This is a genomic window from Pseudomonas sp. AC463 (assembly GCF_979253585.1).
In genome coordinates, this window is sequence record NZ_CEEDDZ010000034.1 from 1 (window position 1) to 42,729 (window position 42,729).

A 42,729-nucleotide genomic window follows, 5' to 3' on the forward strand; every position below is an offset into this window, starting at 1 on the left:
CAACCCAACCCCCACCATCCCCGCATGCAGCCATTGCCGCTGCGCCACCTCATCACGCCCGGCAAACTCCACCAGATCGATGCCCAGCGGCTTACCCGCCGCCAACTGCATCGCCTCGATCAAACGCACCAACGCCGCGGTGGTGGTGTAAGGCTTACCAACCCCGCCGGGCGCCTCACTGTCGATCACCGTCAACGACGCCACCTCACGCCCCGCCGCCTGCAACCGCAGCGCCATCTCCAGCGCCACCCAACCGCCAAACGAATGGCCAACCAGATGCACCGGCCCATGCGGGCATTCCTGCTCCAGCGCCGCCAGATAACACCCCGCCGCCGCTTCCACCGCGCTGTGGGGCACGGTCTCGCCATCCAATCCGCGCGGCTGCAGACCGAACAGCGGCCAGTCACGCCCCAGCGCTTCACTCAAGCCCACAAACCCGGTGACGCTGTCCCCAGCCCCCGGCACACAGAACACCGGCGTTGACCCCGCCCGGCCGCTCTGGATACGCAACAACGGCTGATGCAACGCCTCGCTGACCGGCGTACTCGCCAGCAACGCGGCCGTCATCGCCTGGCCCAGGGCCTGGATATGCGGTGCCTGCATCATGCTCTGGTGATCGCCAGGCACCTCGACCTGGCGCAGTTGCCCTGGCGCCAGCGCGTCGTCCCAACCCAGGGACTCGCTGCGCCGCGACAATTCGGTCGGCCGCTCGTGGGCGCTGAACAGATGCACCGGAATCGGCAGCGCAAACACACTGTAATGCGCCAGCGCATGCCCATGCCCCACTTCCCGTTCGAGAAAACTCACGAGGTCGGCGTCCGTCGCCGCCGCCATTTGCGCGTATAGCAAACCTTCATCGCGACAGCATTGCAGCAGGCCCACAAGGTCCAGCTGTCCCATGCCCGCCTCCAGTTGCCCAAGCCTTGCCAGTTCATTCACACCTCCTTGTGCGGTCCAATACGCCGTGCACTGCAACAGCAAGTGCCGCTTGAGGGTATCCGGGCCACTCCAGCGCGCCTTGCCCTGGTCGGTCATGCGCGGCACGTAGCTGTCGATCAAGCCGAGGAACGCCACCGGTTCATCCAGCCCCAATAATTGCATCGCCACTTCATAGGCCAGCACGCCGCCAAACGACCAGCCCGCGACCCGATACGGCCCGTGGGGCTGGATGCCGCGAATCAGCCCGACCATCCGCGCCGCCAGGCCCTCCATGCTGTGCAGATGGGCCCCGCCGAGCGGCGCGCCGGGCAGGCCGTAAATGGGATAGTCACCAGGCAGGTGCTGGCCCAGCGCCGGGAAGTACACATCCATGCCACTGAATTCGTGCACCAGGAACAACGGCGGCTGCGCGCCGCTGCTGCGTACCGTGATCACTGAGGTCTCCCGCAGCGGCGCCGCCGTGCGCTGACGCAGCAGCGTGGCGACCGAGGCCACGCTGGCATGCTGGAACAGCTCAGCCAGGGACACCGACAGCCCCGCCTCATCCAGCAGGTTGACCAAACGGATCGCCAGCAATGAATGCCCGCCCAGCTCGAAAAAGCTGTCATGGCGCCCCACCTGTTCCAGCTGCAACACCTCGGCCCACAGCCGCGCCAGGGTCTGTTCCAGTGCATCCAGCGGCGCCTCAAAGTCGCGGCTGATCAAGGCCTCCAGCGCCGGGGCCGGCAAGGCTTTACGGTCGACCTTGCCATTCGCCGTCAGCGGCAATTGCGCGAGCGGCACATAGGCCGAGGGCAGCATGTAGTCCGGCAGTTGCGCGTGCAGGTGAGCACGCACGTCGGCGGTGTCGGCAGCCCCGGTGAAATAGGCCACCAGGCGCTTGTCTCCCGGCACGTCTTCACGCGCCAGCACCACCACCTCCTGGATACCGGCAACAGTCGCCAGGCGCGCTTCAATCTCGCCCAACTCGATGCGGAAACCACGGATCTTCACCTGGTCGTCATTGCGCCCGATGCATTCCAGCAGGCCCTCTGCCGTCCAGCGGCCGAGGTCGCCGGTGCGGTACATCGAGTGGCCCGGGTTGAAGGGGTCTTGCACGAACTTTTCAGCGGTCAGTTCGGGGCGATTCAGATACCCCTTGGCCACGCCCTCGCCGCCAATGCAGATTTCACCGATTACCCCCAAAGGCACAGGCTGCAGCTGCGCATCCAGCACATGCACCTGCGTGTTGGAAATCGGCCGGCCCACCGGCACGCTGTCTGCCGTATCGGCAAGCGCGCGCACTTCGTGGGTGGTGGCGTAGGTGGTGGTTTCCGTGGGCCCGTAGCAATGCACCAGGCGCAGCGCGGGGGCGCGGGCCAACAGGCTGCGGAAGGCCGCCGGGTCGGCCCGTTCGCCGCCGCACAGGAGGATGCGCAAGCCGGCCAAGGCGTCGGGAATCATCTGCACGTATTGGTTGAACAGCGCGGTGGTCACAAACAGCACCGTCGCGCCTTGCAAGGCCGCACCGAACGCGGCCGGGTCGAGCAAGGTGGCGTGGTCGATGACGTGCACCTGGCCGCCGTTGAGCAGCGGGCCCCACACGTCCATGGTGCTCGCATCGAACGCCGGGTTGGAGGCGAAGGCCACGCGGTCGGCCGCGTTGAAGTCGGCGTAGCCGTTGTTGAGCACCAGGCGCGTGATGCCGCGATGGGGCACCAATACGCCCTTGGGCGTGCCGGTGGAGCCGGAGGTGTACATGATGTACGCCACGCTGTCCGAGGCTTGCGACAGGTCCGGGTTGTGGCTCGGTTGCGGGTCGAGGTCCAGGCTGTCCACGTCCAGGCGGCGCACCGGGTGGTCGATGGACGCCTCGCTGTGGGTCAGCAGCCACGCGGCGCTGCTGTCGCTCAGCATGAACGCCTGGCGCTCGGCGGGCGCGTGGCTGTCCAGCGGCACATAGGCGGCGGCGCATTTGAGGATCGCCAACTGGCTGATCAGCAGGTCGACGCCGCGCGGCAGGCGGGTCGCCACGTGGTCACCGGGCTGCACGCCCAGGCCCAGCAGGTGATGGGCCAGGCAGTTGGCGCGGCTGTTGAGTTCGCCGTAGCTCAGGGTTTGGTCGCCGTGCACCGCCGCCACTGCGTCAGGCCGTGCCTGGGCCTGGGCTTCGAACAGGCGTTGTACCGTATGCTCGCGCGCAAAGGGTCGCGCGGATGCATTGAAACCCTGCAATTGCCGGCGTTCAGCAGCCGGCAGGATCGGCAAATGGCTGACGGCGATATCCGGGTGGTGTTCCAGCGCCTGCACCAACTGTTCAACCGCGATAGACAGGTAGTCGCACAAACGCCGGGCGCCCTGCCCCGTGGCTTTCAAGGCAAATGCAGCGCCGAGGTCATCCACGCTCATCGACAGGCCGTAATTGGTGTGCTCCTCGACCTTGAGCAGCTCAACCCCTTGCCACGCCTCGGCCACCCCCGTGGTTTGCGGTGCACTGTGGCGATAGTTGAACAACACATTGAACAACGGCGTCGCTGCCGGCACGCCGCTGCAACGCTGGGCCAATGCCAGCGGTGCATGCTCATGCCCCAACAGTTGGGTGAGACGTGCGTGGGTCGCGCGCACGGCGTCACGAACCGGGCACTCACCGAGGTCGACACGCAGCGGCAAGGTATTGATAAACACCCCCATGGCGCGCTCTGCCCCTTCACCGCCTTGCAGGCGACCGAGCATTACCGTGCCGAACACCACCTGTTCACGCCCGCTGACCTTGCCCAGCACATGGGCCCAGGCCAGGTGCATCAGGCTGGCGGTGCTCACCCCACACTGGCGCGCCTGCTGGCGCAGGCGCTGGCTCAACGGCAGGTCAAGCGCCAGCCGCGCGGTTTCATCAGCGCCCAGGGGCTGCACCTGGGTCGGCTCATCGATCTCAGCCAGCATTTCGCGGAAGAACCCTTCGTGCTCGTCCACAGCCACGCGGGTCTGGGCCACATAGTTGCGATACGGCACGGGTGCGCCCAAGGTGTGTTGGGTGCCCAGCAGAAAGGCTTGCATGTCGTGCTGCAAAATCTCCAGCGCAATGTGGTCCATGACCAGGTGATGAAACAGCAAGGTGGCAACCACCCGCTGCGCTTGCTCGGTAACCACCAGGCGCATCAGCGGGGCCCGGGCGAGGTCCAGGCGCTGCGGCAACGGCCCGGTTTCGACGCGCAAGGTTGCCTCACGCCACACCACTTGCAGCGGTTCTTCCAGGCCGTCCCAATGGAAGGAGGAACGCAGAATGTCGTGGCGCTGGATCACCGCCTGCAAGGCTTGCGCAAAGGCGTCCAGGCGTTGGCGGCTGTCGAAGGCAAACTGTGCCTGCAACACATAGGCGTCGCGGCCCGGCACCGCGCGATGCTGGTAGAGCATGCCGGCCTGCAGCGGCGCCAGCGGGTAGATGTCTTGCACATTTGCCGCACCACCGGGGATGCAGGCCATGAGACGCTCGAGGGTGCGCGGGCCCAACTCGATCAGCGGCAGCACCGCCTCTGCAGCTGCGTCCCCCAGCGCCGCCGCGAAGGCGCTCAGGGTCGGTTGGCCAAACAACAGCTTCACGTCCGCCGATAACCCGAGGCGGCGCAACCGCCCCATCAGGCTGACCGCCAGCAGCGAGTGCCCGCCCAATTCGAAGAAGTGGTCGTGACGCCCTACGCGCTCCACCTCGAGCAACTCGGCCCACAGGCGGGCGACGGTGATTTCCGTGTCACCCTCGGGCGCTGCATACGCGCGCACCACCCGCGACTCCACACCCGGCGCGGGCAGCGCCTTGCGGTCGAGTTTGCCGTTGGGGCTCAGGGGCAACGCCTCAAGGTGCACGAACACCGCCGGCACCATGAACTCCGGCAAAGAGTGCAGCAAATGCGCGCGCAACACCTCGACCTCGCAGCACACGCCGGTGTAATACGCCACCAGGCGCTCGTCACGGGCGATCACCGCCGCCTCGTGGATGCCTGGGCAATCGGTCAGGCGCGCCTGGATCTCGCCCAGCTCGATGCGCAAGCCACGGATCTTCACCTGGTCGTCATTGCGCCCCAGGTATTCGATGTTGCCGTCGGCCAAGTAACGCCCAACGTCCCCGGTGCGGTACATCCGCCCCTGGGTAAACGGGTCCTGCAGAAAACGCTCGGCGGTCAGCTGCGGCCGGTTCAAATAGCCCCGCGCCACTTGCACGCCGCCGATAAACAACTCGCCGACCACGCCCAGGGGCACCGGCTGCAATTGCCCATCCAATAAGTACATGCGCGTATTGGCAATCGGCTTGCCGATGGGGGTGTTGTCCGGCGTGATTGCGCCTGCGCAGTTCCAGGCGGTCACGTCCACCGCCGCTTCGGTGGGGCCATACAGGTTGTGCAGCTGGCTGCCGGGCAGTTGCTGCTTGAAACGCCGCACCAGGCTGCCGGGCAAGGCTTCGCCGCTGCAGATCACCCGCACCAGGCCGGCGGCCTGGCGCACATCGCCATGGGCGAGGAACACATCCAGCATCGACGGCACAAAATGCAGCGTGGTGATCTGCTCGGCGTCGATCACTTCGCACAGGTATACCGGGTCTTTGTGCCCACCGGGACGCGCCATCACCAGACGCGCGCCGGTGAACAGCGGCCAGAAGAACTCCCACACCGACACATCGAAACTGAACGGGGTTTTCTGCAGCACCCGGTCATGGGCGCCAAGGCCATAGGCGTCCTGCATCCACAGCAGGCGATTGACCACCCCGGCATGGTCGTTGATCACGCCCTTGGGTTGGCCGGTGGAGCCGGAGGTGTAGATCACATAGGCGCCCACGCCCTGCACCGCGGGGTTGTCGACGCTCTGGTGCTGCCAGCTCGGCTGGTCCAGGTCGACCACCGCCACCGCGCCCAACAGCCCGCGCGTTGCTCCTTGCGCCAGCACCGCGACCGGCGCGCTGTCGGCCAGCATGTAGGCGAGCCGCTCCGGCGGGTACGCCGGGTCGAGCGGCACATAGGCGGCGCCGGCCTTGAGGATCGCGTACAGGCCGATGACCATCTCCAGGCTGCGCTCCACGCAGATCGCCACGCGGGCATCGGGCTGCACGCCCAGCGCCAGCAGGTGATGGGCCAATTGGTTGGCGCGCGCATTCAGCTCGGCGTAGGTCAGCTGCTGCTCGCCGGCCGTGACCGCAATCGCCTGCGGCGTGCGCGCGACTTGCGCTTCGAACAGCCCATGCAGGGTCTGGTCGAGGTTGTAGGCCACCTCGGTGGCGTTGAAACCGAACAGCAGTTGCTGACGCTCGCGCTCATCCACCAGCGGCACGTGCTCCAGCACGGCCTGGTCGTTATCGACCATGGCTTGCAGCAGCCGCGTGAAGTAACCGGCAAAACGCTGCACCGTTGACTCATCGAACAGCGCCACCGCGTACTCCAGCGCACCGATAATCGTGCCCTGCACTTCGCCCAGGTCCAGCGACAGGTCGAACTTGGCAAAGTGGCGTTCCTGCACGATGCCTTCAAGGGCCAGGTCGCCGAGGGCCAGGGTCGGTGCGCTGCTGTCCTGCCAGGTCAGCAGGGTCTGGAACAGCGGGCTGTGGGCCAGGCTGCGCAACGGCCGGGTGATTTCCACCACCTGTTCGAAGGGCAGGTCCTGGTGGGCCTGGGCCGCCAGCGTCCGGGCCTTGACCCGCGCCAGCAGCGCCTCGGCGCTCAATGCACCCGAGGTGTCGATACGCACCGCCAGGGTATTCACGAACAGGCCGATCAACCCTTCCACCTCGCTGCGCGTGCGGTTGGCCGCCGGCGAGCCGATCACCAGGTCGTGCTGCCCGGACAGGCGCGACAACAACGCCGCCCAGGCACTCATCAAGGTCATGTACAACGTGGTGCCGTGGCGTTGGCTCAAGGCCTTGAGCCCGGCCGTCAGGCGCTCATCCAGCTGCACCTTGACGCTGCTGCCGGCGTAATCCTGTTGCGCCGGGCGCGGGCGGTCGGTCGGCAGCGTCAGCAGCGCCGGCGCACCGGCCAGGGCCTGCTGCCAATAGGTGCTTTGGCGGTGCAGGACCTCACCACTGAGCCACAGGCGCTGCCACACGGCAAAGTCGCCGTACTGGATCGCCAGCGGCGGCAAAGGGTCAGGCTGGCCGTGGCTGAAGGCCTGGTACAGCGAGGTCAGTTCACGGGTGAGCACCCCCATGGACCAGCCGTCGGAGACGATATGGTGCAGGGTCAGCAGCAGCACATGGTGATCGTCGGCCATCACCACCAGACGCCCGCGCAGCAGGGGGCCACGCTCCAGGTCGAACGGCGCCGAGGCTTCGCCGTGGATCAACGCATCCAGCGCCTGCTGGGGTTGCGGGTGGCGCCGCAGGTCCTGGACTTGCAGCGGCATCATCAGTTCGGCCGGCACGGTCAGCACCTGGGCTACGTCGCCCTGCTGGGCAAAGCGGCTGCGCAGGGTGGCATGCCGCGCGACGATTTGCGCCAGCGCGCGTTGCAGCGCCTCCACATGTAACTGCCCACGCAAACGCAAACCGATGGGAATGTTGTAGGCGGTGTTGGCGCCTTCCATCAGCGCCAGGAACCACAGGCGTTGCTGGGCGAACGACAGCGGCACCGGTGTATCGCGGCCGGCCGGGAGGATATCCGGCAAGGTGCTGCGACCGGTCCGGGCCAGCACCTCGGCGACCGCGGCGAGTTCGGCATTGGCGAACAGGTCGCCGAGCAACAGCTCCACACCCAGACGCTGACGCACCTGGGACACCATGCGCATGGCCAGCAACGAATGCCCGCCCAGCTCAAAGAAGTGATCGCGACGCCCTACCCGCTCCACCTGCAGTACATCGGCCCAGATCTGCGCCAGCACGCTTTCGATCTCGCCCTGGGGTGCCACGTACTCGCGGCTGAAGACGGCGGCCATGTCCGGGGCCGGCAAGGCCTTGCGGTCGAGTTTGCCGTTGGCGGTCAGCGGCAACGCGTCCAGGCGCATATAGGCGACCGGAACCATATAGTCCGGCAGGTGCGCGACCAGATGGGCGCGAATTGCGCCAAGGTCCAACGGGTCCAGCTGCGGGTTCTGGGTGAAATACGCCACCAGCCGCTCTTCACGCACCAGCACCACGGCTTCGAGCAGGCCCGGCAGATGGTTGAGCTGGGCTTCGATCTCGCCCAGCTCGATGCGCATGCCACGGATTTTCACCTGGTCGTCGTTGCGCCCCAGGTACTCCAGCGTGCCGTCGGGCAACCAGCGCGCCAGGTCGCCGGTGCGGTACATGCGCCCGGGGTTGAACGGGTCGTGCAGGAAGCGCTCGGCGGTCAACTGCGGGCGATTCAGGTAACCGCGCGCCACGCCCTTGCCGCCCACATACACCTCACCGGCCACCCCAAGCGGCACCGGCCGTTGCTGCTCATCCAGCAGGTACACCGTGGCATTCGCGACCGGTTTGCCGATATGCAGCGGCTGGCCCGCCTCGACCTTGCCCGAGGTGGCGACCACCGTGGCCTCGGTGGGCCCGTAGTTATTGATCAGCTCGAAACGTTGGTTGCGCGCGAACTGGCGCAAGCGGTCGCCGCCGACCAGCAAGGTGCGCAGGGTCGGGTGTTCGATCTGCTGGCCGAAGGCGTATTCGGCCACCGGCGTCGGCAGGAAGCACATATCCAGCGGCTGCGCACACCACCAGGCCAGCAGCGCGTCGATATCTTCGGCGCCCTCCGTGGCAGGCGCCAGGTGCAAGGTCGCGCCCACACACAGCGCCGGCCAGATTTCCCAGGCCATCGCGTCAAACCCGAACCCGGCGACGCTGGCGGTATGGCGCCCGGCGCACAGGTCAAAGGCGCGGCAATGCCAGTCCACCAGGTTGGCCACGCTGTGATGCTCCACCATCACGCCTTTGGGCTGGCCGGTGGAGCCGGAGGTGTAGATCACGTAGGCGAGGTTCGACGGGGTCACGGCCACCGTGGGGTTGCTGGCCGAATGGTGCTGCCAGGTGTAGCGGTCGAGGTTGATCACCGGCACATCCAGCGCCGGCAGGCGTGCGAGCAAGGCGTGCTGGGTCAGCACCGCCACCGGTGCGCTGTCGCTGAGCAGGTAGTTCAGGCGTTCGGCCGGGTGGGACGGGTCCACCGGCACATAACAGGCGCCGGCCTTGAGGGTCGCCAGCAGACCGGCCAGGGTGTCCAGACCCCGACGGGCGACCACCGCCACGCGGTCGTCGGGTTTGACGCCGAGGGCCAGCAGATGATGGGCCAGCAGGTTGGCTTGCTGGTTCAGCTCGGCGTAGGTCAGGTGTCGGCCCTGGTGCACGGCAGCGATGGCGTCCGGGGTGAGTGCCGCCTGGGTTTCGATGCGCCCGTGCAAGGTGGTGTCTTGGGGGAAGTCCGCCTGGGTCGCGTTGAACTGTTGCAGCAGCAGGTGCTGTTCAGCGGCAGGTACCACCGACACCTGGTTGAGCGCCGTGTCGGGCGCCTGCTCCAGCGCGGCCAGCAGGTTTTCCAGGGCCGTTTGCAGGTAGGCACAGACCCGCTGCGGGTCCACGTGGGTGCTGGCCAACAGGCTCAGGGCAAACCCTTCACCGAGGTCGTCGACACTCAAGGTCAGCGGGTAATTGGTACGTTCCTCGGCACTCAGCGCGGCGATGCCCTGCCAGGCCGACAGCGCCTCGGCACTCGCCGCCGGGGCGCTGTGGCGATAGTTGAGCAAGGCGCTGAACAACGGTGTCGGCGCCACCACGCCGCTGCAGCGTTGCGCCAAGGCCAGCGGCGCGTGCTCATGGCGCAGCAAGGTGGTGAGCCGCGCGTGGGTGGCCTTGACTCCGTCGCGCACTGCCTCAGTGCCGACGTCGACGCGAAACGGCAGGGTGTTGATGAAGATGCCCAGCGCGCGGTCCGTGTCATGGCTGCCTTGCAGGCGGCCCATCAGCACGGTGCCGAACACCACCTGTTGCTTGCCGGCCAACACGCCCAGCACCTGGGCCCAGCCCAGATGGAACAGGCTCGCGGCACTCACCCCCAGCTGCCGCGCCTGCGCCCGCAAGCGTTGCGACAACGCCGCCGGCAGCGCCAGGTGCGCCTCGGCGATCCCCCGCGCATCGCCCTGTACATCGTGCAGGCCGAACGGCAGCGTCGGTTCAGTGATATCGCCGAGCATCTGGCGGAAGAACCCTTCGTGCTCCTGCTCGCTGATGCCCAACCGCGCCTGCGCCACATAGTTGCGAAACGGCACCGCCTGGCCCAACGCCGCGCCGTGGCCCAGCAGGCACGCCTGCATTTCATGGCACACCACCTCGAGGGCGCTGTGGTCCAGGGCCATATGGTGGAACAGCAAGGTGGCGACGATGCGCTGGTGAACCGGATCGAAGGCGCGCACCAGGCGCAGCAGCGGCGCCTGGGACACGTCCAGGCGATAGTGGCGGGCGTCGAACAGCGCGTGCAGCTGTGCGGCGATAGCGCCGTCGGCCGGGTCCAGTTCCAGGGCCTGCACCGGCAGGTGTGCCTGGCGCCACACCACTTGCTGCGGTTGCTGAAGGCCGTCCCAGACCACCCCGGTACGCAGGATATCGTGGCGGTCCATTACGCTTTGCAACGCCTGGGCGAAGGCCTCGAAACGCTCAAGGCTGTCGAATGCGAACTGCGATTGCATTACGTACGGGTCGCCGTGTTCGGCGCTGACGTGGTGGAACAGGATGCCTTCCTGCAACGGCGCCAGCGGGTAGATATCCTGGATATTCGCCACGCCGCCGTCGACCGTCGCAACGATGCGGTCGACCTCTTCCTGGCTCAGGTCGGACAGGGTCAGCATCGCCGGGGTGATGCGTTCGGCGCCGGCCGGGATGCCATTGGCGGGCACCTCGACGCTGCCAGCCTTGCTCGGCGAATACTCACCGGCCTTGATCCGCTCGATCAGCGCCGGTTTGTGCTCGCGTAACGCGGCGACAATCAACGGGTCACTCAAGGCGTGCTTGTTGCCTTGCACCGACAACTGCTCGCCCTTGAGCGCCAGTTGAATGTCCTTGGTTTTCAGGGTTGCCAACAGCTCAGTGAGGCTCACAGGACGATCTCCATTCGTTCGGTCAGCGCGGCGTAGCCAGCCAGGGTTGGCTGTTCGAATAACGCACGCACATCGGCTTCCATGCCTTCCTGGCGCAAGCGCCCGATCAAGCTCACGGCGAGCAGCGAGTGCCCGCCCAGTTCAAAGAAATTATCCTCGCGCCCCACCCGCTCAACGTTGAGCAGCTCGGCCCAGAGCCGGGCCAGGAGGATTTCGGTATCGCCTTGCGGCGCTTGGTATTCGCGCACCACCAGTGCGTCCATGCCCGGCGCCGGCAAGGCCTTGCGGTCCAGCTTGCCGTTGGGGCTCAGGGGCAAGGCGTCGAGGTGCACGAACAGCGCGGGCACCATAAAGTCCGGCAGCTGCTGCAAGAGGTGCGCGCGCAGGTGTTCAATCTCGCTGTGCACGCCGGTGTAGTACGCCACCAGGCGGTCTTCGCGGGCAACCACCACGGCTTCGCTGACGTGGGCGTGTTCCAGCAGGCGTGCCTGGATTTCGCCCAATTCGATGCGCAGGCCACGGATCTTCACCTGGTCATCGTTGCGGCCCAGGTATTCGATATTGCCGTCGGGCAAGTAGCGGCCAACATCACCGGTGCGGTACATCCGCCCGCCGGTGAAAGGGTCTTGCAGGAAGCGCTCGGCGGTCAGCTCCGGGCGGTTGAGGTAACCCCGCGCCACCTGCACGCCGCCGATATACAGCTCGCCAACCACGCCGAGCGGCACCGGCTGCAACTGCGCGTCCAGCAGGTACATGCGCGTATTGGCGATGGGCTTGCCGATCGGCGTGTTGTCCGGCACCTCCGGGCGTGCGCAGTTCCAGGCGGTCACGTCCACCGCCGCTTCGGTCGGTCCGTACAGGTTGTACAGGCCGATGTCCGGCAACTGCTGCTTGAAGCGCCGCACCAGGCTGCCCGGCAGCGCTTCGCCGCTGCACATCACCCGTTGCAGCCCGGCCGCCTGGCTCACGTCGCCATGGGCGAGGAACACATCGAGCATCGACGGCACAAAGTGCAACGTGGTGATCTGCTCGGCCTCGATCACCTCGCACAGGTACGCGGGGTCTTTGTGCCCCCCGGGACGCGCCATGACCAGGCGTGCGCCGGTGAACAGCGGCCAGAAGAACTCCCACACCGACACGTCAAAACTGAACGGGGTTTTCTGCAACACCGCATCCTCGGCCGTGAGGCCGTAGGCGTCCTGCATCCACAAAAGACGGTTGACCACCCCGGCATGCTCGTTGATCACGCCCTTGGGCTGGCCGGTGGAGCCGGAGGTGTAGATCACGTAGGCCTGGTGCTGCGCGGTAAGGCCCGGCACGTGGGGGTTGGTCGTGCTATGGTGCTGCCAGGTGCTGTGGTCAAGGTCGATCACCGGCACCTCGCCGAGCAGTTGCCGGGTGGCGCCTTGCGCCAGCACCACCACCGGCGCGCTGTCCTGCAGCATGTAGGCAATGCGCTCCTGCGGGTAGGCCGGGTCCAGCGGCACATAACCGCCACCGGCCTTGAGGATGGCCAACAGGCCGACGACCATCTCCACGCCGCGTTCCAGGCAGATGCCCACGCGCGCATCCGGCGTTACGCCCAGCTCGCGCAGGTGGTGGGCCAAGCGGTTGGCGCGCTGGTTGAGCGCCGCGTAAGTCAGGCTGAGTTCACCGGCCTTGACCGCCACGGCCTGCGGCGTGCGTTCAACCTGGGCTTCGAACAGGCCTTGCAGGCTCTGCTCAAGGTTGTAATCCACCGCCGTCGAGTTGAACCCCACCAGCAGCTTTTGCCGTTCTTCTTCGCCGAGGATCGGCAAGCGATTGAGCGCCTGTTGCGGCGCCTGCTCCAGGGCTTCGACCAGCCCGGCCAGGGCTACTTGCATGTAGCCACATACTCGCTGCGCGTCGAGGTGCGCCAGAGCGGTGACGTCATAACCATCGCCCAGGTCGTCCACGTTCAAGGTCAGCGGGTAGTTGGTGCGCCCTCCGTTGGCCAGGGTCTGCATGCCTTGCCAGGCCTGCTGCGCATCCTGCGAGCGAGTGGCCGCGCCGCGATGGCGATAGTTGAGCATCGAACTGAACAGCGGCGCCGGTGCCGCCACCCCGCTGCAGCGCTGGGCCAGGGCCAGGGACGCGTGCTCATGCCCGAGCAACGCGCTGAGCCGCTCATGGGTGGCGCGCACGGCGGCGCGCGCTCCCTGGGCGTCGATATCCAGGCGCAGCGGCAAGGTATTGATAAACACCCCAAGCGCCCGGTCGGCGCCCTCGCCGCCTTGCATCCGGCCCACCAGCACGGTGCCGAACACCACGCTGCTGCGCCCCGAGGTCGCCGCCAGCAGTTGCCCCCAGGCAAGGTGGAACAGGCTCGCGGTGCTCACCCCAAGCAAACGGGCCTGGGCACGCAGGCGGCGGTTGAGGTCATCGGCCAGGCGCAGGCGGTGCTCTTCGATGGCGCTGCCGTCGCCGCGCACATCCTGCAAGCCGAAGGGCAAGGTCGGCTCATCGATATCGCCGAGCATCGCGCGGAAGAACCCTTCGTGCTCCTGCTCGCTCACGCCCAGGCGCGCCTGGGCCACGTAGTTGCGGTACGGCATCGGCGCCGCCGTGGGCGCGGCGTGGCCCAGCAGGTAACCCTGCATTTCGCGCAACACCACGTCGAAGGCAGTGTGGTCGAGGGCGATATGGTGATAGAGCAGCACCACCACCACGCGCTGGTTGGCTGGGTCGTTGGCATACATCAGGCGAATCAACGGCGCCTGGCTGATATCCAGGCGATAACGCCGCGGGTCGAAACGCTCATGCAGGCCGGCGAGTACGTCGCCTTGCACCTGTACCTCCTGCACGCTGAGTTCGGCGTTGCGTTGCACCACTTGCAGCGGCTGCGCAAGGCCTTCCCAGACCACGCCGGTGCGCAGGATGTCGTGGCGATTGATCACCTGTTGCAGCGCGTAGGCGAAGGCTTCCAGGCGCTCAAGGCTGTCGAACGCCAGGTGCGATTGCAGCAGGTACGGGTCGCCCTGCGCGGCGGTGATGTAGTGGTAGAGGATGCCTTCCTGCAGCGGCGCCAGCGGGTAAATATCCTGCACATTGGCCGCGCCACCGGGCACTCCGGCCACCACCTGATCCAGCGTGGATTGGTCGAGGCTGGCCAGGGGCAGCATGTCCGCGGTGATGCGCTGGCAATCGGCGGGGATGCGGTTTTCCGGGACTTGCACCTCGCGACCACTGCCCACGGCGGCAGCCAGCGCGGCCAGGGTCGGCTGGCTGAACAACACGCGCACATCGGCGCTGAGGCCGACCTGGCGCATGCGTTCGATCAAGCTTACGGCCAACAGCGAATGCCCGCCCAGTTCAAAGAAGTGATCGTGGCGCCCCACTTGCGCCACCTGCAGCACCTCGGCCCAGATACGCGCCAGGGTGGTTTCCACCTCGCCCAACGGCGCCACATAGTCGCGGGTCGGCAACGCCGCCTGATCGGGCGCGGGCAACGCCTTGCGGTCCAGTTTGCCGTTGGCGGTCAGGGGCAAGGTGTCGAGTTGCACATAGGCCACCGGCACCAGCGCAGCGGGGAGCTGGGCTTGCAACTGCGCGCGCAGGTTGTCGATGTGCAGCGGCTGCTGCGCGGTGAACCAGGCAATCAGGCGGCCTTCGCGCACCTGCACCACGGCCTCGCCCACATCGTGCAAAGCGGCCAGGCGGCTTTCGATTTCACCCAGCTCAACCCGTACGCCGCGCACTTTGACCTGGTCGTCATTACGCCCCAGGTACTCGAGATTGCCGTCGGGCAACCAGCGCACCAGGTCGCCGGTGCGGTACATGCGCCCGGCATTGAACGGGTCTTGCAGGAAGCGTTCGGCGGTCAGCTCGGGACGATTCAAATAGCCGCGCGCCACGCCGCTGCCGCCCACATACAACTCGCCCGCCACGCCCACCGGCACCGGGCGCAAGTGCCCATCCAGCACATACACGCTGGCATTCGCGATGGGCCGGCCGATATGCAGCGCCTGCCCGGCGCGCACGCGACCGGAGGTGGCGACCACCGTGGCCTCGGTGGGGCCGTAGTTGTTGACCAGCGCAAAGCGCCGCTCCTGGCTGAACTGACGCAGGCGATCGCCGCCCACCAGCAGGACGCGCAAGCTCGGGTGCTGCAGATTCTGGCTGAACGCATACTCGGCCACCGGGGTCGGCAGGAAGCTCACATCCAGCGGCTGCGCCAGCCACCAGGCCAGCAACGCGTCGATGTTTTCATTGCCCACGTCGGCGGGCGGCAGGTGCAGGGTCGCGCCGCTGCACAGGGCCGGCCAGACCTCCCAGGCCATCGCGTCAAAACCAAAACCGGCGAGGCTGCTGACCTGGCTGCCGGCGTCCACACCGAAGGCTTCACAATGCCAATGCACCAGGTTTTCCACGCTGCGGTGTTCGACCATCACGCCTTTGGGCTGGCCGGTGGAGCCCGAGGTGTAGATCACATAGGCCAGGTGCGCCGGGCTCAGCGCGCGCAGTTGCGGGTTGCTGACGGGGTGGCGCTGTAACGCCGGGTCGTGCAGATCCAGCGTGGTGATCGCCCCCAATACCGCCTGCGTGGCCGCCTCGGCCAACACTGCCGCTGGGGCGCTGTCCTGCAACAGGTAGGCGATGCGCTCGGCAGGGTAAGCCGGGTCGATCGGCACATACCCCGCGCCGGCCTTGAGAATACCCAACAGCCCCACCAGCATCTGCGGGCCACGCCGGCAGCACAGCGCCACGCGGTCATCCGGCTGCACGCCGAGCGCCAGCAGGTGATGGGCCAGTTGGTTGGCGCGTCGGTTGAGTTGCTGATAGGTCAGCGACGCGCCGTCCTGCACCACCGCGACCGCCTGGGGTTGGCGCTCGGCCTGCACTTCAAACGCGCCGTGGACGGTCTGGCCCAGGGGGAAATCCTGGCCGCTGGCGTTGAATTCGCGCAGCAGGGTGTCGCGCTCCGCCTTTGGCAATAGCTGCAAGCGATTGAGTTGGGTGGCGGGCGCGCTTTCCAATGCCGTGAGCAACTGCTCCACCGCGTTGTGCATATAGCCACATAGCCGCTCGGCGCCGATCTGCGGCAGCGCCAATACATGCAGACTGAAGCCTGTGCCGAGGTCATCCACGCTCAAGGTCAGCGGGTAGTTGCTGCGCTCTTCACCGCCGAGCAACTGCACGCCTTCCCAGATGCCCTGGCCGTCACGGGCCATGGCCGCAGGCGTGCTGTGCCGATAATTGAGCAAGGCGCTGAACAGCGGTACCGCCGCCGGCACGCCGCTGCAACGCTGGGCCAGCGCCAGGGACGCGTGTTCGTGGCCCAGCAGTGCGCTCAGGCGGGCATGGGTGGCCTTGACCGCCTCGGCGGCGCCGGCCGCCACATCGACCCGCAGCGGCAAGGTGTTGATAAACATCCCCAGCGCCCGGTCGGCGCCCTCGCCGGCCTGCATGCGGCCCATCAACACCGTGCCGAATACCACTGCGTCACGTCCGGATACCAGCCCCAGCACCTGCGCCCAGGCCAGGTGCATCAGGCTGGCTGCGCTGACGCCCAACTGCCGGGCCTGCTCGCGAACCCGCAAGGCCAGTGCCGCGTCCAAAGCCTGCTCGGCTTCCTCGATATCGCGACCATCGCCCTGAACGTCCTGCACGCCAAAAGGCAAGGTCGGTTCGTCGATAGCGCCTAGCATCTCGCGGAAGAAGGCTTCGTGCTCCTGCTCGCTCACGCCCAGACGCGCCTGGGCCACGTAGTTGCGAAACGGCGCTGCGGCGGGCAACGCCTGCGTCGGGTTGAACAGGAGGGTATGCATCTCCTGGCCGACCACGTCCATGGCGGTATGGTCGAGTGCCAGGTGATGGAACAGCAGGATCGCCGCCACCCGTTGGTTGGCCGGGTCCTGGGCGTGGACCATGCGCAGCAGCGGCGCCTGGGTGATGTCCAGGCGATAATGGCGGGCGTCGAAACGCGCGTGCAGTTGCTCGATGATGTCGCCGTCGGCCGGGTCCAGGGCAATCTCTTGCACCACCAGTTGCGCGTCGCGCCACACCACTTGCACCGGGCTGTCCAGGCCTTCCCAGACCACACCGGTGCGCAGGATATCGTGGCGCGTCACCACCTGTTGCAGCGCGCCCATAAAACCGTGCAAGCGCTCAAGGCTGTCGAAGGCCATGCGCGATTGCAGCAGGTAGGGGTCGCCCTGCCCGGCGCTGATATGGTGGTAGAGAATGCCTTCCTGCAAGGGCGCCAGCGGGTAGATATCCTGCACGTTGGCGGCACCGCCCGGCACGCTCGAGACGATAAGGTCGATGGCCGGCTGGTCGAGGTGCACCAGCGTCAGCATCGACGGCGAGATGTGCGTACAGCCCGGCGCGATGCCATTGGCCGGCACCAAAATTTCCCGGCCGCTACCCACCGCCGCTGCCAGTGCTGCCAGGCTCGGCTGGTTGAACAGCACGCGCACATCGGCGCTGAGGCCCACCTGGCGCATGCGTTCGATCAGGCTGACCGCCAGCAACGAGTGCCCGCCCAGCTCGAAGAAATGATCATGGCGCCCCACGCGATCGAGCTTGAGCAAGTCTTGCCAGATCTGCGCGAGCTGAATTTCTACCTCGCCTTCGGGGCCTTCATAGCCACGGCTGAGCAACGCACTCGCGTCAGGCACCGGCAGGCCCTTGCGGTCCAGTTTGCCATTGGCGGTGAGGGGCAACAGCTCCAGCCAGACATAGGCCGACGGCACCATATAGTCCGGCAACTGACCTTGCAGCCGGGCGCGCAACGCGTCGATCGGCAGCGCGGCGTCTGCGGTGTAGTACGCCACCAGGCGTTTGTCGCCCGGCGCGTCTTCACGCACCAGCACCACTGCGTCCCTCACCCCGGCGCAGGCGGCCAGGCAGGTTTCGATCTCGCCGGGCTCAATACGGAAACCACGGATCTTCACCTGCAGGTCATTACGCCCCTGATACCGCAACGTGCCGTCGGCCTGCCAGCAGGCAAGGTCGCCGCTGCGGTACAGCAAGCCTTCGCCGAAGGGGTTCGGGATGAATTTTTCGGCGGTCAGTTGCGGCTGGTTCAAGTAGCCCCGGGCCACGCCCGCGCCACCGATATACAGCTCGCCCACCACGCCCAGTGCCACCGGCTGCCGGCGCGCATCCAGCACGTAGGCCTGGGCGTTCGCAATCGGCCGGCCAATCGGGATGCTGCCCTCGCCCACCGCCGTGATCTCAAAAGTGGTGGAAAACGTGGTCGCTTCAGTCGGCCCATAGCCGTTGAGCAGGTGTTGCGGCTTGCCGTGCTTGAGCACGCGGCCGATCACCTGCGGGTCGAGGACATCGCCGCCGACGATCAGGTAGCGCAGTTGGCGGAACACCGGCATCATCGCATCGGCGTACTGGTGGAACAGCCCGGCGGTCAGCCACAACACGCTCACGGCGTGTTCCTGCAACAGCGCGCCAAACGCGGCCTGGGACAGCAACTCGGCCTGCTCCACGACCACCACGCAGCCGCCATTGAGCAACGGCGCCCACACCTCCAGGGTGCTGGCGTCGAAGGCCGGGTTGGAGGCGAAGGCCACGCGGTCGCGCCCGTTGAACTCGGCATAACCGTTGTTGATCACCAGGCGCGAGATCGCCCGGTGCGGCACCTGCACCCCCTTAGGCGCGCCGGTGGAACCGGAGGTGTAGAGGATGTACGCGACCGATTCGGCAGACGTCTGCAGCTCGGGATTGCGCGATGACAGTGCCTCAAGATTCAGGTCAGCCAGGCTACTGAGCACGCGGTGCGCGCCGCTGTCCTGCACGATAAAGGCCTGGCGCTCGACCGGCGCGTTGACGTCCAGCGGCACATACACTGCCGCGCACTTGAGGATCGCCAGCTGGCAGATCAACAGGTCGAGGGAGCGTGGCAGCGCAATGGCCACGCTTTCCCCCGGCTGCACGCCCTGGTTGAGCAGGTGATGGGCCAGGCGGTTGGCGCGGCGATTGAGGTCGCGGTAACTCAGGGACAATCGCCCCTGCACCGCTGCCACCGCTTCGGGATGGGCCAGCGCCTGGGCTTCGAACAGCTGGTGCACGCTGAGGTGCGCCGGGTAGTCGCGGGCGGTGGCGTTGAAATCCACCAACAGCTGTTGGCGCTCGGCGGGCGGCACAATCGACACGGCCGCCAGCGGCGTGGTGGGTGCCTGTTGCAACGCGCTCACCAGGTGGCGCAACGCGGTCAGCATGTAGCCCGCCACACGCTGCACATCCAGGCTCGCCTTGCCTTGCACGGTCAGGGCGAAACCCGTGCCGAGGTCATCGACGTTGAGCACCAGCGGGTAGTTGCTGCGCTCTTCGGAGCTGAGGATTTCAATGCCGGCGGCGGCAAACGGGCGCGCGCCTGGTGCGTCGCCGGGGGCGCTGTGACGGTAGTTGAGCAGCGTGCTGAACAACGGCAGCGAAGCGGGTACGCCACTGCAACGCTGGGCCAGGGATAGGGAAGCGTGTTCATGCCCGAGCAATTGCGCGAGCCGCGCATGGGTGGCGCGCACGCCGGCTTGCACGCCAACGGCGCCAAGGCTGACCCGCAGCGGCAAGGTATTGATGAACATCCCCAACGCCCGATCGGCGCCCGCGCCGCCTTGCATACGGCCCAGCAACACGGTGCCGAACACCACGTCCTGCTGGCCCGACACCTGCCCCAGCACCTGGGCCCAAGCCAGGTGCACCAGGCTCGCGCTGCTCACTCCCAGCTGCCGCGCCTGCTCACGCAGGCCGAGGCTGAGGGCCGGCTCCAGCGGCAGGTGCGCCTCGACAATGCCACTGCCGTCGCCATTGATGTCGTGCAAACCAAAGGCCAGGGTCGGCTCGTCGATATCGCCGAGCATCTGGCTGAAAAACGCCTCGTGCTGTGCCTGGCTCACCCCAAGCCGCGCCTGGGCCACGTAGTTGCGGTACTGCACCGCGTCAGCCAGTTGCGCGCCATTGCCGGACAGGCTCGCGCTCATCTCGTCCACCAGCACTTGCAGGGCGGTGTGGTCGAGCAGGATATGGTGCAGCAGCAGGATGCCGACGAGGCGGTCTTGATCCTGGGTGTAGGCGAAATGCATCAGCGAGGCGCGGGTCAGGTCGAGGCGATAGTGGCGAGGGTCGAAGCGTTGTTGCAGCTGGGTCAATCCACCTTCTGTGGTGATGCATTCGACGGCCAGCGGCGCCTGGCGGCACACCACCTGCACCGGCTCGTTGAGGCCTTCCCAGAGGATCGCGGTGCGCAGGATGTCGTTGCGCTCGATCACGCTGTGCAGCGCCTGGATGAACGCGTCCACCGCCGCTTGATCGGCAAAGCCGAACTGCACCTGCAACACGTAGGGGTCGCCTTCGGCAGTCGCCAGGTGGTGATACAAAATGCCCGCCTGCAAGGGGGCGAGCCCGTAGATATCCTGCACATTGCTGATGCCGCCGGGCACGCTGCGAATGATGTGGTCGAGGCCAGCCTGGTCGAGTTCCACCAGCGGCACCATGTCCGGGGTGATGTGCTGGCTGGCGCTGGTGATCAGGTTGGCCGGTGCCTGCACCTGCTGCTGCCCGCCTACTGCGGCGGCCAGCGCGGCCAGGGTCGGCTGGCCGAACAGCACGCGCACGTCGGCGCCGAGGTCGACCTGGCGCATGCGTTCGATCAGCTTGACCGCCAACAGGGAGTGGCCGCCGAGTTCGAAGAAGTTGTCGTCACGGCCGACTCGGTCGAGTGTGAGCAGGTCTTGCCAGATCGCGGCGATGGCAGATTCCACCGGGCCCTGCGGCGCCTGGTAGCGACGCCGCGCCAGGGCGTCGGCATCCGGCGCGGGCAAGGCCTTGCGGTCGAGTTTGCCATTGCTGGTCAATGGGAACGCGGCCAGTGTGACGAAGGCGCTGGGCACCATGTGTTCAGCCAAGGTACGCAGCAGATGGTCGCGCAGGTCGGCGACGTTGAGTTCACCCTCGGCAATCACATAGGCCACCAGGCGCGTGTCGCCAGGCGTGTCTTCGCGGGCAATCACCAGCGCGTCGCGTACGCCTTCGGCGTTGGCCAGGTGCGCCTGGATTTCGCCCAGTTCGATGCGAAAGCCACGAATCTTCACCTGGTCATCGTTACGCCCCAGGTACTCGACGCTGCCGTCGGCCAGCATACGGCCGAGGTCGCCGGTCTTGTACAGGCGCTGGCCGGTGGCCGGGTCGGTCAGGAAGCGCTCGGCGGTCAGCGCCGCGCGGTTCAGGTAACCGCGCGCCACACCGGCGCCGCCCACGTACAACTCGCCCACCACGCCAAACGGCAACGGCTGGCGGTGGGCATCCAGCACATACAGTTGCAGGTCGGGAATGCGCACGCCAATCGGGCTGGCGCCGACGTGCTGCGCGTCTGCGGCCTGCAACGCGCGGTAGGTCACATGCACGGTGGTTTCGGTGATGCCGTACATGTTCACCAATTGCGTACCGGCGTTAATCGCGCGGGCGTACCAGGGTTTGAGCATGCCGGGGTCCAGGGCCTCGCCGCCGAAAATCACCTGGCGCAGGGAATGGGCCTGGGCGCTCTGGCCCTGGGCGGCAATCAATTGACGAAAGGCGCTCGGCGTCTGGTTGAGGATGCTCACGCCGGCATCGCAGAGCAGCGCGTAGCACTCGTCCGGAGAACGGCTGACCAGTTGCGGCACGATCAGCAACTGCCCGCCGTGCATCAGCGCGCCCCAGATTTCCCACACCGAGAAGTCAAACGCGAAAGAGTGGAACAGCGCCCACACATCATTATTGTTGAAGCCGAACCAGTGCGCGGTGGCGCTGAACAGGCGCGCCACCTGACGGTGCTCGATCATCACGCCCTTGGGCTGGCCGGTGGAGCCCGAGGTGTAGATCACATAAGCCAGGCTGGCCGCGCTGAGGGCGACTCGCGGGTTGACGATGGACTCGCCGCGCAGGCCATTGAGGTCAATCTGCACCAGGTCGCCGACCAGGTGACGGGTATTGGCCTGCACCAGCACGGCCAGGGGTTCGCTGTCGGCCAGGGTGTAGGCAATGCGCTCCAGCGGATACGCCGGGTCAATCGGTACGTAGCCAGCGCCGGCCTTGAGGATGCCCAGCAGGCCAATGATCATTTCCGGGCCGCGCTCCACGCAGATCGCCACGCGGTCATCGGCGCGGATGCCTTGGGCCAGCAGGCGGTGGGCAACCTGGTTGGCGCGTTCGTTGAGCTGGCGGTAGCTGAGGGATTGGTGGTCGAAGCGCACTGCGATGGCCTCGGGCTGGGCGGCGGCGTGGGCTTCGACTTGCTGGTGGATCAATGCGCTGTCGGCATAAGTCTGCGGGCTATGATTGAGGCTGTGCAGCAGGGTCTGGCGTTCGGTGTCGGGCAGGATGTTCAGGCCGCTCAGCGGCATCTGCGGTCGATGCTCCAGGGCCTCCGCCAGGCTTTCGAGGGCCGTGTGCAGGTAGCCCGCCACGCGCTGTGCGCCGATGGAGGCCGCCACCATCACGGTGAGGGCGAAGTCTTCGCCCAGGTCATCCACGTTCACCGTCAGCGGGTAGTTGGTGCGTTCCTCGGCGCCCAGCACCTGGATGCCTGGCGCGATCTCAATTACCTGCGCCATGTCGCCAGCGGCGCTGTGCCGGTAGTTGAGAATCGCGCTGAACAACGGCGTGGGCGCAGCCACGCCACTGCAACGCTGGGCCAGCGCCAGGGAGGCGTGTTCATGCTGAAGCAGGCGGCTGAGCCGCTCATGGGTAGCCTTGACCCCGGCGCGTACGCCCTGCTCGCCCACATCCACGCGCAGCGCCAAGGTATTGATGAACATGCCCAGAGCCCGCTCACCGCCCTCACCCGCGCCCATGCGGCCGAGCATCACACTGCCGAACACCACCGCCTCGCGACCCGACACCACGCCCACCACCCGGGCCATCGCCAGGTGCAGCAGACTCGCCACACTCACCCCAAGCGGCCGCGCCAGGTTGCGCAGGCGGCGGCTGAGGGTGCTGTCGACCGGCATGCGCGCCTCGTCGATGCCCTGGCCGTCGCCCTGCACATCCTGCAAACCGAAGGGCAAGGTCGGCGCATCGATATCCGCCAGCATCTCGCGGAAAAATGCCTCATGGGCCTGTTCGCTGACGCCGTGGCGTACCTGGGCGATGTAGCTGCGAAACGGCACCGGCGCTCCGGCCTGGGCCTGCTCGCCGGCCAGGTAAAGCTGGATTTCATGGCGCACCACATCAAGGGCGGTGTGGTCGAGGATGGTGTGGTGAAACAGCAACGTCGCCGTGACGCGCCCGGTGGCCGGGGCCTCGGCATATACCAGGCGCAGCAGCGGCGCCTGGCTCAGGTCCATGCGGTAGGTGCGCGCGTCAATGTCCACGGCTTCGCAGGCCAGGGTCGCCTGGCGCCACACCACTTGCAGCGGCTCGTCGAGACGCTCCCAGACCATCGAGGTGCGCAGGATGTCGTGGCGGTCGATCACCCATTGCAGCGCCTCGGCAAACGCGTCGAGGCGCGCGCGGCTGTCGAACGCGAACTGCGCGTGCAGCACGTAGGGGTCGCCGTGCTCGGCAGAAAGGTGGTGGTAAAGCATGCCCTCCTGCAGCGGCGCCAGCGGGTAGATGTCCTGCACATTCGCCGCACCGCCGGGGATGGCGGCGACGATACGGTCGATGGCCGCCTGGTCAAGGTTGACCAGCGCCAGCATGGCCGGCGTGATGCGATAGGCCGGGCTCAGCCAGTCGCCGCCGTGCTCGGCGACCAGCGCCAGCAGTTGGGGTTTGTGGGCGATCAATTGATCCCACACGGCCTCATCCAACGCCTCGTCGTCACCCAGGACAATCAGGTCGCCCTCTTCCATTTGCAGACGGATCGCGTGGGTGGAAATCGCTGCCAATAATTCGCTGAACTGCATGGGGTAACCTGCCTGGTAAGTCACGGTGGAGAAGAAAGTCCGTTTTCAGCTGCCGTTTGGATCGCGGCCCGTTATGGAATAGCGGGCGCAGCCGAACGCCTGGAGGGGCTTCCGGCAGGGTTGGGAAATTAAGGGATTTGGCAGGTGGGGGGTGACATGGGAAGTGGGGACAAGGTTGGTTCGGGGGCATATCCGTTATTTGGGTGATGACGGATATTGGTTCCGCTCTTACGGCGGCTCAGATCAAAATCAAAAGCAAAGCAGATCAAAAGAAGCCCGAGGTGCATCTGATATATGGAGATCAAAATGTGCGAGGGGGCTTGCCCCCGATAGCAGTGGGTCAGCTACAGAATTATCAGCTGACACACCCTATCGGGGGCAAGCCCCCTCCCACATTTTTAACCGCGTGCGGCCTGAAAAATCGGTCCGTTCTAAGGCCGCCGCGCTTTGGCTTTTAAACACGCTGGCCGCACGAAGGAACGAGATGTACCCAGCGAACCGCTACCGCGCCACAACCTTCAAATGCCGTGCATACCAAGGCCGCCTCGGCACCCGCCTAAACAACCCCGCCAACACCTCCTCATCTGCCCCAAAGGTAATGCGCAACGCCAGCTTCATCGTCTCCGGGTCCATCTCCATCGACTTGCCCATCTGCAACCCCGGCGTGGTGCTGCACCCATGGGTATCCGGCCCCAGCCACGGATCGCCCACTTCCACCCAACGCCCCGGCGCAAACCACGCCACGCCGTTGACCTCCAGCCGGCGGACCTCACCCGGACTGAACCGCTCATGGGCGCGAAACCAATCCTCAATCCGGTCATCGATCCACCCATGAAAGTGCCAGAACACCGGGTTCACATGCGACGAAAACGGATCGCCGAGGAAGTCGTTCTCTGGCGCATACCAACGCGGCGCAAAGTCCGCCGGGTCGCGCGCGAAGGGCACCGGCGCACCGTTGGACGGGTCGCGGGGCACCGAGGCCCAGCGCATATGCAGCCAGTCATGCAGGCCCAGTTCCATCTCGGAACCCAACTGCCCCAGCGTCAACCTGGACAAATAACGCGGGTCGCGGTACTGCGACTCCCAGACCTGGAAGTTGCTGTGGTACGTCTCGGCAGCCTTGATGTCGCTGACCCATTGCGTGTAGTCGCTGTCATCCGGCGCCGACCAGGTCGGCGGCAGCGCAAAGCCGTCGTGGTTATCGAAATACCGCACAAAACCCAGTCGATCACGCTCCAGCGGCGGTTGCGGTTCGGGAAATTGCGGCCATGAGGGCAGATCCTGCATGGCCCGCGCGGCGCCGAGCATATGCCGGTGCATGAAAAAGAAATCGATACCCGAGCCGTTACGGTCCTTGAGTTTTCCCCGCGCATCCCGCTCCTTGCCACGCGGGCCGGGTTGCCAGCCGATGCCGCGCAGGGCGTCGCGTTTGTCCTCGGAGAGTTTGTGCCACTGGTCACGGGTGGCGTGCCACAGTTGGTGAAACAGGCGGTGCTCGGGGGCGATCAACCAGGCCAGCAGGGTCGGGTTGAGGCCGATGCGTTCGCGCGCCTCGGGAAACCACTGCTTGTGGGCAATGAAGCGGCTGTCACGCTCGATACGGGCCAGGGGCCGATCCAGGTCGAGGACCTGCCCGCTGAGGGTGCTGCTGCCGGCGTTGGCGAACGCGCCCCAGACTTCGTCGAGGGTCATCTTGAATTCGTACGCGGGGCTGCCGTCGGCGCTGTCGCGGTCGATCACGCGCCAGTAGAGCAAGTCACTCGCCCCCGTCAACAGATCGCCAAGCACGCGGTAACGGGGTTCGCCCTCGGCGCGCAGGTTGTCAGCGGTGTCCAGGTAACCGCGCAAGCCTCGGCCACGGGGGGCGATGTCGAGCAGCAGCTCCAGGCCTTGCAGCGGCAGGCCCTTGAGGCCGGCATCGCGACCTTCCAGGCGCAGGCTCCAGACCCCGCGCAGGGCGTTCGCCAGCTGTTGGCCGGCCGTATCGGCCAGGTCCACCGTGGCTTCGCCGGGAGTAATGGGAAATTCTTCGCGCGTCAACTCGCGATGGGCATAAAAGGCCGCCGGCACAGCAGCACCGGTGAGCGCCAGGCCTGCGATGAACCCACGTCGAGAGATGGTCATTGTCTACCTTAGGAAACGGCTTTATCAGAGCTAGAACGTTTGCAGCCCGGGGAAATTTACCGCGCTGCCCGTGCAGCCTAAATTTCCCCGCCCATCACTCGTTCTTCCCTGATAGCGAAGGCCTCAACTGACTGAGATGGCAATGACAAAACCACGTTCGAAAAAGGCGCTGTATATCGGCTTGCCACTGGCACTGGCCATCGGTGCCGGGGCCGGTTTCCTGGTCTGGGATCACTGGTTCAAGGGCAATGCCGGCTACCCGCTGGAGGTGATCAAGCAGGCCAATGAAATGCAGGACCGCCTGCTGTCGTTCGACAGCCATATCACCGTGCCGGTGGATTTCGGCACGGCCGGCAATGAGGCCGACAAGGACGGCAGCGGCCAGTTCGACCTGGCCAAGGCCGCCCGTGGGCGCCTGTCGGGTGCAGCCCTGACGATTTTCGGCTGGCCGGAAATCTGGAACGGCCCCAACGCGCCGCATAAACCCACCGAGGGTTTTGTCGAAGCCGCACGCCATGAACAGGAAGTGCGCTACAAGATCATCAGCGCCATGGTGCGCGACTACCCCAACCAGGTCGCCATCGCCTACACCCCGGACGACTTCCGGCGCCTGCATGGCGAGGGCAAATTTGCGATCTTCATGAGCATGCTCAACGCCTACCCGCTGGGCAACGACCTCAACCAGCTGGACCTGTGGGCCGCACGCGGCATGCGCATGTTCGGCTTCAGCTATATCGGCAATAACGCCTGGTCGGACTCGTCGCGCCCGCTGCCGTTTTTCAATGATTCAGTGGACGCCCTCGACGGCCTGTCGGACATCGGCAAGCAAGCGGTGCACCGCCTCAATGACCTGGGGGTGATCATCGATGTGTCGCAGATGTCGACCAAGGCCCTGGAGCAGGTCGCGCAGTTGAGCCGCACGCCGATGGTGGCGTCGCACTCGGCGCCGCGTGCGGCGGTGGATATCCCGCGCAACCTCAGCGACAAGGAGCTGCAGCTGATCAAGCACAGCGGCGGCGTGGTGCAGGTCGTGGGCTTCTCCGCCTACCTGCGCCCGCTGAGCCAACCGACCCAGGACAAGCTCAACACCCTGCGCGCCCGCTTCAACCTGCCGCCCCTGCCCAACCTGGCCATGGCCTTGATGCCGGGCGACGCGATCATCGCCGCCTGGCCCGAACAGCGGTTCGGCGAGTACGCCAGTGCGCTGTACGCGATTCTCGATGAAGAACCCAAGGCCACGCTCAAGGACCTGGGCGACGCCATCGACTACACCGTGCGCAAGATCGGCATCGATCATGTCGGCATTTCCTCGGACTTCAACGACGGCGGCGGGATCGAGGGCTGGGAGAACGTCGGCGAGGTGCGCAACGTCACCGCCGAGCTGATCCAGCGTGGTTATTCCGAGGCTGATATCGCCAAGCTGTGGGGCGGCAACTTCCTGCGGGTGTGGGACCAGGTACAAAAAGCCGCCAAACCCTTGGCCAACCGCTAATCAACCAGAAGCCAGTCCATGACCGACCGCCGTACCTTTCTCAAGCAGGCCGGGGTATTTGCCGCCAGCCTGCCATTGGGCGCCGCCCTGCTCCCCCAGGCAATGGCTGCCAACGCGACAGACACCCCATGGACGGGATTCAAGCAACTGTTCAACCAGGACCCGAGCTACCTGCACTTTTCCAACTTCCTAGTGGCCTCGCACCCACAGCCTGTGCGCGAGGCGATTGAGCGTTACCGCGCGCAGATCGATCGCAACCCGGGCCTGGCCATGGACTGGGACCTGCAGGAAACCTGGAAACGCGAAGGCCAGGTGCGCGAATGGGCCGGGCGCTACCTGAACGCTACGCCCGCGCAGATCGCCCTTACCGGCAGCACCTCCGAAGGCTTGGCAATGATCTACGGCGGGATCAAGGTGCGGCCCGAGCAGGAAATCCTCACCACGGTTCATGAGCATTACGCCACCCAGAACGTGCTGGATTTTCGCGTACTCAAGGAAGGCACCCAGGTACGTCGGATCAAACTCTTCGAGCGGTCCAGCCAGGTGTCCGCCGACGAGGTACTGGGCAATATCCAGCGCGCCATCCGCCCCAACACCCGCGTACTGGGCATGACCTGGGTACAGTCCGGCAGCGGCGTGAAGCTGCCGATCGGCGAAATCGGCAAGCTGGTCGAGGAACACAACCGCAACCGCGACGATAAGGACCGCATCCTGTATGTGGTGGACGGCGTGCATGGCTTCGGCGTGGAAAACCTCGACTTCCCGGACATGCATTGCGATTTTTTCATTGCCGGCACCCACAAGTGGATGTTCGGCCCACGCGGCACCGGGCTGGTATGCGCCCGCGACGCGCAAAACAGATACGTCACGCCGATGGTGCCGACCTTCTCCGAGGACAAGGACTTCGCCACCATCATGACCCCCGGCGGCTATCACGCCTTCGAGCATCGCTGGGCGGCGGACGAGGCCTTCAAGCTGCACCTGCAACTGGGCAAGGCGCAGGTCCAGGCGCGTATCCACGCGCTCAATACCGAGCTGAAAGACCAACTGCTGGCCCATCCGCAAATCGAACTGGTGACCCCGCGCAGCCCGGAGCTGTCGGCCGGCTTTACGTTCTTTCGGGTCAAGGGCCAGGAGAGCGATGCGGTGGCCGCCTACATGATGCAAAACCGCGTGGTCATCGACGCCGTGGACCGCGACGTCGGCCCGGTGATCCGCACCGCCCCCGGCCTGCTCAACAACTCCGACGAGATCCAGCGCTTCATGACCCTGCTGAGCCAGCGGTTGTGACGCCCCTTTTTCCTTTGAACGAGATGCCCACATGAATCCATCCCGACTCAAACCCCTCACGGCCCTGGCCCTGACCGCTCTGTGCGCGGCGCTGCTGCCCAACCTGGCCCAGGCCGCCGCACCGCAACCCGGCAAAGTGTTCAAGGACTGCAAGGACTGCCCGGAAATGGTGGTGCTGCCCGCCGGCACCTTCACCATGGGCACACCCGACGATGAAGTCGGCCGCGAGCCGGACGAAGGCCCGATGCATGCCGTGACCTTCGCCAAACCCTTCGCCATGAGCCGCTTCCACATCACCGCCGGCGAGTGGGACAGCTATATCCGCCAGACCGGTGTAAAAATCGCCGACGGCGACACCCGCCCCGGCCGCGAATGCATCGCCAGCAAGCCGCGCTACCCCCAGGGCCCGCGCCAGCCGGCGGTGTGCATGGACATGGACGACATCAAGAACTACGTGGCCTGGCTGTCGAAAAAGACCGGCCAGCAGTACCACATGGTCAGCGAAGCCCAGCGTGAATACGCCGCGCGCGCAGGCTCCACCGGGCCGTTCCCCTTCCCGTTCGACGCGGGCAAGGGCTACAGCATCGCCGAGCACGCCAACACCTACGGGCCCGCGGACGGGTACAGCTATTCCTCGCCGGTGGGCAGCTACGCGCCGAATGCTTTTGGCATGTATGACATGCATGGCAACGTGTACGAGCGGGTTGCCGACTGTTATCACACCGACTACAACGGCGCGCCTGCCGATGGCAGCGCCTGGACGGAACAGCAGTGCGAGGCCTACATCATTCGCGGCAACGACTGGGGCGAGGCACCGGTGTTCTCACGCTCGGGCAACCGCAACAACATCTACCCGCAGACGCGTGGGGACTGGATTGGTTTCAGGGTAGTGCGCGACCTTTAAGGCTGGCGGGATTTAATGTGGGAGGGGGCTTGCCCCCTCTCACATTTAAACCTCATACATCAGGAAGACCGGGTTCAGCCTTTGCGCGCCAACAGTTCCAACCCTTCATGCAACGCCGGAAACAGGCTGTTGTTGAAGTTGTTCCAGCGCAACTCAAGGATGGTGTCTTCAGGCGAGATCTCGGTCTTGAGCACGTCGTGGAACACTTCCCCGGAGTCGATGCCGTTGTCCACGTAATGGAACGATGCGCCGGTGAGGTACAGCGGCTCCGACGGCGTGGTGGCCTTGGTTGCCCAGTCCACCACGGTTTGCCCACGCGCACCGTACAACGCGTTCCAGGTGGCATAAGCGCCGCGACGCTCATACGGCGATTCGATGCGGGTAATGCCCGGGTGAATATTCATGATCCGCCGGGCAAACGGCGCGCCCGGGCGTACCAGCTCATCGAGGATCACCAGCAAGCCGTCCAGCACCACGATATCGGCCTTCAGTTCCACCAGCGTGTCATGCAGGCGGCGCTCGAAATCCTGCTTGCCGGCGATATGTTCCGCGCTGCCCCGTGGCAGGCGCCGGTAGGAGGACGGCACGCTCAACAGCAAATCATTGACCAGATTGCCCTGCACCCGCAGGTCGGCCGGGTACAGCCACTGGCGGCCGGGCTGGTAGGCAAAACCATAGTCGGCCACCAGCGCTTGGTCACGCGGGTTCTGCTCGTCATCGTCATACACCACGCCCACCAGGTTGTAGGCCTGGCCCAGCGGCGTGTCGTTGAGCGACCCCACCAGAAACTCCAGCACCGATTTCATGTAGCGCTCGTGGTCCTTGTAGGCCACCGGCTGCCCGGCCTTGTCGGCGGCCGCGTTGCGCAGCGACCACACGTACACCAGATTCTTTTTCGTCATTGTTTCGCTCTCGCTGGATAGATCCGGCACGCGCCAATACGCGTGCGCCTACCCAACAAGAACGAACCAGCCCCCGGGCAATTTATCCGCCGACGCCACCGCCGGGCACGCCGAGCTAAATAGTCGCGCCAATCTTTCGTTTGTCATGGGTAAGGGTCTGTGTGCCCAGCCCCCTCTATTCACTTTCCGGGAAGTACTTATGACCGACCCCAAGCGCGGCGCCTTCAACGGTTTGCTCGCACTGCTCAGGCCCTTTCGCACCCTCGTGATCGTTTCCGTCACCCTGGGCATGGCCGGCGGCCTGGCCATCACGTTGCTGCTGGCGACTATCAATACTGCCCTGCACTCCACCACCGGCATGACCCAGGGGGTAATCCTGACCTTTGCCGCCCTGTGCCTGCTGGCGCTGACCAGTTCGATCGTTTCCGATATCGGCACCAACTACGTGGGCCAGCGAATCATTGCCGCGTTGCGCAAGGAACTGGGTGAAAAGGTGCTGTCGGCGCCTATCGAGCAGATCGAACAGTACCGCTCCCACCGCCTGATCCCGGTGCTGACCCATGACGTCGACACCATCAGCGATTTCTCCTTTGCCTTTACCCCCCTGGCCATCGCCACCACGGTGACCCTCGGCTGCCTGGGCTACCTGGCGTACCTGTCAGTGCCGATGTTCCTGATGATGGTCGTCGCCATCATCATCGGCAGCAGCGTGCAGTTCATCGCCGGTGCCAAGGGCATCCGGGGCTTCGACGAGGCCCGCGACCAGGAAGACGAACTGCAACGCTACTATTCGGCGATTGCCTCGGGCGCCAAGGAATTGCGCATCCACCGGCCACGTCGCTACCGCATGAACACCCACCGCATCCAGGAAACCGCTGACCGCATCAGCGATATCCAGGTGCGCTCGGTGAACATCTACATCGTGGCCAAGACCTTCGGTTCGATGCTGTTCTTTGTGGTCATCGGCCTGGCCCTGGCGATGCAGGCCTATAACCCGAACCCGGATCCGGCGGTGATCACCGGCTTCGTGCTGGTGCTGCTGTACATGAAAGGCCCGCTGGAACACGTGGTGGGTTACCTGCCGATCATCGGCAAGGCACGCATCGCGTTTGCGCGCATCAGCGAATTGTCCGACCGTTTCTCGTCCCCCGAGCCGCACCTGCTGATGGATGGCAGCGAAGCGCCGACGCCGCTGGTCAACAGCCTGGAATTGCGTGGCGTGAGCTACAGCCCGCCGCCAGTGGAAGGCAGCCAGCCGTTCCATCTGGGGCCGATCAATCTGAGCATCAAGCAGGGCGATATCGTCTTTATCGTTGGCGAGAACGGCTGCGGCAAAACCACGCTGATCAAACTGCTGCTGGGGCTTTATCAACCCCAGGCAGGGGAAATCCGCCTGAACGGCGACGCGGTGACCGACGCCATGCGCGATGACTATCGCCAGTTGTTCACCACCGTGTTCGCCGACTACTACCTGTTCGACGACCTGGTGCAGGGCAGCGCCACCCAGTCCCTGGACAGCGCCGCCAAGTACCTGGAGCGCCTGGAAATCGCGCACAAGGTCAGCGTCAAGGATGGCGTATTCAGCACCACCGACCTCTCCACCGGCCAGCGCAAGCGCCTGGCGCTGGTCAATGCCTGGCTCGAAGAACGCCCGGTGCTGGTGTTCGACGAATGGGCTGCCGACCAGGACCCGGCCTTCCGCCGCGTGTTCTACACCGAGCTGCTGCCCGACCTCAAGCGCCTGGGCAAAACCATCATCGTGATCAGCCATGACGACCGCTATTTCGATATCGCCGACCAGCTGGTGCGCCTGCGCGCCGGCCAAATGGTGCATGAACTGGAGCCGGCGTGAATTATTTTTTCCGGTTTCTCCAAGTAGGAACGTCTCACTAGTGGTAATGAGAACCAGAATCAATAAATACTTATAATCTGCCCACTAAAACATAGAAGAGAAATCATTCATGTCAGTACGACTCGGTCTGAGCCCCCTGAGTAAAGCGCTAACGATGCGACGGGCCCTGAATTTCAACCTGTTGCCGAGCGCGCTGGCCCTGGCCGTGTCGCTGCCGATTGCCGGCTATGTGCAGGCACAGGAACTCGAGATCGACGTTCCGGCCCAATCCCTGGGCAGCGCACTGCAGGAGTTTGGTCGCCAGACCAACCTGCAAGTGCTGTACAGCCCCACCGATGTGGAAGGTAAGCGCAGCAACGCGGTCAAGGGCAAGCTCGACCCGGACCGTGCCATCACCACCCTGCTCAAAGGCACGGGCATCGGCTACGGCCTGCAAGGCAGCACCATCAGCATCAGCCGCCATGCCGCTTCCGGCCTGGAACTGGGCGCGACCCAGGTCACCGCCAACCAGTTGGGCACCGTGACCGAAGGCACCGGTTCCTACACCCCGGGCACCATCGCCACCGCCACGCGTCTGGTGCTGACCCCACGGGAGACCCCGCAGTCGATCTCGGTGGTCACGCGCCAGGCCATGGACGATTTCGCCCTCACCTCCATCGACGACGTGATGCGCCACACCCCCGGCATCACCGTGTCGACCTATGACAGCGAACGGACCAACTACTATTCGCGCGGCTTCTCCATCAACACCTTCCAGTACGATGGTATTCCGACCCTGCGTGACGCCCAGTATTCCGCCGGCCAGACCCTCACCGACATGGCCCTCTACGACCGCGTCGAAGTTCTCAAGGGCGCCACTGGCCTGCTCACCGGCGCCGGTGGCGTGGGCGGCACCCTCAACCTGATCCGCAAGAAGCCGACGGCCGACTTCCAGGGCAGCATCGAGCTGGGTGCCGGTTCCTGGGACAATTATCGTTCACAAATCGACGTGAGCGGCCCGCTGACCGAAACCGGCAACATCCGTGGCCGCGCCGTCGCTGCCTACAATGACAAGCACTCGTTCCTTGACCACTACTCGCGCAAGACCAGCGTGTTCTACGGGATTCTCGAGGCCGACCTGGACGAAGACACCCTGCTGAGCGTCGGCGCCGACTATCAGGACAGCGACCCGAAAGGCTCCAGCTGGACCGGCAGCCGCATGATCTTCGATGCCGAGGGTAAAGAGCTGGACCTGCCACGCTCGTTCAACAACGGCCCGAACTGGGGCTCATGGGCGCAGTACACCCGCACGGCATTCGCCACCCTGGAGCACAACTTCAGCAATGGCTGGGTCGCCAAGGGGCAATACAACCACCAGATCAACGGCTACCACGCACCGCTGGGCGCCCTGTCCCAGGACTCCGGCAACCAGAGCTCGCTGTTTGCGCGCAAACACGTTGGCGAAACCACCAGCGACAGCCTGGATGCCTATGCTTCCGGGCCGTTTGAACTGTTTGGCCGCGAGCACGAACTGGTCGTGGGCCAATCCGTGTCGATCAGCAAATGGGATGGCAAGAGCTACAACGCGGTATTCGCGCCCGGCACCAACTCCGCTGATTTCTACAACTGGAATGGCGACATCCCGGAGCCCGCCTGGACCCTTTCCCGTGTACTCGACCAGACCACACGCCAGACCGGCAGCTACCTCACCAGCCGCTTCAGCCTGACCGACGAAATGCACCTGCTGCTCGGCGCGCGCCTGGCCAACTACCAGGTCACCGGCACCAGCAAATCCAAGGAAAGCGGCAAAGTCGTACCCTACGCAGGCCTGACCTACGACCTGAACGACAACTTCACCGCCTACACCAGCTACACCGAAATCTTCCAGCCACAAACCGACTATCGCGACCGCAACGACGTGATGCTTGAGCCCGATGAAGGCAAAAACTACGAAGTCGGCATCAAGGGTGAATTCTTCAACGGCGCCCTGAACGCCAGCCTCGCCTACTTCGAAGTGCATGAAACCAACCGCCCGGAAGTCGACACCTCGGCGGGCGCAACCGCGATCAACGACTCGCCTTACTACGGCACCAAGTCCAAGACCAAAGGCTACGAAGCGGAAATCTCCGGCGAAATCGCGACCGGCTGGCAACTCATGGCCGGCTACACCCACAAGGTGGCCCGCGATGACAATGACGTGAAAATCTCCACCTGGGAACCGGAAGACCAGATCAACCTCTACACCACCTACAAACTCACCGGCCCGCTGGACAAGCTCACCCTCGGCGGTGGCGCGCGCTGGCAGAGCGAGGGTTGGAAGTCGATCCGCAACTCCGGCCTGCGCCGCTCCGAAATCCTCACCCAAGACCCGTACTGGCTGGTGGACCTGATGGCGCGCTACCAGATCACCAAGAACCTGTCGGCCAGCCTCAACGTCAACAACGTGTTCGACAAGAACTACTACACCAACATCGGTTTCTATGACTCCGCCTACCCTGGCGACCCACGCAACTTCATGGTCACCACCCGCTACAACTTCTAAACCCGGCGCCAAAACAAAAGCCCCGTATCGCAAGATACGGGGCTTTTTCATGCCCGCTGCGCGAGCCCACACAGTAAAACGCCCCTGACCATCGATGATGATCAAGGGCGTCTGTTACACCTGTCGCTTACGCCATGGCAGCCACCAGGCTCTTGATGAAGTCGGCGTTATCGACAATCCGGTGGTGCGTGGTATCAATCACCACCGAACGTTCAATACCCGCCTGGCCAATGACCTCACGCATGCCGTTTTCGATCAACGCCTGATGCAGGCCGGCTTCGCTGCGTGCCGCCCACCAGCAGGTGATCGGCGCCTTGATTGCACGGTAGTCGGTGTCTTGCAAACGCTGATCTAGGACCTGCTTGAGCGCCCACGAACGTTCGGTTTCACCACCATGTTGCAGCTCATCCTTGAGCACCCGGAAGCGCTCGCCCAAGGTGCTGTCGGCCCAGTCAGCCACGTGCTGCCACTGCTGTTCCTCGTCGTGCGCCACCTGTAGCGCCAGTTGCCACTGCGCCTGGATCTGCTCGGCAAACGCGGGAAACATCACCTCCAGCAGCTGGGTGCGTCGCTCCACTGCGCTGGCCTGCGGCCCCGTGTCCACGGCGGCCTGGTCCCAGAACTCGGTATACCGCAACGGCGGCGGTGCATCGATCCAGCCGACAAACTCCACCGTGCGCCCTGCCTGCTCCAGCAGGTAAGCCACTTCCATTGCCAGGTTACCGCCCAGCGACCAGCCGGCCAGACGGAACGCGCCGTGCGGTTGGGCACTGAGCAACTGTTGGGTGTAGTCCTCGACCATTTGCGTCCAGGTCGGCACGCTGCCGTCCGCTTCCACCAGAGCCCGGCAAATCAGGCCGAGCACCGGCCGTTGTTCACGCAGCGCCAGGGCAATCGGTTTGTAGCAATGCACCGAGCCAAAACTTGGGTGGAACAGGTACAGCGGCGTGCCCTCGGTCTGGCTGTTGAGCTTGACGATCAATGAGCTTGGCGCATCGCCCTCAATGCAGCTGACTTGCCCGGCAACCGTTGGATTGAGCATCAATTGGTTGACGGCCAGCGTGACGCCGCAGGCCCGATTGATGCGTTCCTTGAGCATCAGCACCAGCAACGAATGGCCGCCCAGCTCGAAGAAGTTGTCATGCAGGCCCACCCGCGTCACGCCCAGCACCTCGGCCCAGATGCCGGCGATCTGCTGTTGCAGCGCCGTCTGGGGGGCCGCGAACTCGCGCCCCTGCCCGTGCACATCAGGTGTAGGCAAGGCTTTGCGATCCAGCTTGCCATTGGGGCTCAGAGGCATCTGCTCCAGCAGCACCCATTGCGCCGGGACCATGTAGTCCGGCAAGTGGTTGGCCAAGTGCGCACTGACCTGGGCGCGCCAGTTGGCATCGCTGGCGTGCAACACCACATAGCCCACCAACTGCTTGCCATCGACCACCAGCACGGTAGCTTCGCGCACCCTTGGGTGCTCAAGCAAGCGCGCTTCGATTTCACCGAGTTCGATACGCAAGCCACGCAACTTGACCTGATGATCCAGGCGCCCGAGGTATTCAATCACCCCATCGGCGCGCTGACGTACACGGTCACCGGTGCGGTACAGGCGCGCACCGTTCTGGAACGGGCACGGCACAAACCGCTCTGCGGTCAGGCCCGGGCGACGATGATAACTGCGCGCCAGGCCTTCACCGCCCAGGTAGAGCTCGCCGGCCACGCCGATCGGCACCGCCTGCAAGTGCGCATCCAGCACATGGGTGCGCAGGTTGGCGATGGGTTCGCCAATGGGCACGGTATCGCGGCCTTCATCAACGCAGGTCCAATGGGTCACGTCGATGGCCGCTTCGGTGGGTCCGTACAAGTTGTAAAGGCCGGCCCCGGGCAGCTTGGCGAACACTTGTTGCTGGGCATCCACCGGCAACGCCTCGCCGCTGCACACAATACGCTGCAGGCTGTGGCACGTGGACACGGCCGGGTCCTGCAGGAACGCCTGCAACATCGACGGCACAAAGTGCAACGTGGTGATCTGCTCGGCATTGATCAGGCTCACCAGCCTGGCCGGGTCGCGATGATCACCCGGCGCCGCGACCACCAGGCGTGCGCCGGTCATCAAGGGCCAGAAGAACTCCCACACCGACACGTCAAAGCTGAACGGCGTTTTCTGCAGCACGCTGTCGCGCGCGTCCAGGCCATAGGCATCCTGCATCCAGCACAGGCGGTTGGTCAGCGCCGAATGCCGGTTGCCCGCGCCCTTGGGCTGGCCGGTGGAACCGGAGGTGTAAATCACGTAGGCGAGGTTTTCCCCGTCCAGTGCAATGCCTGGGTTGGCGTCGCTGTAGCCCTCAAACCCCGAATCACCCAGTACCAGGCAGTCCAGCCCGGCCGGAATCGGCAGTTGTTGCAGCCAATGCGCCTGGGTCAGCAGCAGTTTCACTCCGCTGTCCTCAAGCATGTAGGCCAGGCGTTCGCGAGGGTATTCCGGGTCCAGCGGCACGTAGGCGCCGCCGGCCTTGAGGATGGCCATCAAGCCGACGACCATCTCCACGGAGCGCTCCACGGCCACGCCCACCAGCACATCCGGCCCAACACCGGCCTCGATCAAACGATGGGCCAAGCGGTTGGCGCGCTGGTTTAACTCGGCGTAGTTCAGCCGCTCCTGGCCAAACACCAGGGCCTGTGCCAGCGGGGTGCGCACAACCTGCTCTTCGAACAGCTGATGCACACCACGGTGCAGCGGGTAGGCCTGCGCCGTGGCGTTCCAGTCATGCACCAGCACGTGCTGCTCAGCCGCATCCAACAACGGCAGTTGCCCAATGCGCAGCTGCGCGTCACGGGCCATGCCCTCGAGCAGGTTCAGCCAATGACGGGCCATGCGCGCCGGGGTGGCAGCCTCGAACAGGTCTGTCGCGTAGATCAGTGAGGCAAACAGCGCGTCGCTGGATTCCTGGGTGCTGAGGGTCAAGTCAAACTGTGCGGTACGGGTTTCCCACTCCAGGCCACTGACCTGCAGCCCAGGCAAGTGTTGCATCGGCGCCTGCGCCTCGGTCTGGTGGTTGAACATCACCTGGAACAGCGGGTTGAAGCTCAGGTTGCGCTCAGGGTGCAACGCTTCCACCAACTGCTCGAACGGCAAGTCCTGGTGGGACTGGGCTTGCAGCGCACGCTGCTTGACCTGTTGCAGCAGTTGGGCAACGGTCAGTTGCCCGTCGATATCGGCCTTGAGCACCTGGGTGTTGACGAAGAAGCCGATCAGCCCTTCGGTTTCCTCGCGATTGCGGTTGGCAATCGGCACGCCAACACGGATGTCCTGCTGGCCACTGTAGCGATGCAGCAGGGTCTGGAACGACGCCAGCAGCACCATGAACAGCGTCACTTCCTGCTGCTGAGCCAACGCCCGCAGCGCGGCCAGCAACGCCGGCGGCACGCTGAGGTCCAGGCTCGCGCCGCGATGGCTTTGCAGGGTCGGACGTGGATGATCCAATGGCAGCTCCAGGACCGGCTGTTCACCGCCCAGGCACTCCTGCCAGTAGCTCAATTGACGTTGCTTCTCACCAGCGTCCATCCAGTCGCGCTGCCAGCTCGCGTAGTCGGCGTACTGCAGCGGCATGCCCGGCAATTGCAGGTCCTGACCCTGGCTATATGCCGCATACAGTTGCACCAACTCGTCGACCATCACTTGCATCGACCAGCCATCGGAGACGATATGGTGCTGCACCAGCACCAGTACATGGTCATCGGCGGCCAGGCGCAACAGGCTCACGCGCATCAGCGGGCCTTGCAGCAGGTCAAACGGCTGGGTGATCTGCGCCTCGACCTGGGCGAGCACGTTGGCTTCATCGGCCTCCACCCGCCGGATTTCGACGCTGGCGTGTGCGGTAATCACCTGCACTGCGCGCTCCCCGTCCTGCTGCACGTGGGTGCGCAGGCTTTCGTGGCGGGCTACCAGGGTGTCGAAACTGCGTTGCAACGCCTCAACGTCGAGTCGACCCTTGAGCCGCAAGCTGCCGGGGATATGGTAAGCCGCGCTGTGCGGATCCAGTTGCCAGAGGAACCATTGACGCTCCTGGGCGTAAGACAGGCGCAACGGCTGGTCGCGCCCGACTGCCACGATCGGCGGGGCCAGCGCTTGCGTATCATCGGCCAGTACGCTGGCGACAAACCCCTGCAGACGCGGCTGTTCGAACAGACTGCGCAAGGGCAAATCGCGGCCGAGCAGGTTGCGCAGGCGAGAGATCACCTGCATCGCCAGCAACGAATGGCCGCCCATCTCAAAGAAGTGGTCGCCCAGCCCCACGCGTTCGGCGCCGAGGATGTCGGCCCACACCGCCGCCACTTGCTGCTCCAGCTCGGTCACCGGCGCGATCCAAACCTGTTGCGACACACTGGCGTCCGGTTTGGGCAGGGCCTGGCGGTCCAGCTTGCCATTCGGGTTGAGCGGCATGCGCTCCAGGAAGATCAGGTGTGCAGGCACCATGTAGTCCGGCAGTTGCTCACGCAGCACGGCCTTGAGGGTTTCGGCGTCTTGCTCGGGCGCGACCAAATAGGCGACCAGTTGATTGTCTGCGGCCAACACCAGGGTTTCGCGCACGCCTGGCTGGGCCAGCAACAGTGCTTCGATTTCCCCCAGCTCGATACGGAAGCCGCGGATTTTCACCTGGTGGTCGACACGGCCGACGTATTCGATCACGCCGTCGGCGCGGTAGCGCGCCAGGTCGCCGGTGCGGTACAGGCGCCCACCGCCAAAGGGGTCGGGCACAAACCGTTCGGCGGTCAGCAACGCACGGTTCAGATAGGCCCGCGCCAGGCCGCATTGGCTGCCGATATACAGCTCGCCAACAGCGCCCAACGGCGCCAGGTTGAGGTCATTGTCCAGCACATACAGGGCGCGACCGGGCAACGAGCGGCCAATCGGGCTGGCCGTGGCGCCAATGGTTTCCTCGCCCGAGGTGCAGTCCAGCACGCTGGACACCACCGTGGCTTCGGTTGGGCCATAGGTGTTGAGCAAACGCACATGGCCCAGCCCGGCTTTCAGCCACTGCGCCGGGCCGTCCAGCGGCATGGCTTCGCCGCCGATATGGATCTGGCGCAACGCGCCGTACGCGCGTGGCCCTGCGGCCAGGCAGTCGAGTAAAAACAGGTTCCAGTAGGCGGTCGGCAAGTCGGCCAGGGTGATGCCCTGGCGGATGATCTCGCCGTACAGACGCCCGCTGTCCCACAGCTCGGCGCCGCGCAGCACCACGGTCGCACCGTGGGTCAATGCCGGGTACAGCTGCTCGACAAAACCGTCGAAGTTCAGCGTGGCAAATTGCAGGACGCGGTCGTCCTGGGTCAGCCGCGAGTAGCCGGCGGCGATGCTGGAAAACTCGGTCAGCGCCGCGTGGTTGATCGCCACGCCCTTGGGCTTGCCGGTGGAGCCGGAGGTGTAGATGACATAGGCGAGGTTTTGCGCGTCGACCGCCACTTGAGGGTTGCCGTCGGCACACTCGGCCAACGCGTCCGCCGCCAGGTCAATCGCCAGGCTGCGCAGGCCTTGGGGCAACGGCATGGGCACATGGGATTGGGTCAGCACCAGCCGCACGTTGCTGTCTTCGAGCATGTGCAGCAGGCGTTCACGCGGGTATTGCGGGTCCAGCGGCACATAGGCGCCGCCGGCCTTGAGAATCGCCAATAGGCTGACCACCATGGCGAAGGAGCGTTCCACCGCAACGCCGACCATCACTTCCGGACCAACGCCCTGCCCCATCAGGTAATGCGCGAGCTGGTTGGCCTGGCGGTTCAACTCGGCGTAGCTCAGCGACTGCGCGTCGAGGCACAGGGCTACCGCGTCGGGGCGTTGCGCTGCCTGGCGTTCAAACAGGCCGTGCACACCGAGCGGGCTTTGGAAGGCAGCGGCGCCACTGTTCCACTGTTGCAACAGGCGCACCTGCTCGGTCGCGGCCAACAACGGCAATTCACTGACCCGCTGGCCGGCATCCAGGGCGACCGCCTGCAGCAGATGCTGCCAATGCCGGGCCATGCGCGCGATGGTCGCTTCGGTGAACAGGTCGGTGGCGTAGGTCAACGTCGCCCACAGGCCATCGGCGCTGGCTTGAGTGTCCAGGCTCAAGTCGAAGTGGGCAGGATGGCTGCTGGACTCCAGCCCCTCCAGGCGCAAGCCGGGCAGCTGATCGCCACGTTGTACGCGCAGCTCGGACTGGTGGTTGAACATCACTTGGAACAACGGGTTGTGGCTCAGGCTGCGCTCAGGCTGCAGGGCTTCCACCAGTTGTTCGAACGGCAGGTCCTGATGCGCCTGGGCTTCCAGCGCGCGGCGCTTGGCCTGGTGCAGCAGTTGGGCAAAGGTCATTTGCCCATCGATATCGGCCTTGAGCACCTGGGTGTTGACGAAGAAGCCGATCAGCCGTTCGGTCTCGGCGCGGTTGCGGTTGGCAATCGGCACGCCGATACGAATGTCCGACTGGCCGCTGTAGCGGTGCAGCAAGGTCTGGAACGAAGCCAGCAGCAACATGAACAACGTCACGCCTTCGCGCTGGGCCAGGGCCTTGAGCCCGGCCACCACGCCGGCCTCCAGCGCCACCTCCAGGCGCGCCCCCCGGTAGCTCTGCACGGCCGGGCGCGGATGGTCCAGCGGCAACTCAAGCACCGGCTGATCGGCGCCCAACAGCTCGCGCCAGTAGCTCATCTGCCGCTGTTTTTCACCGGCTTCCATCCAGGCGCGCTGCCACTGGGCGTAATCGGCGTATTGCAGTGGCATGTCCGGCAACTGCACGTCACGCCCCTGGCTGTAACCGGCATACAGTTGCACCAACTCATCGACCATCACCTGCATCGACCAGCCGTCCGAGACGATATGGTGCTGCACCAGCACCAGCACGTGTTCCTGCTCACTCAGTTGCAGCAGTTTGACCCGCAGCAGCGGGCCTTGGTGCAGGTCGAACGGGCGGGCAATTTCCGCTTCCACCAGGGCCTGGACCTGCTCTGCGGCCAGGCCAGGGAGTACGCAACTGTCGATGGTCAGCGTGGCCGCGGCCAGCACGCGCTGCACGGTACGGTCGCCGTCGCTGACGAATACCGTGCGCAGGGTTTCATGCCGGGCCAACAGGCTGTCGAAGCTGCGCTGCAGGGCTGTGCGGTCTAACCGGCCGGTCAGGCGCAAGGCGTTCGGCACGTGGTAGGCGGGGCTCTCAGGCTCCAGTTGCCACAGGAACCACTGGCGTTCCTGGGCATAGGACAAGGCCAGCGGTTGATTACGCGCCACCGCCAGCATCGGCGGTGCCAACGGCGTTTCATCGGCTTGCAACGCTTGCAGCGCCAGTACGAAACCTTCCAGTTGCGGCTGTTCGAACAGTGTTCGCAGGGCGATCTCGCGCCCCAGCAATTGACGCACCCGGGAGATCACTTGCATGGCCAGCAGGGAATGCCCGCCCAGTTCGAAGAAGTGATCGGTAAGACCGATGCGTTCGGCACCCAGCACCTCGGCCCAAATCGCAGCGACTTGCTGTTGCAAGGCCGTCACCGGCGCGACAAACACGCCCTGGGACTGCGCGGCGTCCGGCTGCGGCAGGGCCTTGCGGTCGAGCTTGCCGTTGGGGGTCAGTGGCATCTGCGCCAGGAACATGAAGTGCGCAGGCACCATGTAGTCCGGCAGGTTGATTTTCAGCGCGCGGCGCAGGGTTTCGCGGAATTCGGTTTCGTTGGCCAGGGCAGCATCGGCCGGTACAACGTAGGCCACCAGTTGCTTGCCCGTCGGGCTGTCTTGGGCGACCACCACGGTTTCACCCACGCTGGCCTGCTCGCGCAGGCGCGCTTCGATTTCCCCCAGCTCGATACGGAA

Annotated in this window: 10 protein-coding genes; 5 read left to right on the plus strand and 5 right to left on the minus strand. The window is 65.2% G+C overall.

All coding sequences use genetic code 11. The features are described 5' to 3' along the window. From AC0IYH_RS28100 to pvdP, 3 genes are all read right to left on the minus strand, one after another. On the minus strand, nucleotides 1–10,953 hold a 10,953-nt coding region (locus AC0IYH_RS28100; protein WP_471837280.1), incomplete at its 3' end, for an amino acid adenylation domain-containing protein. Beyond that, a complete protein-coding gene (locus AC0IYH_RS28105; RefSeq protein ID WP_471837282.1) occupies nucleotides 10,950–23,816 on the minus strand; it encodes an amino acid adenylation domain-containing protein in 12,867 nt (4,288 codons plus the stop codon). The genes AC0IYH_RS28100 and AC0IYH_RS28105, both read right to left, overlap by 4 nt. A gap of 501 nt (nucleotides 23,817–24,317) precedes the next feature. Then, nucleotides 24,318–25,940, minus strand: coding sequence for a pyoverdine maturation tyrosinase PvdP (pvdP, locus tag AC0IYH_RS28110; protein ID WP_471837283.1), 1,623 nt, complete (start codon nucleotides 25,938–25,940; stop codon nucleotides 24,318–24,320). A gap of 142 nt (nucleotides 25,941–26,082) precedes the next feature. On the opposite strand from pvdP, the gene pvdM reads away from it, so the two are divergent. Genes pvdM through pvdO form a run of 3 tightly spaced genes read left to right on the plus strand, consistent with a single transcriptional unit; the run spans nucleotide 26,083 to nucleotide 29,626 of the window. Beyond that, nucleotides 26,083–27,432 (plus strand): pyoverdine-tailoring dipeptidase-like protein PvdM, encoded by a 1,350-nt coding sequence (gene pvdM / locus AC0IYH_RS28115; protein WP_116630451.1) that lies wholly within the window; start codon nucleotides 26,083–26,085, stop codon nucleotides 27,430–27,432. Nucleotides 27,433–27,450: 18 nt separating this feature from the next. Next, nucleotides 27,451–28,722 (plus strand): pyoverdine-tailoring periplasmic protein PvdN, encoded by a 1,272-nt coding sequence (gene pvdN / locus AC0IYH_RS28120; protein WP_471837285.1) that lies wholly within the window; start codon nucleotides 27,451–27,453, stop codon nucleotides 28,720–28,722. Nucleotides 28,723–28,753: 31 nt separating this feature from the next. Then, on the plus strand, nucleotides 28,754–29,626 hold the full coding sequence (pvdO, locus tag AC0IYH_RS28125; protein WP_471837287.1) for a dihydropyoverdine dehydrogenase: 873 nt from the start codon (nucleotides 28,754–28,756) through the stop codon (nucleotides 29,624–29,626). A gap of 74 nt (nucleotides 29,627–29,700) precedes the next feature. On the opposite strand, the gene AC0IYH_RS28130 is transcribed toward pvdO, so the two are convergent. Beyond that, a complete protein-coding gene (locus AC0IYH_RS28130) occupies nucleotides 29,701–30,528 on the minus strand; it encodes a N(5)-hydroxyornithine transformylase PvdF (protein WP_471837289.1) in 828 nt (275 codons plus the stop codon). A 199-nt stretch (nucleotides 30,529–30,727) separates the two neighbouring features. Between AC0IYH_RS28130 and AC0IYH_RS28135 the strand changes: the two genes are divergently transcribed. Together AC0IYH_RS28135 and AC0IYH_RS28140 are read left to right on the plus strand one after the other, a co-directional pair. Next, entirely contained in the window at nucleotides 30,728–32,380 is a 1,653-nt protein-coding gene (locus AC0IYH_RS28135) for a cyclic peptide export ABC transporter (protein WP_471837291.1), read from the plus strand. Between the two features lie 154 nt (nucleotides 32,381–32,534). Beyond that, nucleotides 32,535–34,901: a TonB-dependent siderophore receptor gene (locus tag AC0IYH_RS28140; protein ID WP_122773758.1), complete on the plus strand. Its 2,367-nt coding sequence runs from the start codon at nucleotides 32,535–32,537 to the stop codon at nucleotides 34,899–34,901. Between the two features lie 127 nt (nucleotides 34,902–35,028). Here AC0IYH_RS28140 and AC0IYH_RS28145 read toward each other — a convergent pair. Continuing rightward, nucleotides 35,029–42,729 (minus strand): amino acid adenylation domain-containing protein (locus AC0IYH_RS28145; protein WP_471837292.1); only part of this gene is annotated, 7,701 nt, incomplete at its 5' end.

Bases quoted from the DNA above. Each gene is read 5' to 3' on its own strand.
- AC0IYH_RS28105 (WP_471837282.1), bottom strand. From the start codon at position 23,816: ATGCAGTTCAGCGAATTATTGGCAGCGATTTCCACCCACGCGATCCGT.
- pvdP (WP_471837283.1), bottom strand. From the start codon at position 25,940: ATGACCATCTCTCGACGTGGGTTCATCGCAGGCCTGGCGCTCACCGGT.
- pvdM (WP_116630451.1), top strand. From the start codon at position 26,083: ATGACAAAACCACGTTCGAAAAAGGCGCTGTATATCGGCTTGCCACTG.
- pvdN (WP_471837285.1), top strand. From the start codon at position 27,451: ATGACCGACCGCCGTACCTTTCTCAAGCAGGCCGGGGTATTTGCCGCC.
- pvdO (WP_471837287.1), top strand. From the start codon at position 28,754: ATGAATCCATCCCGACTCAAACCCCTCACGGCCCTGGCCCTGACCGCT.
- AC0IYH_RS28130 (WP_471837289.1), bottom strand. From the start codon at position 30,528: ATGACGAAAAAGAATCTGGTGTACGTGTGGTCGCTGCGCAACGCGGCC.
- AC0IYH_RS28135 (WP_471837291.1), top strand. From the start codon at position 30,728: ATGACCGACCCCAAGCGCGGCGCCTTCAACGGTTTGCTCGCACTGCTC.
- AC0IYH_RS28140 (WP_122773758.1), top strand. From the start codon at position 32,535: ATGCGACGGGCCCTGAATTTCAACCTGTTGCCGAGCGCGCTGGCCCTG.